The organism is Comamonas avium, from assembly GCF_014836675.1.
Taxonomy (GTDB): Bacteria; Pseudomonadota; Gammaproteobacteria; order Burkholderiales; family Burkholderiaceae_C; genus Comamonas; species Comamonas avium.
Genome location: NZ_JACSQK010000002.1, coordinates 230,686 through 286,775 on the forward strand (window position 1 = coordinate 230,686; position 56,090 = coordinate 286,775).

General features: G+C 60.5%; 52 protein-coding genes (2 of these 52 only partly in view). 26 read left to right on the plus strand and 26 right to left on the minus strand.

Going from position 1 to position 56,090, the window contains the following annotated elements; all coding sequences use genetic code 11:
• On the minus strand, positions 1-761 hold the 5' portion of the coding sequence (locus H9646_RS03660; protein WP_191721983.1) for an AraC family transcriptional regulator. Its footprint begins 151 nt before the window's first position; the window shows 761 of its 912 coding nt (coding positions 1-761); the start codon lies at positions 759-761; its stop codon lies off the left edge, out of view.
• 73 nt (positions 762-834) lie between these two features.
• Here H9646_RS03660 and H9646_RS03665 point away from each other — a divergent pair, with 73 nt between their 5' ends.
• Positions 835-2,106: an MFS transporter gene (locus H9646_RS03665; protein WP_191721984.1), complete on the plus strand. Its 1,272-nt coding sequence runs from the start codon at positions 835-837 to the stop codon at positions 2,104-2,106.
• 152 nt (positions 2,107-2,258) lie between these two features.
• Here the strand turns inward: H9646_RS03665 and H9646_RS03670 are convergent, their stop codons facing one another.
• A complete protein-coding gene (locus H9646_RS03670; protein WP_191721985.1) occupies positions 2,259-3,671 on the minus strand; it encodes an FAD-binding oxidoreductase in 1,413 nt (470 codons plus the stop codon).
• Between the two features lie 129 nt (positions 3,672-3,800).
• Positions 3,801-4,145, minus strand: a complete 345-nt coding sequence (locus H9646_RS03675) for an EF-hand domain-containing protein (protein ID WP_191721986.1) — start codon at positions 4,143-4,145, stop codon at positions 3,801-3,803.
• A gap of 163 nt (positions 4,146-4,308) precedes the next feature.
• Between H9646_RS03675 and H9646_RS03680 the strand changes: the two genes are divergently transcribed.
• Both H9646_RS03680 and H9646_RS03685 read left to right on the plus strand, forming a co-directional pair.
• Positions 4,309-4,878 (plus strand): cob(I)yrinic acid a,c-diamide adenosyltransferase, encoded by a 570-nt coding sequence (locus H9646_RS03680; protein WP_191721987.1) that lies wholly within the window; start codon positions 4,309-4,311, stop codon positions 4,876-4,878.
• Positions 4,879-5,070: 192 nt separating this feature from the next.
• Positions 5,071-5,976 carry a LysR substrate-binding domain-containing protein gene (locus tag H9646_RS03685; RefSeq protein WP_191721988.1) on the plus strand — a complete coding sequence of 302 codons (906 nt, stop codon included), beginning with the start codon at positions 5,071-5,073 and terminating at the stop codon, positions 5,974-5,976.
• Positions 5,977-5,994: 18 nt separating this feature from the next.
• On the opposite strand, the gene H9646_RS03690 is transcribed toward H9646_RS03685, so the two are convergent.
• Positions 5,995-7,215: a D-amino acid dehydrogenase gene (locus H9646_RS03690; RefSeq protein WP_191721989.1), complete on the minus strand. Its 1,221-nt coding sequence runs from the start codon at positions 7,213-7,215 to the stop codon at positions 5,995-5,997.
• 292 nt (positions 7,216-7,507) lie between these two features.
• On the opposite strand from H9646_RS03690, the gene H9646_RS03695 reads away from it, so the two are divergent.
• Positions 7,508-8,389, plus strand: a complete 882-nt coding sequence (locus H9646_RS03695; protein WP_191721990.1) for an amino acid ABC transporter substrate-binding protein — start codon at positions 7,508-7,510, stop codon at positions 8,387-8,389.
• 2 nt (positions 8,390-8,391) lie between these two features.
• Positions 8,392-9,144, plus strand: coding sequence for an aspartate/glutamate racemase family protein (locus H9646_RS03700; RefSeq protein ID WP_191721991.1), 753 nt, complete (start codon positions 8,392-8,394; stop codon positions 9,142-9,144).
• A 69-nt stretch (positions 9,145-9,213) separates the two neighbouring features.
• Here the strand turns inward: H9646_RS03700 and H9646_RS03705 are convergent, their stop codons facing one another.
• A complete protein-coding gene (locus H9646_RS03705) occupies positions 9,214-9,639 on the minus strand; it encodes a hotdog fold thioesterase (RefSeq protein ID WP_191721992.1) in 426 nt (141 codons plus the stop codon).
• A gap of 77 nt (positions 9,640-9,716) precedes the next feature.
• Positions 9,717-10,265 carry an acyloxyacyl hydrolase gene (locus tag H9646_RS03710; protein ID WP_225213973.1) on the minus strand — a complete coding sequence of 183 codons (549 nt, stop codon included), beginning with the start codon at positions 10,263-10,265 and terminating at the stop codon, positions 9,717-9,719.
• 233 nt (positions 10,266-10,498) lie between these two features.
• On the opposite strand from H9646_RS03710, the gene recQ reads away from it, so the two are divergent.
• From recQ to H9646_RS03730, 4 genes are all read left to right on the plus strand, one after another.
• Positions 10,499-12,364, plus strand: a complete 1,866-nt coding sequence (recQ, locus tag H9646_RS03715; RefSeq protein WP_191721993.1) for a DNA helicase RecQ — start codon at positions 10,499-10,501, stop codon at positions 12,362-12,364.
• Positions 12,365-12,438: 74 nt separating this feature from the next.
• A complete protein-coding gene (locus tag H9646_RS03720) occupies positions 12,439-14,109 on the plus strand; it encodes an isovaleryl-CoA dehydrogenase (RefSeq protein ID WP_191721994.1) in 1,671 nt (556 codons plus the stop codon).
• 146 nt (positions 14,110-14,255) lie between these two features.
• Positions 14,256-15,455 carry a threonine ammonia-lyase gene (locus tag H9646_RS03725; protein ID WP_191721995.1) on the plus strand — a complete coding sequence of 400 codons (1,200 nt, stop codon included), beginning with the start codon at positions 14,256-14,258 and terminating at the stop codon, positions 15,453-15,455.
• 166 nt (positions 15,456-15,621) lie between these two features.
• Positions 15,622-15,765 (plus strand): hypothetical protein, encoded by a 144-nt coding sequence (locus H9646_RS03730; RefSeq protein ID WP_191721996.1) that lies wholly within the window; start codon positions 15,622-15,624, stop codon positions 15,763-15,765.
• A 139-nt stretch (positions 15,766-15,904) separates the two neighbouring features.
• On the opposite strand, the gene H9646_RS03735 is transcribed toward H9646_RS03730, so the two are convergent.
• The 3 genes from H9646_RS03735 to ubiM all read right to left on the minus strand — a co-directional run bounded on the left by H9646_RS03735 (position 15,905) and on the right by ubiM (position 20,629).
• Complete coding sequence (locus H9646_RS03735) at positions 15,905-17,419, minus strand: acetyl-CoA hydrolase/transferase family protein (protein ID WP_191721997.1); 1,515 nt, start codon at positions 17,417-17,419, stop codon at positions 15,905-15,907.
• A 385-nt stretch (positions 17,420-17,804) separates the two neighbouring features.
• On the minus strand, positions 17,805-19,097 hold the full coding sequence (locus H9646_RS03740; protein WP_191721998.1) for a solute carrier family 23 protein: 1,293 nt from the start codon (positions 19,095-19,097) through the stop codon (positions 17,805-17,807).
• 245 nt (positions 19,098-19,342) lie between these two features.
• Positions 19,343-20,629, minus strand: coding sequence for a 5-demethoxyubiquinol-8 5-hydroxylase UbiM (gene ubiM, locus H9646_RS03745; protein ID WP_225213975.1), 1,287 nt, complete (start codon positions 20,627-20,629; stop codon positions 19,343-19,345).
• Positions 20,630-20,859: 230 nt separating this feature from the next.
• On the opposite strand from ubiM, the gene H9646_RS03750 reads away from it, so the two are divergent.
• From H9646_RS03750 to minE, 4 genes are all read left to right on the plus strand, one after another.
• Positions 20,860-22,941, plus strand: a complete 2,082-nt coding sequence (locus H9646_RS03750; RefSeq protein WP_191721999.1) for an acetoacetate--CoA ligase — start codon at positions 20,860-20,862, stop codon at positions 22,939-22,941.
• A 120-nt stretch (positions 22,942-23,061) separates the two neighbouring features.
• Entirely contained in the window at positions 23,062-23,814 is a 753-nt protein-coding gene (gene minC, locus H9646_RS03755; RefSeq protein WP_191722000.1) for a septum site-determining protein MinC, read from the plus strand.
• Between the two features lie 66 nt (positions 23,815-23,880).
• Complete coding sequence (gene minD, locus H9646_RS03760) at positions 23,881-24,693, plus strand: septum site-determining protein MinD (RefSeq protein ID WP_191722001.1); 813 nt, start codon at positions 23,881-23,883, stop codon at positions 24,691-24,693.
• Between the two features lie 6 nt (positions 24,694-24,699).
• Entirely contained in the window at positions 24,700-24,963 is a 264-nt protein-coding gene (gene minE, locus H9646_RS03765; RefSeq protein WP_191722002.1) for a cell division topological specificity factor MinE, read from the plus strand.
• A gap of 86 nt (positions 24,964-25,049) precedes the next feature.
• On the opposite strand, the gene H9646_RS03770 is transcribed toward minE, so the two are convergent.
• A complete protein-coding gene (locus tag H9646_RS03770; RefSeq protein ID WP_191722003.1) occupies positions 25,050-25,553 on the minus strand; it encodes a flavin reductase family protein in 504 nt (167 codons plus the stop codon).
• 440 nt (positions 25,554-25,993) lie between these two features.
• On the opposite strand from H9646_RS03770, the gene azu reads away from it, so the two are divergent.
• Both azu and H9646_RS03780 read left to right on the plus strand, forming a co-directional pair.
• Positions 25,994-26,458 carry an azurin gene (gene azu / locus H9646_RS03775; protein WP_191722004.1) on the plus strand — a complete coding sequence of 155 codons (465 nt, stop codon included), beginning with the start codon at positions 25,994-25,996 and terminating at the stop codon, positions 26,456-26,458.
• Positions 26,459-26,565: 107 nt separating this feature from the next.
• A complete protein-coding gene (locus H9646_RS03780; RefSeq protein ID WP_191722005.1) occupies positions 26,566-27,204 on the plus strand; it encodes an MBL fold metallo-hydrolase in 639 nt (212 codons plus the stop codon).
• A gap of 332 nt (positions 27,205-27,536) precedes the next feature.
• Here H9646_RS03780 and H9646_RS03785 read toward each other — a convergent pair whose 3' ends face one another.
• The 3 genes from H9646_RS03785 to H9646_RS03795 all read right to left on the minus strand — a co-directional run bounded on the left by H9646_RS03785 (position 27,537) and on the right by H9646_RS03795 (position 30,259).
• On the minus strand, positions 27,537-28,328 hold the full coding sequence (locus H9646_RS03785) for a M48 family metallopeptidase (protein ID WP_225214000.1): 792 nt from the start codon (positions 28,326-28,328) through the stop codon (positions 27,537-27,539).
• Between the two features lie 167 nt (positions 28,329-28,495).
• Positions 28,496-29,536 (minus strand): DMT family transporter, encoded by a 1,041-nt coding sequence (locus H9646_RS03790; RefSeq protein WP_318244901.1) that lies wholly within the window; start codon positions 29,534-29,536, stop codon positions 28,496-28,498.
• Between the two features lie 36 nt (positions 29,537-29,572).
• The gene (locus H9646_RS03795; protein ID WP_191722007.1) at positions 29,573-30,259 is read right to left on the minus strand and encodes a helix-turn-helix domain-containing protein; all 687 of its coding nucleotides are present in this window, start codon (positions 30,257-30,259) and stop codon (positions 29,573-29,575) included.
• Between the two features lie 59 nt (positions 30,260-30,318).
• Here H9646_RS03795 and H9646_RS03800 point away from each other — a divergent pair, with 59 nt between their 5' ends.
• The 3 genes from H9646_RS03800 (at position 30,319) to H9646_RS03810 (ending at position 33,732) form a co-directional block, all read left to right on the plus strand.
• Positions 30,319-31,662: an AmpG family muropeptide MFS transporter gene (locus tag H9646_RS03800; protein WP_191722008.1), complete on the plus strand. Its 1,344-nt coding sequence runs from the start codon at positions 30,319-30,321 to the stop codon at positions 31,660-31,662.
• A 103-nt stretch (positions 31,663-31,765) separates the two neighbouring features.
• On the plus strand, positions 31,766-32,497 hold the full coding sequence (locus tag H9646_RS03805) for a response regulator (protein ID WP_191722009.1): 732 nt from the start codon (positions 31,766-31,768) through the stop codon (positions 32,495-32,497).
• 5 nt (positions 32,498-32,502) lie between these two features.
• Entirely contained in the window at positions 32,503-33,732 is a 1,230-nt protein-coding gene (locus H9646_RS03810) for an ATP-binding protein (protein WP_191722010.1), read from the plus strand.
• 77 nt (positions 33,733-33,809) lie between these two features.
• On the opposite strand, the gene H9646_RS03815 is transcribed toward H9646_RS03810, so the two are convergent.
• Together H9646_RS03815 and H9646_RS03820 are read right to left on the minus strand one after the other, a co-directional pair.
• On the minus strand, positions 33,810-34,235 hold the full coding sequence (locus H9646_RS03815) for a universal stress protein (RefSeq protein WP_191722011.1): 426 nt from the start codon (positions 34,233-34,235) through the stop codon (positions 33,810-33,812).
• 103 nt (positions 34,236-34,338) lie between these two features.
• Positions 34,339-35,193, minus strand: a complete 855-nt coding sequence (locus tag H9646_RS03820; protein WP_191722012.1) for a metallophosphoesterase — start codon at positions 35,191-35,193, stop codon at positions 34,339-34,341.
• Between the two features lie 118 nt (positions 35,194-35,311).
• Here H9646_RS03820 and H9646_RS03825 point away from each other — a divergent pair, with 118 nt between their 5' ends.
• The gene (locus tag H9646_RS03825) at positions 35,312-36,016 is read left to right on the plus strand and encodes a hypothetical protein (protein ID WP_191722013.1); all 705 of its coding nucleotides are present in this window, start codon (positions 35,312-35,314) and stop codon (positions 36,014-36,016) included.
• Here the strand turns inward: H9646_RS03825 and H9646_RS03830 are convergent.
• Positions 35,981-36,937: a LysR family transcriptional regulator gene (locus H9646_RS03830; RefSeq protein ID WP_191722014.1), complete on the minus strand. Its 957-nt coding sequence runs from the start codon at positions 36,935-36,937 to the stop codon at positions 35,981-35,983. The two genes, H9646_RS03825 and H9646_RS03830, sit on opposite strands and share 36 nt — an antisense overlap.
• Positions 36,938-37,085: 148 nt before the next feature.
• Here H9646_RS03830 and H9646_RS03835 point away from each other — a divergent pair, with 148 nt between their 5' ends.
• The gene (locus tag H9646_RS03835) at positions 37,086-37,298 is read left to right on the plus strand and encodes a hypothetical protein (RefSeq protein WP_191722015.1); all 213 of its coding nucleotides are present in this window, start codon (positions 37,086-37,088) and stop codon (positions 37,296-37,298) included.
• Between the two features lie 175 nt (positions 37,299-37,473).
• Here the strand turns inward: H9646_RS03835 and H9646_RS03840 are convergent, their stop codons facing one another.
• Positions 37,474-39,342: a phosphoenolpyruvate carboxykinase (GTP) gene (locus H9646_RS03840; RefSeq protein ID WP_191722016.1), complete on the minus strand. Its 1,869-nt coding sequence runs from the start codon at positions 39,340-39,342 to the stop codon at positions 37,474-37,476.
• 289 nt (positions 39,343-39,631) lie between these two features.
• Between H9646_RS03840 and H9646_RS03845 the strand changes: the two genes are divergently transcribed.
• The 4 genes from H9646_RS03845 to H9646_RS03860 all read left to right on the plus strand — a co-directional run bounded on the left by H9646_RS03845 (position 39,632) and on the right by H9646_RS03860 (position 43,704).
• Entirely contained in the window at positions 39,632-41,014 is a 1,383-nt protein-coding gene (locus tag H9646_RS03845; protein WP_191722017.1) for an FAD-binding oxidoreductase, read from the plus strand.
• A 72-nt stretch (positions 41,015-41,086) separates the two neighbouring features.
• Positions 41,087-41,893, plus strand: coding sequence for an N-formylglutamate deformylase (gene hutG, locus H9646_RS03850; protein ID WP_191722018.1), 807 nt, complete (start codon positions 41,087-41,089; stop codon positions 41,891-41,893).
• Positions 41,890-42,573 (plus strand): DNA oxidative demethylase AlkB, encoded by a 684-nt coding sequence (gene alkB, locus H9646_RS03855; protein ID WP_191722019.1) that lies wholly within the window; start codon positions 41,890-41,892, stop codon positions 42,571-42,573. Before hutG ends, alkB begins: the two co-directional genes overlap by 4 nt.
• A 66-nt stretch (positions 42,574-42,639) precedes the next feature.
• The gene (locus H9646_RS03860; RefSeq protein ID WP_191722020.1) at positions 42,640-43,704 is read left to right on the plus strand and encodes a homocysteine S-methyltransferase family protein; all 1,065 of its coding nucleotides are present in this window, start codon (positions 42,640-42,642) and stop codon (positions 43,702-43,704) included.
• Between the two features lie 248 nt (positions 43,705-43,952).
• Here H9646_RS03860 and H9646_RS03865 read toward each other — a convergent pair whose 3' ends face one another.
• The 4 genes from H9646_RS03865 to nirK form a co-directional block, all read right to left on the minus strand.
• Positions 43,953-44,375, minus strand: coding sequence for a hemerythrin domain-containing protein (locus H9646_RS03865; protein ID WP_191722021.1), 423 nt, complete (start codon positions 44,373-44,375; stop codon positions 43,953-43,955).
• Between the two features lie 58 nt (positions 44,376-44,433).
• Positions 44,434-46,722, minus strand: a complete 2,289-nt coding sequence (locus tag H9646_RS03870) for a nitric-oxide reductase large subunit (RefSeq protein WP_191722022.1) — start codon at positions 46,720-46,722, stop codon at positions 44,434-44,436.
• Between the two features lie 22 nt (positions 46,723-46,744).
• Positions 46,745-47,422, minus strand: coding sequence for an iron-sulfur cluster repair protein YtfE (gene ytfE, locus H9646_RS03875; protein WP_191722023.1), 678 nt, complete (start codon positions 47,420-47,422; stop codon positions 46,745-46,747).
• Between the two features lie 114 nt (positions 47,423-47,536).
• Positions 47,537-48,976: a copper-containing nitrite reductase gene (gene nirK, locus H9646_RS03880; RefSeq protein WP_191722024.1), complete on the minus strand. Its 1,440-nt coding sequence runs from the start codon at positions 48,974-48,976 to the stop codon at positions 47,537-47,539.
• A gap of 162 nt (positions 48,977-49,138) precedes the next feature.
• On the opposite strand from nirK, the gene norR reads away from it, so the two are divergent.
• The gene (norR, locus tag H9646_RS03885) at positions 49,139-50,680 is read left to right on the plus strand and encodes a nitric oxide reductase transcriptional regulator NorR (RefSeq protein ID WP_191722025.1); all 1,542 of its coding nucleotides are present in this window, start codon (positions 49,139-49,141) and stop codon (positions 50,678-50,680) included.
• 150 nt (positions 50,681-50,830) lie between these two features.
• Here the strand turns inward: norR and H9646_RS03890 are convergent, their stop codons facing one another.
• Positions 50,831-51,769, minus strand: coding sequence for a fumarylacetoacetate hydrolase family protein (locus H9646_RS03890; protein WP_191722026.1), 939 nt, complete (start codon positions 51,767-51,769; stop codon positions 50,831-50,833).
• A 338-nt stretch (positions 51,770-52,107) separates the two neighbouring features.
• Here H9646_RS03890 and H9646_RS03895 point away from each other — a divergent pair, with 338 nt between their 5' ends.
• Complete coding sequence (locus tag H9646_RS03895; RefSeq protein ID WP_191722027.1) at positions 52,108-53,415, plus strand: Glu/Leu/Phe/Val family dehydrogenase; 1,308 nt, start codon at positions 52,108-52,110, stop codon at positions 53,413-53,415.
• A 48-nt stretch (positions 53,416-53,463) separates the two neighbouring features.
• On the opposite strand, the gene H9646_RS03900 is transcribed toward H9646_RS03895, so the two are convergent.
• From H9646_RS03900 to H9646_RS03915, 4 genes are all read right to left on the minus strand, one after another.
• Positions 53,464-54,324: an HpcH/HpaI aldolase/citrate lyase family protein gene (locus H9646_RS03900; protein ID WP_191722028.1), complete on the minus strand. Its 861-nt coding sequence runs from the start codon at positions 54,322-54,324 to the stop codon at positions 53,464-53,466.
• 36 nt (positions 54,325-54,360) lie between these two features.
• A complete protein-coding gene (locus H9646_RS03905) occupies positions 54,361-54,738 on the minus strand; it encodes a VOC family protein (protein ID WP_191722293.1) in 378 nt (125 codons plus the stop codon).
• Between the two features lie 48 nt (positions 54,739-54,786).
• The gene (locus H9646_RS03910) at positions 54,787-55,785 is read right to left on the minus strand and encodes a tripartite tricarboxylate transporter substrate binding protein BugD (protein ID WP_191722029.1); all 999 of its coding nucleotides are present in this window, start codon (positions 55,783-55,785) and stop codon (positions 54,787-54,789) included.
• A gap of 119 nt (positions 55,786-55,904) precedes the next feature.
• Positions 55,905-56,090 carry the end of an MmgE/PrpD family protein gene (locus H9646_RS03915; RefSeq protein ID WP_191722030.1) on the minus strand. The gene runs 1,179 nt beyond the window's last position, so 186 of the gene's 1,365 nt are visible here — the last part of the coding sequence; the start codon falls outside the window, past its right edge; its stop codon occupies positions 55,905-55,907.

The window sequence follows — 56,090 nt, forward strand, 5'->3', positions numbered from 1 at the left end:
ACCGCGTGCGCCAGCACGACTTGCTGGCGCCACTGGGTGAAAGTGCAGCCCAGTTCACTGCGAAACAGCCGGGCCACGGTGCGCAGACTGGCCCCGGTGTCCAGAATCCATTGCTCCAGCGTTTCGTGGCGTGTGGGATCTGCCAGTACGGCCTCGCAGAGGTTTTTCAGGCGCTTGTCTTTGGGCAGCCGGATGCCCAGATGGATTACGGGCGCGCGGCGCAGCTCGTCGCAGACCAGGGCGCTCAGGTGCAGTTCGCGCTCTTGCTGGGTCAGTGTCAGGGGCAGCGAGTTGTCGCTGCCAACGTCCATCTCCACGACCAGTGCACGCAGCAGCGCAGAAGCTTCCATGACGCGGCACTCTTGCCAGACGGGGTCGTTCATCCAGTGTGCCTGGGCCCCGCCACCATGCGTGTCAGGCAAAAAGTACAAGGTATACAGGCGTGCAGTCTCCACCATGGTCACGGCATGCTGAACGCCGGGCGGCACCCACACGGCGCGGTGGGGCGGCACGATGTAGGTGGCGTTGGCCAGTGACAGTCGTATCACGCCGCCCGTGGAAAGGGCCAGCTGCGCCCACGGGTGTGTGTGGGGCATGATCAGGGTGTCTTTGTCCAGCTCGCGCATTTTGGAGCGCACAGGGCGCTGCGCATGCGGCTGGTAGAGCAGCGGATCCAGGATGGGGATTTGCTCCAGCGTGCGTGCGTTGCGGTGTGGATTTATGCCTGGTGCAACGGCAGGCAAAGCGATGGGTTTGGGCATGGCATGCGAATTGGCAGATTTGCAATAGCTTTTGGCCGACTATCGCATACCTGCCGCAACGTCGCTGCCTAAGATGCGCAGCATGACTGCTTCTGTGATTGCTTCTGCTGCCCCTGAGCGCCGTGATGCGCGCACCATTGGCCTGGTGGGCCTGGCCCACGGTTCTTCCCACTTTTTTCACCTGCTGCTGCCGCCGCTGTTTCCGTGGCTGATTGCGGAATTCGACACCAGCTACTCGCAACTGGGTGTGATGGTGTCGCTGTTCTTCATTGTCTCGGGCACCGGGCAGATGCTGGCAGGTTTTCTGGTGGACAAAGTGGGCGCGCAGCGCGTGCTGTTTGCCGCACTGAGCAGCTTTGTCGTCGCTGGCTTGCTGGCTGCGGTGGCACAGAACTACGCCATGCTGCTGGCTGCATCGTTCTTTGCGGGGCTGGGCAATGCACCGTTTCACCCGGTGGATTTCACCATCTTGAACAAACGCGTAACGGCCAAGAACATTGGCCATGCGTTTTCGGTGCACGGTATCTCCGGCAACCTTGGCTGGGCCATGGCGCCGGTGTTCATGCTGGGCATCACCACGTGGACGGGTTCCTGGCGCATTGCCTGCGTGTGTGGTGCGGTGTTTGCCGCCACAGTCTTGCTCACCATGTGGCTCAACCGTCGCTGGCTGGATGACAAAGCGTTTGACGCGGCGGGTGCCAACACCAAAGCACATGCTGCGGCGGCCACCTCTGCAGAAAGCCCGTTTGCGTATTTGAAGCTGCCTGCGGTGTGGATGTGCTTTGCTTTCTTTTTCTTCAGCACCGTGGCGCTGAGCGCCATTCAGAACTACGCCAGCACCGCTTTGCACCTGATGTATGACCTGCCGCTGACGCAGACGGCGCTGGTGGTCACAGGCTTCATGCTGTGCGGTGCGCTGGGCATGGTCGGTGGCGGCTTTCTGGCGCAGCGCGTGCAGCGGCTGGAAAAAATCATTGCCACTTTCCTGCTGATTGCCGCTGCCTGTCTGGCCATTGTGGGCACGGGCTGGTTGCCCGGTACCGCGGCTTTGATCCTGGCCTCTGCCGCAGGTTTTGGTCACGGTTTGGCGGGCCCTTCGCGTGACATGCTGATCAAGCGAGCCACCCCTTCAGGTGCCACTGGGCGCGTGTATGGCACCGTGTATTCGGGCCTGGATACGGGGTTTGCCGTGGCCGCCCCCATCTTTGGCTGGATGATGGACCAGCAGATGCACAGCCAGGTATTTTTTGGCGCAGCGCTGGCCTTGGCGGTGAGTGTGCTGGCTGCCAGTGCGGTGGGCGTGCAGCTGCACCAAAAGCGTGTGACGGTGGGCGCTGCTGCCTGAGTGCGGTCAGAGATGAGGGCAATCGTCCCACCGGAAAAAGGCCGCATTCGCGGCCTTTTTGTTTTCAGGAGCTACCAACGCCTGCCCATGCTTGTTTTCAGATATAAAACACTTTGAAAACAAGCAATAACAAGCGCTTATAGCTTTGTTTTTTATAGTGCAAAGACTTTGCCCGGGTTCAAGATGTTCTGCGGATCCAGTGCCTGCTTGATGGCGCGCATCATGGCAATCGCGCCCTCGCCGCACTCCTGGACCAAGAAATCCTGCTTGTGAATACCAATGCCGTGCTCACCCGTGCAAGTGCCTTCCATGGCGATGGCGCGGTGCACCAGGCGGTGATTCAGCGCTTCAGCGCGGGCGCGTTCATCGGCATCATCGGGATCGATCAGGTAGCCAAAGTGGAAGTTGCCGTCGCCCACGTGGCCGACTAAAAAGTACGGAATGCCACTGGCGTTCACTTCATCGATTGATTCGAGCAAGCAGTCCGCCAGACGGCTGATGGGCACGCAGGTGTCGGTCGTGATGGCGCGGCAGCCCGGGCGGCTTTGAATGCCGGCAAAGTAGGCGTTGTGGCGGGCGGTGAACAGGCGTGTGCGCTCTTCGGGGGTGTCAGCCCATTCAAAGCCCTGGGCGTTGAATTCGGCCGCAATGTCCTGCACCAGTTCGGCCTGCTCTTTCACGCCGTTGGGACTGCCGTGAAACTCCATCAGCAGCATGGGTTCTTCGCGCAGCGTGAGGTTGCTGTGCTTGTTGACCATGGCCACAGTGGCAGCGTCCACCAGCTCGACACGCGCAATCGGCACGCCCATCTGGATGGTCTGAATCACGGTGTGCACGGCATCGGCAATGCTGGCAAATGAGCACACGGCGGCACTCACAGCCTCGGGCAGCGGGAACAGGCGCAGCGTGATCTCGGTGAAGATGCCCAGCGTGCCTTCGCTGCCCACCATCAGGCGTGTCAGGTCGTAGCCGGCAGCGCTCTTTTTGGCACGGTTGCCGGTGCGAATGATGTCGCCGCTGGCAGTCACCACCTCTAGCGCCAGCACGGTCTCGCGCATGGTGCCGTAGCGCACGGCGTTGGTGCCGCTGGCGCGTGTAGCGGCCATGCCGCCAATGGAGGCGTCAGCGCCGGGGTCGATGGGGAAAAACAGGCCCTGGTCTTTGATGGCTTCGTTCAGCTGCTTGCGCAAAATGCCGGGCTGCACAGTCACCGTCATGTCTTCGGCGTTGATGCGCAGCACCTGGTTCATGCGGCTGACATCCAGGCTGATACCGCCTTGCACGGCCAGCAAATGCCCTTCGAGCGACGAGCCTGCGCCATACGCAATCACGGGCACGTTGTGCTGCGCGGCCAGCTTGACGGTATCGGCCACATCCTGGGTGCTGTGCGCGTAGACGACAGCCGCAGGCGGGGGCGCCTGGATGGAGCCTTCGTCGCGGCCATGCTGCTCGCGCACGGCCTGCGCAACAGAGCACTGCGTGCCAAAACGGGCAGTCAGCGCTTGCAGAAATTCAGGGGAAATGGCGCGGGGCAGCAACTGCTGCGAGGTGGTGGGTGCGTTCATCGTAGGGCTCCAAATGCAGCCAAAAAGAATACCACCTCAGGCCCCGCTGTGGCCCCCGTAAATAGGGGGCGCTGCATTCGCCGCGCAGCGGTGACACCGGCATCTGGCATCGCCGCTGCAGCAGGGCGCTTACTTGTGTTTTTGAACGCCCAGCAAGAATTCTTCCATCGACAGGCTGCCATTGCCATCACGGTCCCATTGTTCAAACTGGGCGGCAACGCTGGGCAGGTTTTCTGCTTCCTCGCGCGACAGCAGCCCATCGCGGTTCAGGTCGGAGCGCATGAATGCTTCAGAAGGGGTGATGGGCTGCACAGCGGGAGCAACGGGTGCAGGTGCTGTTTTGGCGGGGGCCTGCGAGGAGGGCGTATTCGGCGTCTGAGCCAAAACCGCAGAGGTACCACCCACCGTCAAGCTGGCAAACAGCAGCAGGCTGCGCATGTCAAAGGTGTGGGGTTTGCGTGCGGTAGTGTTCATGGCAAGAGTCCTTGTCGTATTCAACATGGCTCCATTGCAAGGCATGCAAGGGCTGATGTCCACGCTTTTTGCCGGCTGTTTCCCCCACCAACATCTGCCAGCATCATGTAACGCACAATGCCCGTTTTGCACGTGTTGCTTGCGTGCGCAACCAGGAGTTCTTATGGGTAATCGCCTTTCACAAATCGCCACCCGCACCGGGGATGACGGCAGCACGGGGCTGGGCGATAACACCCGCGTTTCCAAAAGCACCGCGCGCCCCCACGCCATGGGTGATGTGGATGAGCTGAACTCGCACATCGGCTTGCTGCTGTGCGAGGCACTGCCCGATGGCGTGCGCGCAGTGCTGGTGGATGTGCAGCATGAGCTGTTCAACCTGGGAGGGGAAATTTCCATCCCCGGCTATGAACTGCTCAAGGACGATGCACTGCTGCGCCTGGATGAAGCGCTGGCCCACTACAACGCGCAGTTGCCGCGCCTGCTGGAGTTCATCTTGCCCGCTGGCACGCGTGCGGCGTCGCAGGCGCACGTCTGCCGCACCGTAGCACGCCGCGCAGAGCGCAGTGTGGTGGCGCTGCAAGAGGTGGAGACCATGCGTGCCGCGCCGCGCCAGTACCTCAATCGCCTGTCAGACCTGATGTTTGTGCTGGCCCGCGTGCTCAACCGCGTGGACGGTGGCGATGATGTGTACTGGAAAAGCGATCGCCTGGCCAAGCTGCAAGAGGGTGCGTGAAACAGTCAGCTGGGCATTGGTAGAAACGCTAAAAAAAGAGCGAACAACGCTCATAAACAATTGGTTTCACGGTGTTTAACATCTGAAATCATTGCTTGGAAAGCGCTGCATGCTCTTTTTTTGTGATACGGGCATGCATGTTGCTGAAAGCCCCAGGTAGAACACACGGCCTTTGCAAGGAGTTGGACGGTTATGCGCTTACGGCACATTGAGGTGTTTCATGCGGTGATGCAGACCGGCAGCGTCAGCGCCGCTGCGCGTTTGACCAACGTGACGCAGCCGGCCGTCAGCCGCACGCTGCAGCATGCGGAGCTGCAACTGGGCTTTCCACTGTTTGAGCGTGTGCGCGGTCGCCTGACGCCCACCAATGAAGCGATGGCGCTCTTTCCGCTGGTGGAGCGGCTGTACGAGCAGCTCGACGAGGTGCAGCGTCTGGCAGCCAATTTGCGCCACGGCCATGCCAGCGACAAGCTGCTGGTGCTGAGCGTGTTTGCGCTCAGCCGCGAAGTGCTGCCGCACGCGGTGGCGCGTTTTCGGCAAAAGTACCCGCAGGTGCAAGTGAACGTGCAGGCGCTGCATACGCCGCAGGTGGTCTCTGCCTTGCTGCTGCAGGAGGCCGATGTGGGCTTTGTCATCAGCTCTGTTGGTCAGCCCGCGCTGGAACACGAAACGCTGGCCGAGGTCGATATGCACTGCGTGCTGCCCAAGGGGCTGCTGCCGCCATCACGCATCCACACCAAGGGCATGACGCTGGAGGATTTGATTGATGTGCCGCTGGTGGCGCTGGATGTGAAAGACCCGCTGGGCATGCGCATCAACCAGGCCTGCCGTGAGCATGGTGTGGGCCTGTCTCCGGTGGTGACGGTGCAGACCTACCACGCGGCCTTGTCAATGGCGGAGTACGGCCTGGGGGCCGCCATTGTGGATGGCTGCACGGCATCTGCTGCAGATCTGCGCAAGGTGCACGTGGTGCCGCTGCTGCCGCGCATCACGGTGAGCGTGAATGCGCTGCATCTGGCCCAGCGGCCCAGCTCTGTGCTGGCGCGCGCCATGACGCAGGAAATGCGCAAGGCGCTGAAAGAAATTCTGGGCAGTTAAAAACTGGCAGGCAGCTGTTTACGCCGTCTGCATTTGCTGCAGTAAACGCTGGGCAGAGCCAAAGGCCAGCGTCAGCCCCAGTGCACCATGTCCGGTTTGCAGCCACAGGTTGCCGGGCCCGCCGCGCTGGCGGCCGGTGATGGGCAAGCCCGTGGGGGTAGCGGGGCGCATGCCCGTCCATGGCTGCACATCTGCCGTCTGGTTGAGCTGTGGAAACACTTCACGCGTCGATTGCTGCAGGCTGGCAATGCGGTCGGTGTGCAACGTGGTGTCGGCGCCCACAATTTCCACCATGCCCGCAACACGCAGGCGCTCTCCAATGCGCGCAAACACCACCTTGCGCGTGGTGTCCGTCACGCTGACCAGCGGCGCTGCGTGGGCTTGTTGCGCCGTATCCATCGTGATGCTGTACCCCTTGAGCGGATAGACCGGAATGCGCAGGCCCAGCTGGCGGGCGTGCTGCGCGCTGTCCCAGCCGCTGGCCAGCACAAAGTGATCGGCCTGCAAGACGCCTGTGGCGGTGCGCAGCGCATGAATGCTGCCCCCCTGCACGTCAAAACCGTGCACCGTGGTGTCAAAGCGCATGTCTGCGCCGCGCTGCTGCAAAAGGGTGGCTAATTGCTCGCATAGCACGCGGCAGTCCACCACGCTTTCGCTGGGGGTGTAGACCGCACCGGCCATGCGCGGGGCATAGCTGCCAAGTGCGGGCTCAATACGGGCCACCTGGGCGGCATTCATGATGTGCTGCGTGGCACCACCCATGCGGGCTTGCAGGGCCACTTGCTGGGCTGCGGTATCTAGCGCTTCCTGCGTGGGGTAGAGCACCAGTTTGCCCGGAGTTTTGTGGTCGCAATCCAGCGACTCCTGTTGCAGCATCTGCTCAAAAGCCACGCGGCTTTCTGCCGCCAGACTGAGCAAAGACTGCGTGCTGGCCTGCGAAGTGGCGCTGTTGCATGCCTGTAAAAAACCGAGGCCCCAGCGCCACTGTGCGGGATCGGCCTTCAGACGAAAGCGCAGGGGCGAATCTTTCTCGGTCAGCAGCTTGGGCAGCATCTTCCAGATGCCCGAGTCTGCCAGCGGTTGCACGTAGGCAAAGCTCAACTGCGCACCATTGCCGCCGCTGGCGCCTGCCGCAGGTGCCGCGCCGCGATCGACCACGGTGACGCGGTAGCCCGCCTGCTGCAAAACATACGCTGTTGCCAAGCCGGTGATGCCGGCGCCCACGATACACACATGCATTTTTCGTTTCTCCCTTGCTGGCCAAACTGTAGGCCCAGGCAGATAGGGCAGGGCATGGCGTTTGCGATCTAGGGTATGCCCTGATGTTATGAGTTGGATGGCAATCGCTTGGCCAGAGATGCCCATATTTGTGCGCCGGGCACTGTGATGAGCCATAGCTGCACCCGCATGGTGAAAACCCTTCCATATCCATAATTTGTGGGCATGGGTTGGCGTGCAAATGGCATCACACACGCAGCAGTGTCGTTCCTACACTGGCCTATCAATTCGTAGCCATCACAAGGGAAATTGCATGAAATTTCGTACCACTTTGCTTTGCGCCAGCATGGGTCTGGCTTGTCTCGCCACAGCGCATGCCGATACCCTGGCCAAAATCAGTGAGCGTGGTCAGATCACCGTGGCCTACCGTGAATCGTCCATTCCCTTTAGCTATCTGGATGGCGGTAAACCAGTGGGTATCACCGTCGATATCAGCAATGCCATTGTGGAAGCGGTCAAGCAGGCCACAGGCAAGAAGGATCTGAAGGTCAACTGGCAGGCGGTGACTTCGCAAAACCGCATTCCCTTGCTGGTCAACGGCACGATTGACATGGAGTGCGGCTCCACCACCAACAACACCACACGCGCCAAAGATGTGGACTTTGCCATCAACCATTTCTATACCGGCACCCGCTTGCTGGTGAAGAAAACCTCGGGCATCAAAAACTACAGCGACCTCAACGGCAAGACCGTGGCTGTGACCTCAGGCACCACCAACTTGCAGGTGCTGCGCAAGGCCAACGCTGAAAACAAATGGGGCATGGAAGTGGTCATGCCCAAAGACCATGCCGATGCCTTCTTGCTGGTGGAAAACGACCGCGCCGTGGCCTTTGGCATGGACGACATTTTGCTGTTCGGCCTGATTGCCAACGCCAAAAATCCAGCGGCTTACGAAGTGGTGGCCGATGCGCTGCAGGTGGAGCCCTATGCCTGCATGCTGCGCAAAGACGACCCCAAGTTCAAAACCCTGGTCGATGGCGTGATTGGCGACTTGATGAAGTCGGGCAAGTTCACCACCATGTACGACAAATGGTTCATGAAGCCGATTCCTCCCACCAACTCTGCACTGGGCCTGCCCATGAGCGATGCGCTCAAGAAGAACCTGGTGGAGCTGAGCGACAAGGCAGCGTTCTAAAAATGGCTTCTGGTAGCGGGTTCCCCGTACGCAGTGTTGGTATTTTGGGGGGGATGGGGCCTGCTGCCGGAGCCGACTTCGTACGCCTGTTTGTGCAGGCGTGCACCACGTATCTGCACACAAATGGGCATGCGGTGCGTGATCAGGCATTCCCTGAACACTGGCTGGTGCAAATGCCCATACCTGACCGCACGCAGGCTCTGCGCACAGACCCGCAAGGCCCAGCCGGGCCTGCCCTGCACATGCTGCAAGGCATGGGGCGTCTGGCTGCGCTGGGCGTTGGCAGTGTGGCGGTGGCCTGCAACACGGCCCATGTCTGGCATGGGCAGCTGCAGGCCCAGTTTCCGCAGTTGCAGGTGCTGCACATTGCCCAGGAGACGGCGCGGCATCTGCAGGCACAAGGGGCCCAGCAAGCCATGGTGCTGGCCACGGCAGGCACGTACCAGACAGGCCTTTATGACCAGGCCCTGAGCGCTTGCGGCATTGCCCCGCTGGTGCCCGACGCTGAGGGCATTGCACGGCTGATGCAAGGCATTTATGACGGAGTGAAATGTGCAGACTTGGCACTGGCGACGCAGTGTTTTGGTGACGTACTGTCCACCATGCGTGCACGCTATGGCGATGTGCCCGTGATCATGGGGTGCACCGAAATTCCACTGGCATTGCCCCAGGCGACGCAAGCCCAGGATGTGCAGCTGATTGACCCCGCCTGGATCCTGGCCCAGGCCCTGGCCAGGCAGGCCTATGAGCGCTAGCAAAGGCTGGCGCCATCCATAAAAAAAGCTTCGCATGCGAAGCTTTTTTTCAGTGGCGCAGCCGCTGCGTCAGTCTTTGGGAGCAAGAATGGCCATGGTGATGCGAGACACGCAGGTGAGCTTTCCGCTGTCGTCGACCATGTCGATTTGCCAGACATGGGTGGTTTTTCCGATGTGCACCGGGCGTGCGGTGCCAGTCACCCAGCCGCTGCGTGCCGCACGCAGGTGGTTGGCGTTGATGTCCAGGCCGACGGCCGCATGCCCTTCAGGGCTGGCGTGGTAGGCCGCAATCGACCCCAGTGTTTCTGCCAGCACCACGCTGACACCACCGTGCAGCAAACCAAAAGGCTGTTTGGTGCGGTGATCAACCGGTACGCGCCCGACCAGGAAGTCGTTGCCAACCTCGGTCACTTCAATGCCCAGATGGGCCACGGCCGTATTGGCGCTGCGGGCGTTGATTTCATCCAGTTGGGTGGGTTTGAGCCAGATCGACATACACATGTTCTCCTAAGCGACAACGCCGCATCATGCGGCGTTGTCGGTGGCGCTGTTGTTAACTGTGTGACAGTTTCTCAGAACGCCCGGGCGTAGCGCAGCTGTAGAAAGTTAATGCCAGGGTTGGGTTTTTTAATGCCCGCATTGGAGGCATGCTGAACGCGCAGCGACAGCTCATGCTGAGAAGCCGAGCCGAAGTTGCGCCCCAGACCCAGGTGCGATGCAAAGTTCCAGCGCGTTCCCATGCGTTCGTCACCGTTGTAGAAATATTTGTTGGAAACCATCAGGCCGGTGCCCGCTTCAAAAAACCAGGGCGATGTGCCTTGCGCGCCGCGCCAGCGCAGGCTGGGCCCGATGCCGATCACTGCCGTGGTAAAGCGGTGATCCGACGGATCTTTTCCAGACCAGCCTCCCACATACGCATCCCAATGGCCTCTGACGGTGCCGCTGCCCAGATTCCATGACCAGTTGCGCCAGGGCAAGGTGGCACCCACCGTGAGTGCTGCGCTGCGGTGGTCGCCAGCGCCTGCCTGCACGTACATCGTCGGGGCCGGGGCGGTTTGTGCCAGTGCCGAGGCTGCCCACAGCAACCCCGCCGAAGCCATCATGAAAGACTTGTAGACCATATCTATTTCTCCTTTGTGCGTTCAGCTGGCAAAGCGAAGCGTTGTGTTTTATGGAAATACAGTTAAATCTTGGCCACGCAAAACCCAATTTTCTGCAAGCCGAATTCGACAAAGCATGGCCGAAAAACCATAAATATGTGTTTGCCCTCAGCAAAGTGCACCTCAGCGCACAATAAGCGCCTGGCGGGCTGACTGCCCTCGATGTTTGTTTTGTTGTTGGATTGGGTCTCTCTGTGTCCGCCGTTCACTCCGTTTTGAAAGATACCTTTGGCTATGACGCCTTTCGTGGGCCGCAGCAAGCCATTGTGGAGCATGTGACGGGCGGAGGCGATGCCCTGGTGCTGATGCCAACGGGCGGCGGCAAAAGCCTGTGCTACCAGATACCGGCCATCGTGCGCCAGCAGCAAGGTCATGGCGTGGCCATCGTGGTCTCGCCCCTGATTGCACTCATGCACGATCAGGTGGGGGCCCTGCATGAGGCGGGCGTCAAGGCGGCGTTTCTCAATTCCTCACTTGACTGGCAGCAGGCGCAGGATGTGGAATGGCAAATGCAAAGCGGGCAGCTGACGCTGCTGTATGTGGCCCCCGAGCGGCTGGTCACCCCCCGTTTTCTGGGCCTGCTGGATGACTTGTTCGCGCAGGGCCAGCTGGCCCTGTTTGCGATTGACGAAGCGCATTGCGTCAGCCAGTGGGGGCACGACTTCAGGCCCGAATACCGAGCACTGAGCGTGCTGCACGAACGCTACGCGGGCGTTCCACGCATTGCACTGACGGCGACGGCAGACGACCTGACACGCGCTGACATCGTCGAGCGTCTGCATCTGGAGCAGGCCGAGCAGTTTGTCAGCAGCTTTGACCGGCCCAACATTCGCTACACCATCGTCGAGAAAAAAGACGTGACCAACCAGCTGGTGCGCTTGATCAAGAACGACCATGAAGGCGAAGCTGGCGTGGTCTATTGCCTCTCGCGCCGCCGGGTGGAGGAGCTGGCGCAGACGTTGCAGGACAACGGCATCAACGCCTTGCCCTACCACGCGGGCCTGCCATCGGAGACGCGCCAGCTGCACCAAAACCGCTTCTTGCGTGAAGACGGCATTGTGGTGGTGGCCACCATTGCGTTTGGCATGGGCATCGACAAGCCCGATGTGCGCTTTGTGGCACATGTGGACATGCCGCGCAACATCGAAGGCTACTACCAGGAAACCGGCCGCGGCGGGCGCGATGGCCTGCCTGCACACGCATGGATGGCCTATGGCATCTCGGATGTGCTCAACCAGCGGCGCATGATTGACGAAGGCAATGCCGATGAAGCATTCAAGGCCGCATTGCGCGGCAAGCTCGATGCCTTGCTGACGCTGGCCGAGGCCACGGACTGCCGCCGCCAGCGCCTGCTGCAGTACTTTGGCGAGGCATCGCAGCCTTGTGGCAATTGCGATAACTGCCTGAACCCGCCCGCCATCTGGGATGGCACCGACGCTGCGCGCAAGCTGCTGTCCACCATCTTTCGCGTGCATGAAATGAGCCAACTGACTTTTGGTGCAGGCCACATCATGGATGTGCTGCGCGGCAAGGTGACGGACAAGGTCACGCAGTATCTGCATGACAAGATTTCGACGTTCGGCATTGGCAAGGAATATTCAGAACAGCAGCTGCGCGGTGTCATGCGCCAGTTGCTGGCCACCGGCGCCTTGGGCTTGCACAAGGTCACCAGTGAGAACAGCGGCCACGTGTTCGACACGCTCACCCTCACACCGCAATCGCGTGTGGTGCTGCGCGGAGGCATGCAGGTACTGCTGCGTGAATCGGTGGCTGCCACACGCACGCGCAGCAGCAAGCGCACATCTCCCACCAGCGCGGCGGCCATCAATCTGGGGCCGGATGCACAGGTGCGCTTCATCAACCTCAAGGCCTGGCGCTCCGAGGTGGCCAAGGCGCACGATTTGCCCGCTTACGTCATCTTCAACGACGCCACCCTGGTGGGCATTGCCGAGCGCAACCCGCAAACACTGGACGACCTGCAAGGCATAAGCGGCATTGGCGCGAAAAAGCTCGAAGCCTACGGTCAGGAAGTGCTGCGCGTTGTCGGGCTGAGCAACTAGCAGCTAGCGTTGACCCTGTTGGTGCAGGGTTCAGCCTCTCCTAGACTGAGCGTGCTCTACAAAGGAGGCGTGTGATGAACCCTTGGGACACCCACGAAGTTCACAATCAGGTCGACGAGCTGATGGATGTGAACCTGCTCAACGCCGATCCCGCGCTGTGCGCAGCCTTAGAACGTGCAGGTGCTCAGGCGTGGCTGCCGCAACTGCAATCTTATGCCCAGCAGCTGGGTGCACGGCATACCTGGGAGCTGGCCCGTTTGGCCAATCAGCATGGACCTGCTTTGCAGCGTTTTGATGCCCGCGGGCGTGTGATCGATGCTGTGGAGTTTCACCCGGCGTGGCATGCACTGATGGCCATGTACCGAGCGCAGGGGCTGATCAGCCTGCCGTTTGATAACGAGCAGCCGGGCCGCTGGAGTGCCTGGGCCGGTGGTTTTTATCTGCATGGACAAGTCGAGCAGGGCACGTTGTGCCCGGCAACGATGACCACTGCGGCCATTCCCCTGCTGCGCAAAGAAGCGGCGTTATGGCACGCACTGCAAGCGCCGTTGTTCAGCCATTCCTATGACGCAGCCGATGCCCCGATTGCGGGGAAAAAATCTGTCTGGCTGGGGATGGGCATGACCGAGAAACAAGGCGGCTCTGACGTGCGCGCCAACACCACCATGGCAACGCCCATTGGAGCGGGTGGGCGTGGTGCGGCGTACCTGCTGCGTGGGCACAAATGGTTTTTTTCTGCGCCCACCAGTGACGCACATCTGGTGGTGGCCCGCGTGGGCAAAGAAGGTGGTCATGCCTGCTTTTGGATCCCTCGCTGGCGGCCCGATGGCACGCACAACGCGGTGCGCATTCAGCGCCTCAAAGAAAAACTGGGCAACTGCAGCAATGCCAGCAGTGAGGTGGAGTTTGAAGACGCCTACGCTGTGCTCATGGGGGAAGAGGGGCGTGGCATTGCGACCATCATTGAAATGGCGAGCATGACCCGGCTTAACTGCGTGCTGGGCAGTGCAGCCATCTTGCGCACGGCCACCGTGCAGGCACTGTCTTATGCGCGCCAGCGGCAGGCATTTGGCAAAGCTCTGGCGCAGCAGCCTTTGATGCGCAGCGTGCTGGTAGATCTGGCACTGGAGAGTGAAGCGGCCATGCAGCTTGGCATGCGTTTGGCACAGGCCTTTGAGCTGGAAAGTGATCCGTTGCAACGCGCGTGGAAACGCATCCTTACGCCAGCGGCCAAGTTCTGGGTGTGCAAGCGTGCGGTGGCATGCACGGCCGAAGCCATGGAAGTGCTGGGCGGCAATGGCTATGTAGAAAGCAGCGTGCTGGCGCGCTTGCTGCGCGAAGCGCCCGTCAACTCCATCTGGGAGGGTTCGGGCAACATCATGTGTCTGGACGTGCTGCGTGCCATGGCCAAAGAGCCTGAAGCGGCGGCCCTGCTTTTGCAGGACCTGCACCAGCAAGCATCGCAAGCGCCGCTGCTGCAAAAAGCTTTGCAGGATTTGACGCAGATGCTGCGCCAGCCTCCTGCGCTGCAAGAAGCCCACGCGCGCCATACCGTACAGCAACTGGTGCTGGTGGCCCAGGCGTGCTTGCTGCGCAGCCATGCGCCCCAGGAAGTGGCCGATGCATTCATTGCCACCCGGCTGGGCACAACGGCTTCAGGCTGGGTGGTCGGAGCCATTGCTGTACCACCGGCAGACATTCAGGTCATTTTGGAGCGTGCGCTGCCGACAGTGAAAAGTACGTAGCAACCCACGCACAGACAGCAAGCAATACGCATGGGGCAGGCATGGAAATGCAGCATTCAAAAGTGCAAGGCGCTCAGCGAAGCTGAAAAGAATTTTGCAGCGGCATGGGCTGGGGCTTTGAAACATTGGGACAGAATGTGCACACCATGCTGAGCTACTCCGATATCCAAGCCGCCGCCACCCGCCTGCGCGACCACGTGTTGCACACGCCCTGCGTGGCATCGCAAACCCTGTCCGACATTGTTGGTGCACAGGTGTTTTTAAAGTTTGAAAACCTGCAGTTCACGGCCTCGTTCAAAGAGCGTGGTGCTTGCAACCGGCTGCAGCTGCTGACGGAGCAAGAAAAGGCCCGAGGTGTGATCGCCATGAGCGCGGGCAACCACGCCCAGGGGCTGGCCTACCACGCGCAGCGCATGGGCGTGCGTGCGGTGATCGTCATGCCGCGTTTTACGCCCGGTGTGAAGGTAGAGCGCACCCGTGGATTTGGCGCAGAAGTGGTGCTGCACGGTGACACGCTGGAAGCTGCACGCCAGCATGCTTACCAACTGGCGCAAGAACAAAACCTGATTTTTGTTCACCCGTTTGACGATGAAGCCGTGGCAGCAGGACAGGGCACGCTGGCCATGGAAATGCTGGCCGAGCAACCCGATCTGGACACCCTGGTGGTGGCCATTGGCGGTGGTGGCCTGATTGCCGGCATTGCCACGGCAGCCAAGGCGCTCAAGCCCGGCATGCGTGTGGTGGGGGTGCAGACCGAGCGTTTCCCGTCCATGCTCAATGCCGTGCACGGCAGCCATTTGCCCATGGGCACTTCCACCATTGCCGAAGGCATTGCAGTCGCTACTGCGGGGCAGATCACCCAGCAAGTGGTGCGCGAACGGGTGGATGAGCTGTTGCTGGTGGATGAGGGGGATATTGAGCAGGCGGTGCTCATGCTGCTGGAGATTGAAAAGACGCTGGTAGAAGGCGCTGGCGCTGTAGGACTGGCAGCCCTGATCCGCCACCGAGACAAATTTAAGGGCCAGAAGGTGGGCCTGGTGCTTTCGGGCGGCAATATCGATCCTCTGCTGCTGGCAGCCATCATCGAGCGCGGCATGGCGCGATCCGGGCGGCTGGCGCGCATCCGCGTGAGCGCACGCGATATACCCGGTGTGCTGGCCAAGATCACCGCCACCGTGGCTGAGGCGGGGGCCAACATTGAAGAGGTGCACCACCAGCGCGCCTTCACCATGCTGGCGGCTCAAAATGTTGAAATCGATTTTGTCCTGCAAACCCGCAACACGCAGCACATTGAGCAGGTGCTCAAAGCCCTGCGGGATGCGGGCATGGAAGCCATGCGCGTGTAAAGCGGCTGTTCCTGAAGTGCTGCTGCAGGCATCTGCTGGTCTGACAGCAGTCTCAGGGTTTGCCTGTGGCGAAGTACGCAGCGTGCTGCCTAGAATGAATTGCCAGCCGTGGTGTCTGAGACACCCGGTCTTTGTGTAACCCGCTTGCTGTAAGGAGGTCTTGTTGATGAATCAATCCCACGATCCTGCTGTGACACAGCCGCCCGAAGATGCTGTGGAAGCCGTAGTGCACGTGATGCCTGTGGTGCTGCCTCTGGTTGGGGCCGCCATGATGTTTCTGCTGGCCTTTATTGCGGTGAAGATGGCCTAAAGGGGGCGCTGAGCGGAAAGTTTTTTTCAACGGCGCAAAGTTCAACCTATAAAAAAGCCAACTGCAAAGCAGTTGACTTTTTTCGTGACCGTTGAGCCACCGCAGGTGGCCAATCAGGGCACGTAGCATGCCCGCAGCATCAAGCGCGCATGTCGCCTGTGTCGACAAAGCGCTGGTGCCAGCTCAGTGCCTCGGTCAGGATGTGAGGTGTGTGCTGTGCACCCTGACTGCGTGCACGGTCAAAGTAGTCGTGCAGCATGGGGCGGTAGTCCGGATGGGCGCATTTGTCGATGATGACTTTGGCGCGCTGCTTGGGCGAGAGGCCGCGTAAATCGGCCAGACCTTGCTCGGTGACGATGATCTGCGTGTCGTGTTCCGTGTGGTCAACGTGCGAGCACATCGGCACGATGCAGCTGACCTTGCCGTCCTTGGCTACAGAAGGTGTCACAAAGAACGACAGGTAGCCGTTGCGCGCAAAGTCGCCCGAACCTCCGATGCCGTTCATCATGCCCGTGCCCATGACGTGGGTGGAGTTGATGTTGCCGTAAATGTCGGCTTCGATCATCGAATTCATCGCAATGATGCCCAGGCGGCGCACCAGCTCGGGGTGGTTGGAGATTTCCTGCGGGCGCAAGATGATGCGTTCGCGATAGAAGTCGATGTTGTCCTCAAAGTCCTTGCAGGCTGCAGCGCCCAGCGAAATGGAGGTGGCAGAGGCCTTGCTCATTTTCCCGGTGCGCAGCAACTCCAGCATGCCGTCTTGCAGCACTTCGGTAAAGCCCAGCAAGTTTTCAAACGGGCTGTGCTGCAGGCCTGCCAGCACGGCGTTGGCGACGTTGCCCACCCCCGACTGAATCGGCAGCATTTCCTTGGGCAGGCGGCCCATCTTCATCTCGTGCGCCAGGAAGTCGATGATCGAAGAGGCAATGGTGTTGGAGTTGGCGTCGGGCGCGGCAAACACGTTGTCGCGGTCGCCCTTGTGCGTTTCCACAATCGCAATGACCTTGGCCGGATCTACCTTCAGGTAAGGCTCGCCAATGCGGTCATCGGCATGCGTCATGTTGATGGGCATGCGGCGCGGCGGAATGGCCGTGCCGTAGTAGATGTCGTGCATGCCTTCCATCTTGGCGGGCGGCTTGGTGTTCACTTCCAAAATGACCTTGTCGGCAATTTCCAGCCAGGTCTTGTTGTTGCCCACTGCGGTGGAGGGAATCAGCAGGCCATCGGCGGTTACGCCCAGCACTTCCACCACGGCCACGCTCATGGGGCCCAGAAAACCAAACCATGCATGCTGCGCCACGTGCGACAGGTGCATGTCGATGAAATCAATTTCACCAGCATTGATGGCCTTGCGCGCTGTCGGGTCGGTGTTGAAGGGCAGGCGCTGGCCCAGTGCGTGCGCATCGGCCATGACGCCATCGCATTCGGCGGCGGTTGAGGCCCCGGTCCACACATTGATTTTGTAAGGCTTGCCAGCGGCGTGCTCAGCTTTGGCACGTGCTGCAATGGCTTGGGGCAGCGCTTTGGGGTAGCCCGCACCGGTGAAGCCGCTCATGCCAACGTTGACGCCATGCGGAATCAGGGCGGCGGCGGCTTCGGCCGACATGATGCGATTGTGAAATTGTGGGTAGCGGACGCGGTCTGCCAGGCTCATCGAGGTTTCTCCAACTTTGCAAATACAAGCCACCTGCTGGGGCGGCTTTTCTAGGATGCGAGAGATGCGCAGGGGGGTGTGTATCCACCCCAATGCGGGCACGCAATAGTGCGCCTGTTGTGGTTCTGCATGCATCTCTGCAAGTCCCAATCTCCGAGGGCGATGGTATCAGTGTTAACCCTTTGCTACAGAATAGCGTGGCAGTGATTGAGCGTCTCTAACCCTTTGGAATTAATGACAGTGCAGAGAAGTGCTTGCTCACACCAATTGATTAAGGGTAAACACCTAGATTGCGACAAAGAGGCACAGCGTGTCTTCAGCACATAAAAAAACCGGCCCGTTCAAGGGCCGGTTGCACACCAGATGCTGCTGTACAGCGCGGTGATCAGTGGGTCTTGGCGCGGCTGAGCAGGGCGTACATGATGATGGCTCCAAACGTGGCGCAGCCAATGCCGCCCAGAGCGAAATCGCCAAACTTCAGGGTGAACTCGCCGGTGCCCAGAATCAGGGTAATAGCGGCCACGATCAGGTTCTTGGTGTCGGAGAAGTCCACCTTGTTGTCCACCCAGATCTTGGCACCCGCAATGGCGATCAGGCCAAAGACGACGATGGACACACCACCCATCACAGGCAGCGGAATGGCCTGAATCAGCGCGCCAAACTTGGGCGAAAAGCCCAGCAGCACCGCCAGCATTGCGGCCACCATAAACACGGCGGTGGAGTAGATGCGGGTAGCAGCCATCACGCCGATGTTTTCTGCATAAGTGGTCACACCGGTGCCGCCAGCCGAGCCAGAGACCATGGTGGCCACACCGTCACCGATGAATGCGCGGCCCATGTACTTGTCCATGTCCTTGCCGGTCATGGCCGTGACGGCCTTGATGTGGCCCAGGTTTTCTGCCACCAAGATGATGACCACAGGCACGATCAGCAGCATGGCGTTGGCTTCAAACACCGGGCTGTGGAAGGTGGGCAGGCCCACCCAGGCGGCGTTGGCAATGCCGCTGACATCGATGGGTTTGCCCAGACCCATGCCGTTGGTCAGCACAGCGTAGATGATGCTGGCCACAATCAGGCCAATCAAGATCAGCAGGCGCTGCAGCATGCCCTTGGTGAACACGGCCACCAGTGCTACGGATACAAAGGTCACAGCCTGCATCCACGCATCGAAGTTGCTGGCCGCCATGTTCTTGACGGGAATAGCTGCCAGGTTCAGGCCAATCACGGCCACCACGGCGCCAGTGACAACAGGTGGCATGAAGCGCTCAATCCAGCCTGTGCCAATGATGTGCACCAGCACCCCGATCAGCGTGTAGACCAGGCCGCACATGATGATGCCGCCCAGCGCCACACCAATGTTGCCGTTGGCACCCTGGCCGGCAAAGCCGGTAGCGGCAATGACCACACCGATGAAGGCGAACGAGGAGCCCAGATAGCTGGGCACTTTGCCGCCTGTGATCAGAAAGAAGATCAAGGTGCCGATACCGCTCATCAGCACGGCCACGTTGGGGTCAAAGCCCATGAGGATGGGTGCCAGCACGGTCGAGCCAAACATGGCGATCACGTGCTGAATACCCATCAGGCTGGTCTGGCCCCAGGGCAGACGTTCGTCTGGCCCGATAACACCGCCGTTTTGCAGCACGGCGGAGGACTTTTCAGTCCAGGAAAACATTCCCATTTTTATTGCTCCGTAAAAATTGCTGGCGCGATGTTAGAGGCTTTCCTCCGTGCGCGACATGACCATGCAGCGCACACGTGCCTGCCTGTCAGCTAAGGGATAGCAGACAACGTGCCAGCGTGATTTTTACGAAACTCTATTTTTAGGAGCTACTGACGCCTATGTGTGCTTGACTTCAATGTGAAATGCATTTGAAAACAAGCGTGCATGGGCGTAAGGCACTCATATCTTTGACGGTGGTTTTTTCAGCGGCTGTTGCGCGGAAAAAACGGCGGGCGCGGCAACTGGCGGCTGATCAGTGCCCAGGGGCTGCGCCCGGTGAGCTGCGCCACGATGGCAGCCTTGACGGGCGGCATGCGGCGTGAGACCTGAATGAGCGCCTGGCGCACCAGGCGGGGCACAGGGCGGGCATCGGTAAACAGTTTGACCACCGTATTGGTGCCCTGAAAGATGGGCCATGCGTGGCGGTGGTGGCCTTGGGCATAAGGTGCCAGCACGCTGGCCTTGCCCCAGTCTTGCCCGGCAGCGTGTGCTGCGACGATGACTGCCGTCAGTCGCTCTACGCCAGACAGTCCCAGATTAAAGCCGTGCGCTGTGACCGGGTGCATGCCTACGGCAGCGTCACCCAGCAGGGCAAAGCGTTCGCCGCTGAAATGGTGTGCGTAAGTGGCCACCAAGGGGTAAATGTGGCGCTCGCCTACCAGCTGCATGTTGCCCAGGCGGTGCTGAAAGTGCTGCTGCACGTGGGCCGCAAAGTCCTCGGGCGACAGCTGCATGAGCTGCTGCGCATCGGCAGAGTCGGTGGTGACCACGGCAGAGCACAGCAGTTCGCCGGTCTCAGGGTCGGGCTGCACCGGCAAGATGGCCAGGGTGCGGTCGTAGCCAAAGCACTCATGGGCCTTGTCTTCGTGCGGCTGGGTGTGGCTCAGACGGCAGACGATGACGCTGCGGCCAAAGTCCGTCATCTGCGCGCCCACGCCCAGCATGCGGCGCACGGCAGAGTAGCGGCTGTCTGCGGCCACAACCAGCGGAGCAATCAATGGTGCGGCATCGACGCGTGCACCCTTGTCCTCTGTGGTGTAGTGCACTTCGGCGTGGGTGCTGCAGGTGTTGACCTTGGTGACGCGTGCGCCAGTAATCAGCTTGATCCCGGCGGTGCTGCTGGCCACGTCCCAGGCCGTGCGGCGCAGGGCGTGGTTGGGCACGATGCGGCCCAGATAATCGGTGCCGCTGCCTTCAGAGACGATGTCCAGCGTCGTGCGCTGGCCCACGGGGCCGTCGTGCACGATGGCTTCGCGGATGGAGCCAATCTCGTGGTCGTGCAGGCGCGCCCAGGTGCCCAGGCGCTGCAAGGTCTGCACGCTGGGGTGGGTCAGGGCGATTTCGCGCCCATCGGGGGCGGGGTTGGCCAGTTGAGCTTCGTCTTGCAGTTCCAGAACCGTGGCTTGCAAGCCCGCATGGGCCAGGGAGATGGCGAGCGAAAGGCCGGCAGGACCTGCGCCCACGATGAGGACATCGGTGTTCATGGACATGTGTGCAATCACTGTGGAAGTGGGCCTATTGTGGCCCGGTCGGAGGGCTGTCTTTGTCAGTGCTGACGGCGCATTGTGCGTCGATTTGACTGGCTGGTGGCTTGCACTGCATCAATGGCATGGCATGGGTGCGACTTCTTGAGAAACCGGATCAGCGGTAGAAAGCTTGCCGTTTGTCAATCCGTGGCGCTGGCATGGTGCGCTACCAGACACCCCGCTAGGCTGTAGGCATGCCTACATCTACACCGACTGAAATCCGCCGCATTCCCATGATTCGCCGCTACCAGACGTGGCTGGAGCAGCAGCGTGGCCTGCGTTTTGACAGCTATGACGCGCTGTGGCAATGGTCGGTGACCGATCTGGATGCTTTCTGGCAAAGCGTGTGGGATTACTTTGAGATGCAGTCACCCACGCCGCACAGTGCCGCCTTGGGCCGCAATGTGATGCCGGGGGCGCAGTGGTTTCCGGGGGCGCAGGTGAACTACGCGCAGCAGGTGCTGCGCCATGTGGATGCCGCGCATGCGGCAGGCATGCCTGCTGTGGTGATTGAAAATGAGCTGGCACAGGTCAGCGAGCTGTCGTGGCCCGAGCTGCGCCGTCAGGTGGCTTCGCTGGCCTTGCACCTGCAGGCGCAAGGTGTGCAGCCCGGTGATCGTGTGGCTGCGTATTTGCCCAACATTGCGCAAACGATTGTGGCTTTCCTGGCCGTGGCCAGCGTGGGCGGTGTGTGGAGCGTGTGCTCGCCCGACATGGGCACCGCTGCGGTGCTCGATCGTTTCAAGCAGATTGCACCCAAGGTGCTGATTGCGGTAGATGGCGTGTACTACGCAGGCAAAGCCATGGACCGCGGCCAGATTGCCAGTGAGCTGCGGGCACAGCTGCCCACCGTAGAGCACATGCTGGTGTTGCACACGCCCTTTGCGACGCAGCCTGTGGCCGATTGCGCCAGCTGGAGAGATGCCGTGGCCCGCGACGATGCCGCGGTGGCTGCGTTCACCCCGCAATGGCTGCCGTTTGATCACCCCCTGTGGATTGTGTATTCCAGCGGTACGACGGGCCTGCCCAAACCCATCGTGCACGGCCACGGCGGCATTGTGCTGGTGGCGCTGGCCATGAAAGCCCTGCACAACGATGTGGGCTGCAGCTACGACCCGGCCAGCTGGGGCGAGCGCTTTCACTGGTACAGCTCGACCGGCTGGGTGATGTGGAACTCTCAGGTAGCAGGCTTGCTGGGCGGCACCACCTGCGTGATTTTTGACGGCAGCCCCGGGGGCAGCAAAGACCAGCCGGACTGGGGTGTGCTGTGGCGCTTTGCCGCGCGCCATCGGGTGACCAGCTTTGGTGCGGGCGCTGCCTTTTATGCCAACTGCATGAAAGCCGGGCTGGATCTGGCTGCCTGTGGTGACCTCAGCCGCATCACGGGCCTGGGGAGCACGGGCTCGCCTTTATCGCCCGATGTTCAGGCGTGGGGGACGGAGCAGTTTGCGCGCATGGGCACGCCTGATATTTGGTGGAACAACCTGTCTGGAGGTACCGACTTCTGTGGTGCCTTCATTGGCGGCAACCGCGAACTGCCCCTGCACGTGGGAGAAATGCAATGCCGCATGCTGGGCGCGGCAGTGCAGGCATGGAACGAGGCGGGAGAACCCGTGAGCGAGGCTGTGGGCGAGCTGGTATGTACCCAGCCTATTCCGTCAATGCCTTTGTATTTTTGGGGTGACCAGGGCAACCAGCGTTATCTGAGCAGCTACTTTGACATGTACCCGGCAGGCCATGGCCGCCAGCCCGGCGGTGGAGATGGCGCGCCAGAGATGGGCGGCGTATGGCGCCACGGTGACTGGCTCAAGGTCAGCCGCGATGGCGGCTGCACCATCTATGGCCGCAGTGATGCCACCATCAACCGCCATGGCCTGCGTATGGGCACCAGCGAAATCTACAGTGCGGTAGAAGCTTTGCCCGAGGTGCTGGACAGCATGGTGGTGGACCTGGAATACCTGGGGCGCGAGAGCTTTATGCCCATGTTTGTGGTGCTGCGAGAGGGTTTGCTGCTGGATGATGCCTTGCGCGCCAGACTGGCGGCCGCCATCCGGCAGGCCTTGTCACCGCGGTTCGTGCCCGATGAAATCGTTCAGGTGGCAGAGATTCCACGCACGCTGACTGGTAAAAAGCAGGAGCTGCCGATCAAGAAGCTGCTGCTGGGCCAGCCGCTGGCCAAAGTGGTGAACCAGGACACCATGGCCAACCCCGGCAGCCTGGGGTGGTTTGTGGACTATGCACAGCAGAAAAAACAGGCCCATGCAGCCCCTGTCTGAAAAAGGTGGGTATGCACCTTGTGGTATGGCACCGATGGTGCCGTATTGGCTGTATAAGCTTGCGGGGTACACTTCGTACGTTTTGAGTTCGCGCCCCTTCTTCTAACCGCACTCCTCACCATGGCCGTTGACTCGCAGGGCGTAGCCCGATCCAGCTTTGATCTTAAAAGTGCACAGCTTGCCGTGATGGCCGTGGCATTGCGGGACACCCAAGTCTCGGTGCTGGCAACGGATCTGGCGCAGCGCTTGGCAGACGATCCCGATTTCTTCGACAACGACCCTGTGTTGATCGACTTGCAGCATGTGCGTGACAGCACAGATGCCATTGATTTCCCCAAACTGATCAAGCTGCTCAAGCGCCACCGCACGGTGCCGGTGGCGGTGTGCAATGGTTCGGTCGAGCAAATGGCGGCAGCCCATGCCGCAGGCCTCATGCCCGCTCCAGACGCGCACCCGGTGCGCACCAAGGAAGTGGTGCGTGAGGTGGAGGTGATCCGTGAGGTAGAAGTGCTGCGCGAAGTGCCAGCCCCCGCGCCCAATGCCATGATTGTGGACAAGCCCCTGCGCTCGGGCCAGCAGGTCTATGCACGAGGCTGCGATCTGGTCGTGATGGCGGTGGTGAGCTATGGTGCCGAAGTGATTGCTGACGGCAATGTGCACATCTATGCCCCTTTGCGTGGGCGTGCAGTGGCGGGGGCTCGAGGCAATACAGAGGCCCGTATTTTCAGCACCTGCATGGAGCCGCAACTGCTGTCGATTGCAGGCAATTACCGGGCGCTGGAAGACGACTTGCCCAAAAACATTGCGGGCAAGCCTGCACAAGCCCGTCTAGAGGGTGAAAAATTGGTGATTGAGCCCATGCGTTTAGCATGAGGCCTCAGCCGCAGTCCCCTCTGAACCGTATTTTTACAAGATGCTTCTTTAAGGAATCCCGCAAACATGGCCAAAATTGTCGTAGTGACCTCTGGTAAAGGTGGCGTTGGCAAAACCACCACAAGCGCAAGTTTTGCTTCTGGCCTTGCTTTGCGCGGCCACAAGACCGCCGTGATTGACTTTGACGTCGGTCTGCGCAATCTGGATCTGATCATGGGCTGCGAGCGGCGCGTGGTGTATGACCTGATCAACGTGATTCAGGGTGAGGCCAACCTCAACCAGGCGCTGATCAAAGACAAGCAGTGCGACAACCTGTTTGTACTGGCTGCTTCGCAAACCCGCGACAAAGATGCACTCACCCAAGAAGGGGTGAAGAAGGTGCTGGATGATTTGTCGGCCATGGGCTTTGAGTTCATCGTGTGCGACTCTCCAGCAGGCATTGAAAGCGGCGCGCTGCTGGCCATGCATTTTGCCGATGAGGCGCTGGTGACCACCAACCCCGAAGTGTCTTCCGTACGTGACTCGGACCGCATTTTGGGCATGCTCGGCTCCAAGACCGACAAGGCGATGAATGGGCACAGCGTGAAAGAGCATTTGCTGATCACACGCTACAACCCCAACCGTGTGGAAGACGGCCAGATGCTGTCGATCCAGGACATCGAAGACATTCTGCGTATCCCGCTGATTGGCGTGATCCCGGAGTCAGAAACGGTGCTGCAGGCCTCTAACCAGGGCGTGCCAGCCATTCACATGGATGAATCCGATGTGTCTGAAGCCTATAAGGACGTGATTTCTCGCTTTCTGGGAGAGGACAAGCCCATGCGCTTTACCGAGGCCCACAAGCCCGGGTTTTTTAAACGCATCTTTGGCGGGAGGTAAGTAGCTATGTCCATTATTTCCATGCTCTTGGGTGAGAAGAAAAAAACCGCGTCGGTGGCCAAGGAACGTCTGCAAATCATCTTGGCGCGCGAACGCGTCGGCGGCTCAGGTTTTCAGCCCGACTACCTGCCGGCCTTGCAGCGCGAGCTGATGGCGGTGATCTCCAAATACGTGTCCATCAACCCCGAAGACATCAAAGTACAGCTGGAACGCCAGGAAAACCTGGAAGTGCTGGAAGTGAAAATCGAGCTGCCAGACGTGCCGCGTTAAGCGCCAGCCGCTCACTGCAGCCACAAAAAAACCGCAGCACCCTGGTTTGGGTCTGCGGTTTTTTTTATGCAGACAGTGCAGTGCGATCAGCGCATTTTGCCGCTGTGGTACAGCAGCGGGCTGGCGTTGGCCGCATGGCGGCAGTCCTGCACTTCTCCCACCATGATGAGGTGATCGCCTTCCGGGTACTGGCTGCGTGCACGGCATTCAAAGGTGGCCAGCGCGTCTTCTAGCAAGGGCACGCCATGCGCATTGGGCTGCCATGCCACGCCTGCAAACCGGTCAATGCCCCGCTGGGCGAACTGCAAAGCCAGATCCTTGTGGTGGCTGGCCAGCACATGGATGGCGTAATGGCTGCACTGTGCAAACGCCTGGTAGCTGCCAGCGCTGCGGGCCACGCTCCACAGCACCAGTGCGGGGTCCAGAGAGACCGAGTTGAACGAGCTGACCGTCATGCCCACCGGATGGCCCTGTGCGTCCACAGTGGTGACCACCGTCACGCCAGTGGTGAACTGACCCAGGGCATTGCGAAAGTCTCGTTCGGTGAAGGTGGGCGGAAGAGCAGGGACCGCAAGAGGGGATGTATTCACAACAGCGCAAATCGAAGAAGAGAATAAATTATGCAAAGTGCGGCAGAGCGATGTGTGGGTGGGGCTAATACAGGCGCATGCTAGCTGGTCTGCTCACGTGCCAGCACGCTGTGCGTGCCCGCAATCCGCTGGGTTAGTCGCATTGGATACAGCTGGTAGCAATGGCTGTGTTTTTTGATAGCTACCAGCGCTTTGTTTTTAATGATTTCAAAGTCATTTATATCTGAAATCATTTGCAGGTAAGCGATGATAGCTATTTAAATAAAAGCAGAGCATTGGCCTGAGGTGTTATCACCTTTGATGCGAGTCAAAAAATAACAGCTAAAAGGCGTGATTTGTTGCATGTAGGTTTGGTAATCGGTCTTTTTGAAGGCACATCTTGCAAAATTTGGAATCGATGCAGTTTTTTGCTGCTGCCTCACCTTGAACGACTCCAAAGGATGTTGACCGTGAAGAAGACTTTGATGACTGTGGCCGTGCTGGCTGCTGGTGCAATCGCAACCCCTGCCATGGCCGCAGACTGCGCCATCACCATCGAGGGTAATGACCAGATGCTGTTTAACATCAAAAGCGTAGAGGTGCCCAAGGCCTGCACCAAATACACCATGACCCTCAAGCACACCGGCAAGATGCCCAAGTCGTCCATGGGCCATAACATTGTGCTGACCACCACTGCTGACGCCAATGCTGCCGCCGCCGATGGCATGAAGGCGGGGGCAGCAGCGGAATACGTCAAACCGGGGGATACCCGTGTGATCGCTTTTTCCAAGGTGATTGGCGGGGGCGAGAGCACCACGTTTGACTTTGATGTCTCCAAGCTCAAGGCGGGTACGGAGTACACCTACCTTTGCTCCTTCCCCGGTCACTCGTTCATCATGCGCGGTGTACTCAAGCTGGGCAGCTAAGTTGCCGTAGCTGGGATGCCAAGCCTTGTGCCATGTTGATGCACAAGGCTTTTTGATGTGCCCGGCATGCTCCACAATGGCTGCCAAACCGGATATCCACTTGCCCCATGCTCCACTATCACACCCTGCCTGTTACCGCATTCCAGCAAAACTGTTCTTTGGTGTGGTGCGACCAGTCCAAAGATGCAGCGGTCATTGACCCAGGCGGAGAGCTGGAAACCATAGAGTGGGAGATTGAGCGGCTGGGCCTGAACCTCAAGGCCATCTGGCTGACGCATGGGCACATTGACCATGCAGGGGGCGTGGCAGAGCTGGCGGCCCGCCAGCCGCTGGACATCATCGGGCCGCATGAGGGCGATCGTTTCTGGATCGACGGCCTGCCCCAGCAGGGTGAGATGTTTGGTTTTCCACCTGCGCAATCGTTTGAGCCGACGCGCTGGCTGCACGATGGTGACACCGTGCGCGTGGGTCAGGAAACTTTGCATGTGCGGCATACCCCCGGCCATACGCCCGGGCATGTGGTGTTCCACGCGCCGCAAATTGATCGCTGCTTTGTGGGCGACGTGCTGTTTGCAGGCAGCATCGGGCGCACCGATTTCCCCCAAGGCAACCACCAGCAGTTGATCGACTCCATCGTTCAGCGTCTGTGGCCCATGGGAGACCAGACGGTGTTCGTGCCCGGCCACGGCCCGGAAAGCAGCTTTGGCCGTGAGCGCAAGACCAATCCTTACGTGGGCAACACCTGAGAAGTTTTTTTCAGCATGCAGGGCGTCAGCAAGGCTTCTTAGGCTGAGTGGGTCGGTGCATTCAAATTGCTGAAAAGCTCTTTTCAGTGCTGTGAACAATGCCACCCTTGCCGTGTGCTGGCTGGCTGACTGAGCAGCGCAGACGAAGGTGCGGTGACGGTGACCGGATGTGGACTGCCAGAAAAGGCAAGTCTGTACAAAGGTGCACGAACACTGGTTTTTGGCAGCTCGCGGGTTTGATTTGCCTGGCCGCACAGTACGGCTCGACTGCGGCTTTACATCTGTGATGTGTCCCACTGCAAAGCTTCAAGGTCCGGGGGCTGCACGCCCCCTTAGCGCTGCGTGCGCGCTGCCTGGTACAGCGCTTGTACGCGGGGGACGTTGCGCTGCAATTCGCGAATGCGTTCCGGGCCGCTGGGGTGGGTGGAGAGGAAGGCCAGACCATTGGCACTACTGCCCGTAGCGTTGCCCATTTTCTGCCACAGCGTGACCGAAGCATTGGGGTTGTAGCCAGCGCGTGCCGCAATCTCCAGACCGACCAGATCGGCGTCACTTTCGTCGTTGCGGCTAAAGCGCAGGCTCAGCAACTGGCCGCCCAGACGGGCGGCGTAGTTGCCCATGTCGCCCAGCCCCAGCAACTGCGCACCCAGTGAGATGCCAATGCTGGTGGCCGAATTTTTAGCCAGTTGCTCGCGCGAGTGTTCGCGCAGTGCATGGGCCATTTCGTGGCCCATGATCATGGCAATTTCGTCATCCGTCAGTTTGAGCTTGTCGATGATGCCGGTGAAAAAAGCGATCTTGCCGCCGGGCATGCAAAAAGCGTTCACGTCATCGCTGCGAATCAGCGCGACTGCCCAGCGCCATTGCTGCGCGCGCTCGTTCCATGCATAGGTGTGTGGAATCAGGGCGTTGGCAATGCGCTGCAAACGCTGGCTTTGTGCGTTGCTGGCGGCGACCAGAACACCTTTGGCCTTGGCTTGCTCGATCAGCTCGGCATATTGCTGCTCTGCTGCGGCCTCCAGTTCCTGCGCAGGAATCAAATGGCGCAAGCGCGATGCTTCGCCCACTTGCACCTGTGTCCAGGCCGGCGCGGCCGCCGACGCAGCGGCCACGCCGCCGAGCATTAAAAATGCCCGGCGTGCTTGCCACAAGCTGTGCGCTGCGCCGGTGTGGCGCGAGCCACAGTGGCACAAGGGCGCGTTGTCAGAATCGGCTGTGGAGGGCTGGGGCAGGAAAGGGCGCATAAATGACTCCGTCTTCAATGCGCCACAGTGTAGAAGCTGGCGTGTACCTAAGTTTGTCGGCTTTGACGCATTTCGCTGTGCACCACCAGCCATAGCCCCAGCAACACCAGCGCCAGCCCTGCCAATGCCAGCCAGCTGGGAGATTCGCCCACCACCCAAATAGACAGCGCAAAGGCGGTGATGGGCTCAAACTTACTCAGCGCCACACTGGTGGCTGCGGAAACGCTGCGCAGCCCAATAGAGAACAGCAGGTATGCCACGCCAGTAGCGACTACCCCCAGATACACCACCACCGCCCAGCCTTGGGCGTTGAAATGGGGGGGGCCACCCAGAGCGGCTGCAATGGGTAATGCAATGAGTGCTGCGCTGAAGAACACCCATGCGTTCACCCGCGTGACGCCGGATTGCAAAATCAGCGGCTGGCTGACGATGGCATAAGCCCCATAGGCAAACCCGGCCAGCAGGCACAGAGCCAGCCCGATAAACGAAGTGTGCATGGCCCCCGCTTTGCCCAGCGTCATGACAAAGCCACCGACTACGCCAATAGCTGTGCCCAGCCACCACAAACCATGGGGCCAGCGCCGCAAGATAAGGGCTTGCAGCAAGCCTGCCCAGACGGGGCTGGAGCCAATGGCCACGGCAGTACCCAGACCGATGCCTGTGTATTGCAGCCCTGCAAAAAAAGCCATGTTGTAGGTCACCATGCACAGGGCGCACAGCAGTACGCGTGCCCAGTTCAGTGGTGCAGACTTTGCTGCGGTACGGGTGTGCAATAAACGGTTGAGCAGCAGAAAGAACGTGCCAGCCATGACCAGGCGCAGCGCGCCCACCCAGAAAGGCGGCATGCCTGCGGGTGCAAAACTGTGGGCAGTGCCCGTGGTGCCCCAGAGCACTGCAGCCAAAAGCACAAGCACGACACCGTGCATGGAAGAAAAAGATTGCGGCATGCTGAGCATGTTGCCAGCCAGCTGGCCAGCAAATGTCGAGAAACGCGCATTCTGCGCGCAAGGCATCAAAGCTTGCGCGCCCCGCCCGTACTGCAGCCGTTGCTGTGCCGTGTCGTGCGGCTTTGCGCTTTGTCTCTTCACGGTCAGCCTTTGATGGGCTGGAGCGTGTGACAGGCTCTAAGGCTTGCGCAACTGGCGTGCTCCCGTGCTGCGATCGCGTCGCAGCGCATAGGCCAAAGCGCTGGCGCTGGCATAGCCGCAGGCAGTGGCGCACGATTGCAGGTTGCGCCCACGCGCCAGCTGGCGCTGCGCCTCATCCAGCCGTAAGCTGCGCAGCCATTGCTGGGGTGTGGCGCCGGTCAGCTCGTGCCAGCGCGCATGAAAACGCTGGGCACTGAGGTGTGTCAGTGCTGCCAGGCGCGCCGTGGGCCATGGTGCATGCAGCTCAGTGCGTACCTGGCGTTCAATAGCCTGCACGTCCACGCTGCGGCGCGAGAGCAGCAGGGGCGATTGCAGCAGCAATTGCAGACGTGCTTCAGGGTGCAGCTGGTGGGGCATGCAGCGCGCCGCAGCAGGCACCTGAAAGCGTCGTACCTTGTCGAGCGCAGGGTAGGTGCTGGCTGCAACATCCAGCACCAGCATTTGGGCCCCAGGGGGGGCCAGATAGCCGTGCCGACAGCCAGCGGGAATCAGCAGGCCGCAGGCGGTATCGACAAAAGAGGCGCGGCCCTCGACTTCCAGCTCCATGCGCCCCGTCAGTGCATAGAGCAACTGGGTGTGCCCCTGGTGCACATGTGCAGCATGCTCGCCGCAATAGTGGCGAATGCTGCAATCAACGGTAACAGGCTGGTGGGCGTTGGACATGGTGAGCCAATATGGTAGCTGGGCTGGTGATAATGGGACAACGCTTTTTGCACAGCACCATGTCTGACGCCTCATCTCCCGAATCCCCCGAGCCTTCCAAACCCCGCCGTTCCTGGGCCGCCACGGTAAAGGTGTATGCCGAGCCAGCCAGTCTGCGCATGCTGGCGTTGGGGTTCTCAGCCGGATTGCCCCTGCTGCTGGTGCTGGGAACGCTTTCATTTTGGTTGCGCGAGGCGGGGATCAACCGCACCACGATTGGTTACCTGAGCTGGGTGGCACTGGCTTACGCCTTCAAATGGTTGTGGTCGCCCTTGGTGGATCGCATGCCTTTGCCCTTGCTCACCCGGGTGCTGGGGCGTAGGCGCAGCTGGTTGCTGCTGTCGCAGGCCATGATCATGGCGGGTCTGGTGGGCATGGCGTTCAGCGACCCGCTGCGTGCGCTGGACCCCATCGTGTGGTGTGCCCTGGCGGTGGCCTTTGGTTCTGCGACGCAGGACATTGCGCTGGATGCTTTTCGCATTGAGTCGGCAGATGCTGAGCGGCAGGCCGCGCTGGCGGCCACCTACCAGACAGGCTACCGTCTGGCCATGATCTGGGCGGGTGCCGGCGCGCTGTGGCTGGCGGCCAGAGCGCAGGGCGATGTCACAGGCTATGTGCACAGCGCATGGCAGCTTGCATATCTGGTGATGGCAGCGAGCATGCTGGTGGGGGTGGTGACCGTGCTGTGTTCCAGAGAGCCCAACCCCAAGCCGCTGGTGCCGTCCAAAAATATCGGTGAATGGCTGAAAGTGGCATTGGTGGCCCCGTTTGCCGACTTTGTGCAGCGCTACCGCTGGCAGGCCGCGCTGGTGTTGGCGCTGATTGCGGTCTATCGCATCAGCGATGTGGTGATGGGCATCATGGCCAACCCTTTCTATGTAGACATGGGCTTCAGCAAGGACGAGGTGGCGGCGGTGACCAAGGTCTTTGGCGTCATCATGACGCTGCTGGGGGCCTTCATTGGCGGCGTGATGGCCATGCGCTGGGGCGTAATGCGCGTGCTGATGCTCGGTGCCATTTTGTCGGCGGCCAGTAACTTGCTGTTTGCCTGGCTGGCCACGCGGGGACATGATTTAACAGGGCTGACGCTGGTGGTCAGTGCCGACAATCTGGCGGGGGGGATTGCTTCGGCAGCCTTCATCGCCTACCTGTCAAGTCTGACGAACGTGCAGTACTCGGCCACGCAGTACGCGTTGTTCAGCTCCATGATGCTGCTGGCACCCAAATGGCTGGCGGGCTTTTCAGGGCGGTTTGTGGATGCCTACGGTTATGAGTCATTTTTTATCGCAACAGCTTGTCTGGGGCTTCCCGTGTTGATTTTGGTGGCGTTGGCATCGAAGGTAAAAATAGGCTCAGACCGTTGACAGACCAGCGTGGGCAGCTTCTCGATAGCTGCTGCGCGCCCGGTTGCGCGCGATTTACCTTGGCTTTACGCAGCAGATAAACAGCGCGCCTACACTGCAGGCTATGAGCACACATACCCTGTTGATGATTGAAGACGATGTGCGCCTGGCCGATATGGTCAGCGACTATCTGGGGCAAAACAGTTTGTCGGTCGTGCATTGCGCCGATGCCACCAGTGGGCTGGCCAGACTGCAGGGTGGTGCGGGCGCATTGCCTGATTTGCTGATCCTTGACTTGATGCTGCCGGACATGGATGGCCTGGAAGTGTGCCGCCGTGTGCGTGCAATGCCGGGGCCAGTGGCCAAAGTTCCGGTGCTCATGCTCACCGCCAAGGGCGACCCCATGGACCGCGTGATTGGTCTGGAGCTGGGGGCCGATGATTACTTGCCCAAACCTTTTGAACCCCGTGAATTGCTGGCCCGCATTCGCGCCATCTTGCGTCGGCGCGGCGATGATTTCACACCGGCTTCGGTTCAGGCTGCAGCCAATGTGATGCGCTTTGGCTCTCTGGAGATTGACCGTGATGCCCGCACCGTCAGTGTGGCTGGCGAAAGCGCAGAGCTGACCAGCTACCAGTTTGATTTGCTGGTTGCGCTGGCCGAGCGAGCCGGTCGTGTGCTGACGCGTGACCAGATCATGGAGGCCGTGCGAGGCCGTGAACTGGAGGCATTTGACCGATCGATTGACGTACACATGGGCCGCATTCGTGCCGCCATTGAAGTGGACCCCAAAGCCCCCAAGCGCATTTTGACGGTGCGTGGCGTGGGCTATGTGTTTGCCAAGCAGCAGGATTGAGGCGCATGTTCAAGGCATTTTCCCAGCGCTTGTACCTGCGCATCTGGCTGGCCGTGGTGGGCGGGGTCGCCGTGCTGACCCTGCTGGTGGGCTGGGCGTGGCAGATGGCGGCCGAGCAAAACGCGCAAAACCAGACCGCCCCTTCGCAGCGCGAGCTGGTCATGACCGATGCACAAGGCAATGTCATTGTGCAAGGGCGTGCCTCCCGTGTGTACAGCCCCAACGATGGACTGGTATTTGAAATTGACACGGCCAAGGGCGAAAGCTGGAAGTTGTCCATGGGCGCTCGTACGCCGCACAACAACCGCCCTCCACCAGGCGGGCATGCGGCGTTCTGGCTGCGCCCGCCATTTGGTTTCTTGTGGCTGCTGGGCATGATTGGCGTGGTCGTCATCGTGGGGGTGTTTCCCATCATTCGCCGTTTGCTCAAGCGCCTTGAAAACCTGCAGCGCGGTGTGCAACGCTTTGGCGAAGGCGATCTGTCAGTGCGCGTTGCCACCGAAGGACAAGATGAGGTGGCAGATCTGGCGCGCCAGTTCAATGCTGCCGCCAGCCGTGTTCAGGAACTGGTGCAGTCGCACAAGGCCTTGCTGGCGAACGCATCGCACGAGTTGCGCTCACCGCTGGCGCGTATTCGCATGGGATTGGAGCTGATGGGGGGAGATGCCTCCGTCTCTGCGGCCAAGGCAGAGATTCAGCGCAACATCAATGAGCTGGACCAGTTGGTGGATGAAATTTTGCTGGCCAGCCGGCTGGATTCGCCAGATGTAGATATCGGCAGCACCGAGTCCATAGACCTGATTGGGCTGGCTGCTGAAGAGTGCGCTCGTGTGGAGGCCGAGCTGATTTTGCAGGGGGTGGACGCGCTGGAGGTGCAGGCGATTGCCAAATTGCTGCGCCGCGCCGTACGCAACCTGCTTGAAAACGCACGCCGCTACAGCCAAGGAGAGGTCACTTTGACTCTCAGCCAAGAGGGCGACACTGCGGTGGTGCGTGTTGAAGACCACGGCCCTGGTGTGCCACTTGGGCAGCGTGAGCGTATTTTTGAGAAGTTCTACCGCCTGCCCGGCGCCAGTGAACGCTCCGGCGGCGTGGGGCTGGGGCTGGCCCTGGTGCGCAGCATTGCCTTGCACCATGGTGGCAGTGTGCGCTGCAAAGACCGCTGCGATGGCCTGCAAGGGGCGTGTTTTGAGCTGCGATTGCCTCAGGCCATGCCCGCATCAGGGCAGGTTTGAGTGCCGGAGTGTGCAGGCAGATCAGCCAACAAAAAAGCCGGAGGTAACTCCGGCTTTTTTGTTGCATGCGCAGTCGATTAGCGCACCAGCATGACGGGCACTGAGCAGTTCGCCAGTACCTTCGTGGATACCGAACCCATCACCAGCTTGCCCAGCGAGCCGTGGCCGTGGGTGCCCATGATGATCAGGTCAAACTTTTCGTCTTCTGCAACCTTTGCAATCACTTCACCGGCGGGGCCGATTTCGGCGCGGCGTGCGGGCGTGATACCGCTTTGGCCCAGGAATTTGGTGACGGGGTCCAGCACCTTGGTGGCTTCTTCAGCGTAGTACTCATCGACCATGTCTTTGCTCAGTGCGGCACGTGCACGGGGAGGCAGGGCGGATTGGACGGTCAGGACGGTGTAGTCGTGACGGCCTGCAGCAACCAGCTCATCGTGGGCGGCCAGATAGGCCAGCATTTTTTTGGTGAAGGGGCTACCGTCAACAGCAAGCAGGATTTTCATGAGACATCTTTCCAAATTGATGAGGACAAGGGTAAACAATGGGGCGCGTGTTGTCTTGACTTAAGTCATGTTTTTGGAGCGCTGCAACCTGAAAACACTGAAATCATAAGGTGATGCAGGCGCTGGCAAGGAAATGCCCCTGCTCACCTTTGCGGGCATAGCCCAGTGGGTTGGCGACGACGCGGCAGCGCCATTCGCTGCCGTCGGCGTGCAAGCCCTGCACCTGGTAATCGCTGGGAGCATGCAGGTGGCCGTGCAGCCACAGGTCGGCATGGGCAAGCAGGTCATCCAGCGCATTGCAAAAACCTGCCGTGCCGGGTACCAGGCCATAGCGTGGGTCGTGGCTTTGCAGGCTGGGGGCAAAGTGGGTGATGGCCACGGTTTTGCCTGCAAAGGGTTGCTGCAAAGCGTGGCGCAGCCAGTCCTGGCACACCAAGGCTTGCTCACGCATGGGCTCGGCCAGAAAGGGCTGGCCGTGGCGTGTACCGCCAGTTTTGCGTAAATAGAAGTTGGCGGCCCGGAAGGATTTTTCACGCTGCTTGAGCAGGCGCCCTACGTCACCAGCCTGCACCTGGGGATCCAGCAGGGCGATGGCGTCATAGTCGGTCCACAAGGTGGTGCCTACAAAGCGCACCTGGTTCAAGACCAGACTTTCTCGCTCAAGCCAGATGATGCCCAGGGCATCGCAGACACGGCGCAGCCGCGCATGGGCCACATCCCAGTCCTGCATGTCGTACTCGTGGTTGCCTGGAACAAAAATCACGGGGCATGGCCATGACGCAAATTGCGGCAGCGGCGAGAAACGCTCCAGGCCGAAGTACTCATCCTGCAGCAAACCGCCCTCTTGGTAGGAGCCTATGTCGCCCGCCAGCACCAGGACCTCGGCATCCGGGGCCGCAGTGGGCTGAAAGTGGGGGTGAGCTTCAAGGTGGAGGTCGGAGAGCAGTTGTAATTTCATAGCGCCAGAGGAAATGCACAAAACGAATTCTCGTGCATGCACGCGTTTGGTGCAGCCTTTCTAGAATCGCGTTCTTTATCGAGATGTTGCTTACTTTTTGCAAGCAAGCTGGTCAAACATGAGAACCCTTGTAAATATACGATCCAGTAGCTGGCTGCTGCTGGCGGGCCTGTGCGTGAGCGTTGTGCTGTCAGTGGGATTACCACTGTCGTGGGGCCAGGAATATGGGCTCTTGGAGAACGTGCAGGCTGCCACGCTGCTGCTGGGCATGCTGGTGGCCTTGATGGCTGCGCGCCAGCAGCGGGGCATGGCCGCGAGCAAGATTTGGTGGGTGGCAGCGCTGTGCTGGCTGAGCGTGCTGGGTCATGAGCTGGCATGGGACGCGCTATCTGTCACCTCTGCCTCTGCCGGTGCAGGCGAGGCGATCGGCAGCTGGGGACTGCTGTGGTGGAAGCCCGCAATGATGGGTCTCTGTCTGGCCATGCTGCTGGCGTGCGTGTACTGGGTGGTGCGCCACCGGTTGATCAGCCGCGTTGTTTTGCGCTGGCTGCGCGAGCGGGCGATCCCCTGGGGTTGCCTGCTGGTGGCTGCGCTGGCCATGCTCCTGTCGGTGCTGGCGCAGGGCCATGGTAGCGCCTGGATGCATAAATTGCCCGATGCCACCTTGGCGGTCATGGGGGAAGTGGCCCAGTGCTGGACCTATGCTGCATTGTGGTGGGCACAGTGGGTGCTGCTGCACCACATGCAGGAGTGGCGCTCGTCCAGCTACCTGCAGACCATGCACTTTTCACTGACTAAAGGCCTTGAGCGTCGCACGATTTAAGGCTTGCAGCAGCCATTCATAGGCTGGCCGGTTGGGCCCCCGCTTGTGCCACAGGGCGTCGACGTGCACGGCCTGCACCTCCAGTGGCAGGGGGTGCACCTGCAACTGGTGCTGGATGCCGGTGATGGGCACAAAGTGCCGGGGCAGTACGGTCACCAGATCGGACTGGGTGACTACGCGTGCCGCAGTGGCGTACTGGTTGACGGTCAGCACAATGTGCCGCTCACGGCCCAGCGCAGCCAAGGCTTCATCAATGAAACCATAGGCCCGGCCTGAAAAGCTCACCAGCAGGTGCCGTGCTGCGCAGTAGTGCTCCAGCGTCAGTGGCATCAAGGCCAGCGGATGGCTTTTGCGCATGACTGCCACGTACTCCCCGTCATACAGCCTGCGGTGCTCATGCGGCACCAGTGCTCCGGACTGGGCACGGGCCGTCAGGTCGGCCAGCACGGCGGGAAAGTGCCCCACGGCCATGTCAGCGCTTTCTGCATCCAGCAAGCCACGGGGGTCGCGCGTGGTCAGCGGCACGATGCGGATCGATATGTGCGGAGCCTCACGCTCCAAAATTGGCACCAGATTGGGCACCAGCGTACCGGCGGTGGCATCGGCCATGGCCAGTACCAAAGTGATGCTGGCGGTAGCGGGGTCAAAGTGTGCTGGTGCCAGGCTTTGCTGCAGGTTGCCCAAAGCATCGCGCACGATGGGCCACAGCGTCAGCGCTCGCGGCGTGGGTTGTACGCCATGGCCCTGGCGAACCAGCAGTTCGTCGCCCAGCGCATCGCGCAAGCGGCGCATGGCATTGCTTACTGCTGGTTGAGTGAGTGCTAACTTGTCGGCGGCACGCGTCAAACTGCCTTCAGCCATGACGGCGTCAAAAACGCGAAGCAAATTCAAATCCAGCGCACGAAAGTCTTGAGGGCTCATGCTGCGGCATTTAATCATCACTGCCGTGAATGATTGGAATTCAAAATATAAATTTGAAAGGTTTTAGGGATAACCCTAGTATTGAGGCCTCGCATCACTAAGACTGCCACAAGCAACACTGCGGTGATGCACAGCCAAGGCCCCTATCATGACCACCTCGACCGCCCCCTATCCTGTCCGCACCACTCCCCGTGCATTGTTCCCATGGCTGGCCTCTATTGCCGCCAAGCAATGGAAGGCGTGGCAGGCTGCGCGCCGTGCGGTGCGTGCCGATGAGCTGACATGGAACATGGCGCTGCAAGATGCACGTGTGATGGCCGACCTGTCGCGTGCCATGTCTGCAACGGCTGCCAAACATTAAAACAGTGACGGACACCGCAGTGTCCGCACGCAAAAAGCCGCTGTCTGTGCAGCGGCTTTTTTGTTGATCCAAAGTGCAATATGTAAAAAAAGGAGCTTGCAGCGCAAGCTCCTTTTGCATTTGCGTATGTTTTGTATCTGAAGTGCTTTAAATACAAGCGTTGGCAGCTATTGTTTTAAGCAGCCAATCGTGCTTCCAGCTGTGCCTTGGTGTCCAGCAGGGCCTGAGGCATGCCGCTGGCCAATTGCTCAAAGTGCGCTGCGTGCAGCTGCATCTCTTGCGCCCAGGCGTCTTTGTCGATGCCGGTGACGGTGGCAAACTGCTCGGCGCTGAAGTTCATGCCTGTCCAGTTGATTTCACCGTATTGCGGAGCCACGCCAAAGGCGGTTTCCTGGCCTTGCATCTGGCCTTCGATGCGGTCAATCATCCACTTCAGAACGCGCATGTTTTCACCGTAGCCGGGCCAGACAAACTTGCCGTCGGCATCTTTGCGGAACCAGTTGGTGGTGAAAATCTTGGGCAGTGTGGCGCCCGTGGCTTGCATTTTCTGGCCCAGATCCAGCCAGTGCTGGAAGTAGTGGCTCATGTTGTATCCGGCAAATGGCAGCATCGCAAATGGATCGCGGCGCACCACGCCTTGTGCGCCAAAGGCGGCGGCAGTGGTTTCTGAACCCATGGTGGCAGCCATGTACACGCCTTCGGTCCAGTCACGCGCTTCAGTCACCAAAGGCACGGTGGTAGAGCGGCGGCCACCGAAGATGAATGCATCAATCTTCACGCCTGCTGGGTCGTCCCAGGCTTCGTCCAGCGCCGGGTTGTTGATGGCGGCTACGGTAAAGCGGGCGTTGGGGTGGGCAGCCTTGGCGCCCGTTTCCTTGGCGATGGCGGGTGTCCAGTCTCGGCCTTGCCAGTCGATCAGGTGCTCGGGCACAAAGCCTGTGTCCTTTTCCATGCCTTCCCACCACACGTCGCCGTCGTCGGTCAGCGCAACGTTGGTGAAGATCACGTTCTCGTTGAGGCTCTTCATGCAGTTGGGGTTGGTCAGCATGTTGGTGCCGGGGGCCACGCCAAAGTAACCGGCCTCGGGGTTGATGGCGCGCAGGCTGCCGTCGGCCTGAGGCTTGATCCAGGCGATATCGTCACCAATGGTGGTGACCTTCCAGCCGTCAAAGCCAGCCGGAGGCACCAGCATGGAGAAGTTGGTCTTGCCGCAGGCCGAGGGGAAGGCGGCTGCCACGTGGTACTTCTTGCCCTGAGGGTTGCTTACGCCCAAGATCAGCATGTGCTCTGCCAGCCAGCCCTGATCGCGGCCCATGGTGGAGGCAATGCGCAGCGCAAAACACTTTTTGCCCAGCAGCGCGTTGCCGCCGTAGCCCGAGCCATACGACCAGATTTCGCGCGTTTCTGGGTAATGCACGATGTACTTGGTCGTGGGGTTGCACGGCCAGCTGGTGGTGTCTTTCTCGCCGTCCTTGAGTGGCGCGCCCACGGTGTGCACGCAGGGCACAAACTCGCCATCGGTGCCAATCACGTCGTACACGGCCTTGCCCATGCGGGTCATGATCTTCATGTTGACGGCCACATAGGCGCTGTCAGACAGCTCAATACCAATGTGTGCAATGGGTGAGCCCAGGGGACCCATGGAAAACGGCACCACATACATGGTGCGCCCGGCCATGCAGCCGTCAAACAGGGGGTTCAAGAGCGCGCGCATTTCTGCGGGCGCTTTCCAGTTGTTGGTGGGGCCGGCGTTTTCTTCTTTTTCGCAGCAGATGAAAGTGCGGTCTTCTACGCGGGCCACGTCCGATGGGTCAGAGCAGGCCAGAAAGCTGTTGGCGCGCTTGGCGGGGTTGAGCTTTTTGAAGGTACCTGCATCCACCAGTTGCTGGCACAGCGCGTCGTACTCGGCTTGCGAGCCATCGCACCAATGCACCTTGGCGGGCTTGCACAAGGCCACCATTTCACTGACCCAGGCAATCAGCTGGGGGTTTTTTACATAGTCTGGGGCCTGCACTTGCAGAGCCTTGGGCGCGGCTGCGTTCATCGATGTCTCCGGGATAGTTAAAAGCGGTGATGACAGGCTCCACGCGGAGACTCTCAGCACCGTTTTTTGCTTTTCTCTCTGGTTTGATATGCCACATTTTTCGGCAGCAGGCGGTCATTCTAGGCAGGCGTCATAAAAAAGCCATCCGTGCTGCATGGAAAACTATGCATTTAGTGCATTACTTTATGCAAATCAAAATCTGCGCAATTCGCCAGGATTTGGGATGTGGGTAGGCACAGTGGCGGCAGGTGTGATCGCCCGCACAATGCAGGCAGTGAAAGGTTTAGCGATGTCTCAACAACAATTCTTGGAAGCTTTGCTGCAAACGCTGGGTGCAGATACGGTGCTGGTAGGTGATGCGGTGCAAGCGCGCTACCACACGGACTGGAGCGGCACGCCGCCTGTGGCCCCGCTGGCCTTGGTGCGCCCGCGCAGCACAGAAGATGTCAGCGCTGCCCTGCGGCTGTGCCATGCGCACCGCATCCCTGTGGTGCCTCAGGGCGGCTTGACGGGGCTGGCCGGTGGTGCTGTGCCCGTGCAGGCAAGTGTGGCCATCTCCATGGAGCGCATGAGCGCTATCGAAGACATCAGCGCCCGCTCTGCCGTGATGACGGTGCAGGCCGGAGCCACATTGCAGGCCGTGCAAGAGGCGGCAGTGCAAGCGGGTCTGGTGTTTGGTGTGGATCTGGGCGCGCGCGGCAGCTGCCAGATTGGCGGCAACGTGGCCACCAATGCAGGTGGCAATGGTGTGCTGCAGCACGGCATGATGCGCGAGCAAGTGCTGGGGCTGGAGGTGGTGCTGGCCGACGGCAGCGTGCTGCCCATGCTGCGCCCCATGATCAAGAACAACACGGGCTACGACCTCAAACAGTTTTTCATTGGCTCTGAAGGTACGCTGGGCGTCATCACCCGCGTGCTGCTGCGTCTGCGCCCCCAGCCGCAAGCCAAGGCCACAGCCTTGGTGGCCATGCCCAGTTTTGATGCCGCACTGGCCGTGCTGCAGCACATGCAGCAGCGCTTTGGCAACAGCGTGGCTGCGTTTGAATTGATGTGGGACAGTTTTGTGCAGGCCTCTGTGCAATGGCAGCAACTGCAAGCCCCATTTGCTGAAAACCACCCTTTTCTGGCGCTGATCGATGTCGACGGCAAAGACGAGGCCAGCCTGCGAGATGCCGTAGAAGAAGCCTTGGGCGCTGCCATGGAAGGCGGGGATGTGCTGGATGCCGTGATTGCCCAGTCGCACACCCAGGCCAAAGCGCTGTGGAAACTGCGCGAGGCCCCGGCAGAACTCAATAACAACATGCACCCGCCCATCAACTTTGATGTGAGCCTGCCACAGGCAGACATTGGCCGCTTTGCGCAGGCCATACAGGCCGCGTTCGATGCGCGCTGGCCCGGTCACTTCACACTGTTTTTTGGCCACGTGGGCGACGGCAATCTGCATGTCTCCACCGATGGCGCTACCGTGAATGGCGAGTGCGAGGCCGTGGAAGAGATGCTCTACCAGGTGGTGGGCGAATTTCATGGCTCGGTGTCTGCAGAGCACGGTATTGGACTGCACAAAAAGCCGTATCTGGCCTTGAGCCGAACCCCGCAAGAGCTGGCCGCCATGCGCGCCATCAAGGCTGCGTGGGACCCGCTGGGCATCCTCAACCCCGGCAAAGTGCTGTAAAGCAAGCCGCGTCAAGGCGTGCCATGGCGCGCCTCTTGCTTTGGAACTGGTATTTTTGATAGCTATCTGCGTATGACCCAAGCTCCTTCGCCCTTTGTTTTTCACCAAGGCACAGCGCCTTTACTGATCTCCATGCCGCATGCGGGCACGCATGTGCCGCCGCCGATCGCTGACAGCCTGACCGCAGAAGCCCGGCAGGTGCCCGATACCGACTGGCACATGCCGCTGCTGTACGACTTTGCCAAAGCCATGGGAGCTTCCATTCTTGTGGCCACGCATTCGCGCTATGTGGTCGATCTGAACCGCCCGCCCAATGGTGAAAGCCTGTACCCCGGCCAAAGCGTGACGGGGCTGTGTCCGGTCGATACCTTTGCCGATACACCGCTGTACGCCGATGCGCGGCAAAGCGTAGAGGCTGCTGAAGTGGTACGCCGCCGCGATGCCTACTGGCAGCCCTACCACGGCCAACTGCGTGCCGAGCTGGACCGTCTGCAGGCCACGCATGGCCGTGCTGTGCTGTGGGATGCGCATTCCATCCGTTCCGTGCTGCCGCGCTTTTTTGAGGGCAAGCTGCCCGACCTGAATCTGGGCACGGTGGATGGCACCAGCTGCGATGCCGCACTGGCGCAGCAACTGCTGCAGATTGCGCAAACGGCCCCGGGGCATACGGCGGTGCTCAATGGCCGCTTCAAGGGTGGCTACATCACGCGCCACTACGGCCAGCCTGCGCGCAACATCCACGCCGTGCAGCTGGAGATGACGCAGTGCAGCTACATGCAAGAGGCGCTGCCGTTTGACTACCTGCCCGAGCGCGCTGAACGCATTCAACCCACGCTGCAGCGCATGCTGCAAGCTGCACTGGACTTTGCCAGGGCATGAGCCTGCCGCTGTTTGACACCCCTGCCTTGCCACCGCACACCCTGGACGATGGCGCTGTGCTGCTGCGTGGCTGGGCCGCTGCGCAAGAGGATGCATGGGTGGCCGCCGTGCGCAGTGTGGCTGCACAGGCTGCGTTTCGCACCATGGTGCGCCCCGGCGGCGCGGCCTTGTCGGTGGCCATGACCAATTGCGGCGACTGGGGCTGGGTGTCAGACGCACAGCGTTACAGCTACAGCAGCACCGATCCACGCACGGGCCTGCCCTGGCCAGCCATGCCTGCCTTCATGTTCGAGCAGGCGGTGGCAGCTGCACAAGCGGCAGGCTATGGCGGCTACGCACCGGATGCCTGTCTGATGAACCGCTACCAGCCCGGAGCCAGACTGACGCTGCACCGCGACGAAGATGAGATGGACTGGCATGCCCCCATCGTCTCTGTCTCGCTGGGGTTGCCGTGCACCTTTCTATGGGGCGGGCTGACACGCCAGTCGCCCGTGCGCCGCGTGCCTTTGATGCACGGGGACGTACTGGTCTGGGGTGGCGCCACGCGCATGGCCTACCACGGCGTCAATCCGCTCAAGGATGGCAGGCATCACCTGCTGGGGGCAGAGCGCTGGAATCTGACCTTTCGCATGGCCAAGCGCTACTACGACAGTGGCGCTGCCCCCGCTGCTGCGCACTGAGGCCTTCGCGCATGAAATGCGCCCAAGCCCGGCAGGGCAGAGATGGCAAACCTACAATCGGGGGCTATGAGCCTGCCCCACTACACCCGCGCCCAAGAGCTGCCTGCCCTGCTGCAGCAACGTATTGCCATTCTGGATGGTGCCATGGGCACCATGATTCAACGCTTCAAGCTGGGTGAAGCCCAGTACCGGGGCGAAGGCTACCAAGGCGCAGATGGCGCAGGCAACCGTTTTGCCGACTTTGCCCACGACGTGAAGGGCAACAACGAGCTGCTGTCCATCACCCGCCCGGACGTGATTCGGGACATCCACGAAAAGTACCTGGCCGCCGGTGCCGACCTGATCGAGACCAACACCTTTGGCGCGACCACCGTGGCGCAAGAGGACTACCACATGGCCGATCTGGCGCGAGAGATGAACCTCAAGAGCGCCCAGCTGGCCCGTGCCGCCTGCGACAAGTACAGCGTGAATGGCCGCAAGTGCTATGTGGCCGGTGCACTGGGCCCTACGCCCAAGACCGCATCGATCAGCCCTGACGTGAACGACCCCGGTGCTCGCAATGTGAGTTTTGAGACACTGCGTCAGGCGTACTTTGAGCAGACCGTGGATCTGATCAACGGCGGCGCGGACGTGATTTTGGTGGAAACCATTTTCGACACGCTCAACGCCAAGGCGGCGCTGTTTGCGGTGCAAGAGGCGTTTGAGGCCACGGGCGAAGTGCTGCCCATCATGATCAGCGGCACCGTGACCGATGCGTCGGGCCGCATCTTGTCGGGCCAGACCGTAACGGCCTTCTGGCACAGCGTGCGCCACAGCAACCCCCTGTCGGTGGGCCTGAACTGCGCGTTGGGTGCCACGCTGATGCGCCCCTACATTCAGGAGCTGGCCAAGGCCGCGCCAGACACCTTCATCAGTTGCTACCCCAACGCAGGTTTGCCCAATCCCATGAGCGACACCGGCTTTGATGAAACGCCCGATGTCACCAGCCGTCTGGTGCATGAGTTTGCGGCCGAAGGCCTGGTCAACATTGTGGGCGGCTGCTGCGGCACTACGCCCGATCACATTGGCGCGATTGCCAAGGCGGTGTCTGGCGACAAGGGCCGCAAGCTGTTCTATCCCGCTGAAGCCTGATGGCCAGACGAGCTGGCATTGAACGCTTTCTGAGTCAGCGTTGACAGCTATTTTTTCAAGCGCCTTGGGCATCGGTACAAGGCGCTTTTTGCATGGCGGTTTGCGCGGCTGCTGAACCTCTGCGCCTGAATGCACCAAAAAAAGCCCTGCAAAGCAGGGCTGTAAAGTGCCACTCAGGAAAACACAGGGACTAGGCCTGCGCGTGGTGCACGCTCAGGTCATGGTGTTGGGGCAGGGGGCTGGGCGCATCACGCCAACTCCGCCTGCGCTTCAATGCGCGGGTAAAACTCCAGGTTTTCGCGCTGCATGCGTTCGTGCAGGCGGCGCAGTACGTTGTTGGCATCGGCCCGAAAACCTTCTGCATCCTCGCGCAGGTGCTGTGCCGTATTCCAGCGGCGCACAAACGCGTCATAGGCCTGGGCCAGCGGTGCCATCTCGGCCTGGTACATGCGACCCAGCCGGGCCAGGTCTGCATCGTCGCCGCGCTGCAGCGACGGATACAGCGCCTGATCTTCCACGGCCAGATGCAGCTTGATCACGGCGCTCATGCCGACAATGCCTTCGGCAATGGCTTGCGCGTTGTCAGCTACACCGGCATGTGTGAGCGTACGCAGGGCGGCTACGCGGCGCAGGATGTCGGTGTGCTGGTGCTTGAGTTTGTCGATCTGCATAAAGCTTCCTTGTGTGGCGTGCACCCGCCGACCAAGCGGAGTGCACGCTGCATGGTGGTTATTTGGCTGGAATGACGTTGCTGGAGGCCGGGGTGGTGCGTGCCGGGGCCGAGTGGCCCAGCACACCCTTGACCACCTGCCATGCCATAGCCAGTGCGCCCACAATGAAGACCACATCACCAAAGGTGCGCACCCAGCGCAGCGTTTCCAGCAGCGGCTGCTGCATGAAAGCTTCGCTGCGTGCCCACCACAGGCCTTCGCTCACGCTGGCGTGGAACTGCAGGACCCCAATCGGCAGCAAGCTGGTGGCAATCATCAGTACCAGACCACCGTTGAGGCACCAGAAAGCGGTTTTCATCAGGCCTTCGCTGAAGGCCATCTGGGGGCGCACATAGCGCAGCACCATCAGGCTAAAGCCCAGCGCCAGGAAACCATACACACCGAACAGGGCCGCATGGGCGTGCAGTGGCGTGGTGTTCAGGCCCTGCACGTAGTACAGGGAGATGGGCGGGTTGATCATGAAACCAAAGACGCCTGCGCCCAGCATGTTCCAGAAGGCCACAGCCACAAAGCACATCAGCGGCCACTTGAGTTGCTGCATCCACGGCGCACGGTCTTTGAGGCGCCAGTTCTCCCAGGCTTCATGGCCCAGCACGATCAGCGGCACCACTTCCAGCGCACTGAAGGCTGCACCCACGGCCATCACCGGGGTGGTGGTGCCTGCAAAGTACAGGTGGTGGAAGGTGCCGGGAATGCCCCCCAGCAGGAACAGCGAGGCCGAGGCCAGACTGGCTGTGGTGGCCATGCGGCGCGAGACCAGCCCCATGCTGGAGAACACAAAGGCCAGGCCAGTGGTGGCAAAGACTTCAAAGAAGCCCTCTACCCACAGGTGCACCACCCACCAGCGCCAGTACTCCATCACGGTCAGGCTGGTGCGCTCGCCGTAAAACAGCCCCGCACCGTAGAACAGGCCAATGGCACCGCACGAACAGGTCAGCAGGGCCAGCAGGTTTTTGTCTTCGCCATTGCGCGCCAGCAATGCGGGCAGCACACCGCGCAGCATCAGCACCAGCCACAGCAGCATGCCCACCCATTTGAGGATCTGCCAGAAACGGCCCAGATCCACGTATTCATAGCCCTGGTGACCCAGCCAGAAGTTCCACTCTGCGGGCATGACCTGGGCAATCGCCAGGTAGTTGCCGACGAAAGAGCCGACGCAGACAAACACCAGCGCCCAGAACAGCACGTCCACGCCCAGTTTCTGGAATTTCGGGTCTTTGCCGCCGTTGATGACGGGGGCCAGAAACAGGCCCAGCGCCAGAAAGCCCGTGGCAATCCAGAACAGTGCACTTTGAATGTGCCAGGTGCGGGTGAGTGAGTAGGGGAACCATTGCGATACGTCTACGCCATAGAATTCCTGCCCTTCCACGGTGTAGTGCGCGGTAAAGCCGCCCAGCATCACCTGAAAGACAAACAGCCCGACGACCAGCAGCAAATACTTGGCCAAGGCGCGTTGTGAGGGAGTCAGGGCAAAGCGCGTCAGCGGGTCTTGCACAGGTGCGGGGACTTCCTCGGTGTCCTGGTGGCGCAGGAATGACCAGCCCCACACCAGAAAGCCCACGCCTGCCAGCAAGATCACCACGCTGGCAATCGACCAGACCACGTTCTCGCTGCTGGGCACGTTGCTGATCAGCGGTTCGTGCGGCCAGTTGTTGGTGTAGGTGACTTTGCTGTTGGGGCGCTCGGTGGCGGCGGCCCATGCTGTCCAGAAGAAGAACTTGGTCATCTGCGCGCGGCGCTCAGCGCTGGGCAGGGTGTTTTCCTTCATGGCAAAGCTCTCGCGGCTGCCGCGCAGGGCGGGCTCGTCCGAGAACAGTTGCTCGTAGTAGGTGGCAGTTTGTGCCATGGCCCGGGCACGGCGTTCGCTCACGGTCAGTGTGTCGTTGTCATCGACGCGGTTGTGGCGGTATTCGGCCTGCAGCTGTGCACGCAAAGCGGCTTGCTCGCCCACCCCCAGATCGGCATAGGCCTGTTTGTGGCGCTCTTGCGCGCCCAGCTCCAGCCACGCGGTCAGTTCGCGGTGCAGCCAGTCGGCAGTCCAGTCAGGGGCCTGGTAGGCACCGTGGCCCCAGATGGAGCCCAGCTGCATGCCGCCCACCGATTGCCAGGCGGTCTGGCCGTCAAGAATGTCTTCTTCGGTGAACAGCTTTTCGCCCTTTTCGGTGACCACATGGTCAGGGATGGGCGGGGCTGCGCGGTAAATGTCGACACCCAGATAGCCCAGCAGCGCGAACATCACGATGCACATGCCAATGAGCGTGAACCAGTGTTTTTTATACGGACCCATGGTGTGGTCTCCCTCTGTGCAGTTACAGCACCTGCGCGGGCGCAAAGCGCTCGAACAGGATGTTGTTCTCGGTATGAATGTGGGCAATCAGGTCATCGCGAAAGCTGCGCAACCCGGTGTAGAGCGCGCGCCATGTGGTGCAGGCGTCGCGTGGGGTGGTGATGTTGTCGGTCAGCTCGGCCAGACGGCGCAGCTCGGTGCCGTGGTCATCGTGCTCAGAGCGCATGGCCGAAATGGGCATGCTGGCCATGCCTCCCTGCCCCCGCGTAATCATGGGAAACAGCACCATCTCTTCCTTGCGCATGTGGCTGTCCAGCTCTTGCGCCATGGCCTCCAGATGGTCGGCCAGGCCGTGGGGGCAGTCTTGGCGGTCGCCGTGGACATGTTCCACGCGGCGTGCCAGTCGAATCAGCTCGGGTAGTTGCTCGCGGTGTACAGCGTGATAGCGCACCAGCAGGTGCTCCACCAGTTGCGTGTCGCTGGCATCGCTCCAGTCTTGCTCAGGCTCTGCGGCGGCGCGCTGCTCCAGATTTTTCAGTGCATCCACCAGGGGGCGGGGATCAATGCCCAGGGTTTCGGTGGCCGTGCGCAGACTGCGGTTGCCGGCGCAGCAAAAGTCCAGCTGGTGGGCATCGAACAGACCGGTGGCCCCGGGAATACGGCGGGCGAGCTGCCCCAATGATTGCTCCATGTAAGGCATGGTGAATCTCCTAGAAAGTCGTGAAAAAAGCGGCCACAAGGGCGTGCTGTGTGCGGGGAGCTGGCCTTGCCAGAGTAGGTGTCTGGCAAGGCGTGTGGTGGTGCGCTGGGTGCGTTACAGGGCGCTGGGCTTGTAGACGCCAGGGATGCCTTCGCCCGTGACTTCCAGCACGCCGACGGCGCCTTTGCCGGTGCGCGAGAGTGCATGGTCTACCAGCAGATAGCTGCCGGGGTAGTCCATCTTCAGCTCCACAATGGTGGCGCCGCCGGGGGCAACCACGGTGGTTTGCACGCTGTGCTTGATGGTGTTGAGTGCGGCTTCGCTGTAGACCTTGTCAAACACTTCGCCAATGATGTGGAACGAGGCAATCTTGTTGGGCCCGCCCACACCGAAATAGATGCGCACGGTCTCACCCACCTTGGCCTGCATCTTGTGCGTCTTGCTCAAGGCTCCGACCGCACCGTTGAACACGTAGTAGGTGGGCAGCTCATCGGACATTCTTTGCAGGTCCACGTCCTGGTGCACCTTGGCACCAATGGGGCGCTGTGTGTACATGTCGCCTTGCATCACATAGAACTCGCGGTCTACCTTGGGCAGGCCTTGTTCGGGCTCGACCAGAATCATTCCGTACATGCCTGCAGCAATGTGCTGTGGCACCAGCGGTGTAGCGCAGTGGTACACAAACAGGCCTGCGTGCATGGCCTTGAAGGTGATGGTTTTTTCTTGGCCGGGTGCAACCTGGGTGTGCTCGCCCCCTCCGTGCCCGCCTGTTACGGCATGCAGGTCGATGGAGTGGATGGCCTTGCTGTCCTTGGCATTGGCCAGTGTCAGCTCAATGGTGTCGCCCACCCGCGCACGCAGCATGGGGCCGGGGACCTGGCGGTTGAAGGTCCAGTAAGTAAAACTGGTGTCGTCATCCAGCTTGCCGGACAGCTCCACCGTCTCCAGGCGCACCTTCTGTACTTGCGGGGCATGCGCCGCAATGGGAGGTGGCAACTGGGTGGGGCTGGCCGAGATATCAACCGCCGTGGGGTCTGCGCCCTTTTGCGGCACGGTGATGGGTGTGTACAGCGCTAAAGCCGCATCGCTGGAGGTGCTGCTGGCAGATTTGGCTGGCTGTGATTTGCCCGTGACCTGAATGGTGCCAAACATGCCGACCTGGCGGTGCCCGGGGATGGAGCAGTAGTACTGAAACTCACCCGCCTGCGAGGCCGTGAAACGTACGCGCTGTGTGCCCTTGCCGCTGAACTTGGGCGATGCCACGCCCAGCTCGTCAATGCGCAAATCATGCTCGGCACCTTCTCCGCTGGCCAGCTCGATTTCGACGGTGTCACCCACTGCCACGGTCAGCGTGGGGTTGGCAACGCCTTTGTCATCCACGTAGACCATCTTGCCGTCCACCACATTGGTGTGCAGCACAAAGCGCTTGACGCTTTGCTGGGCGCTGGCGGAGGTGCCCGCCTTTTGGGGGGCTGCTTGCAGGGTGGGGGCAATACCAGACAGGGTCAGCGCGCAGATGGCTAGAGAGAGGGTGCGCAATGTGGGCTGTTTCATGGTTGTGGGCTCCAGTGAGTGAGGGCGGGTTTGCCGTCACTTCTCACTACGCACAGAACAGGCCAGAAAAAATCAAAATAAAAACAAGTGTTTACCCAGATCAAGGTCATAACTACCCGATCCAGTTAGGGTGAAAACAACCTTAGAAAGGTGATTTTCACCATGAACCCCTTGCACGCGTTATTGCTGACCGACCTTGCCATGGAGCTGCCCATGGCCGTACGTCTGCAGCGTTTGGTAGAGCTGTTGCGCATGCAGTTTGGCTGCGGTGCTGTGGCACTTTTGAGTCTGGACAGTGAGACCAGCAGCCTGCGGCCTGTGGCGGTGGACGGCTTGTCCAGCGATGCCGTCGGGCGGCGTTTTCCGATTGCAGAGCACCCCCGTCTGGCCACCTTGCTCCAGCGGGCTGGCGAGGTGGTGCGCTTTCCGCATGACAGCAAGCTGCCTGACCCCTACGACGGTCTGGTGATCGAGCAACCGGGCCAGCCACTGGATGTGCATGACTGCATGGGCGTAGCGCTGGAGGTGGAGGGCCAGTGCTGGGGCGTACTGACGCTGGACGCGCTGACGGTGGGCACCTTTGAGGGCAAGGCCATCCGAGAGCTGGAGCAGCTGGTGCTGGTGATTGAAGCAGCCGTGCGCGTGACGCGCCTGGAGACCGCGCTGCGCGGTGTGCGCCAATCGGCAGGGGCGGTAGAGGAAGGCATAGCCTCGCGCCCCGAGGGTGAAATCATCGGGCAAAGCAAGCCCTTGCTGCACTTGCTGCAAGAGCTGCAAGTGGTGGCCGACACCGAATTGCCCGTGCTGCTGCTGGGCGAAACCGGTGTGGGCAAGGAGCTGTTTGCACGGCGGCTGCACCAGATGTCGCGCCGCAGCGGCAAACCGCTGGTGCACGTCAACTGCGCGGCGTTGCCTGAGGCCCTGGCTGAAAGCGAATTGTTTGGCCATGTGCGTGGTGCTTTTTCAGGAGCCATTGCCGAGCGCGCAGGTCGCTTTGAGGCCGCAGAAGGCGGCACGCTGTTTCTGGATGAGGTGGGCGAGCTGCCCCTGTCCATTCAGGCCAAGCTGCTGCGGGCCTTGCAAAACGGAGAGATTCAGCGGCTGGGCGCAGACCGCCCGCGCAAGGTGAATGTGCGCATCATTGCGGCCACCAACCGCAACCTGAAAGAGCGCGTGCAGGAAGGCAGTTTCCGTGCAGATCTGTACCACCGTCTTTCGGTCTACCCCGTGCCGATTCCGCCACTGCGTGAGCGTGGCAACGATGTGCTGCTGCTGGCCGGATTCTTTCTGGAACTCAACCGTGCGCGTCTGGGCTTGCGCAGCTTGCGCCTGTCGGTGGCGGCAGAAGATGCGCTGCACCGCTATGCATGGCCGGGCAATGTGCGCGAGTTGGAGCACGTGGTCAGCCGTGCAGCACTCAAAGCACTGAGCCATGGTGCACAGCGCAGTGACATTGTGACGCTGGAGGCAGACTGGCTGGGGCTGGATGTTCAGCCATTACCAATGGCCGCCACGGTGTTGCACGCGCCCATGCTGGCCCCCGCCCCTTCCATGCGCGCCGTGGTGGACAGCGCGCAGCGCGAGGCCATTCGCTGGGCGCTGGATGCCCACCGGGGGCAGTGGGCACAGGCGGCCCGTTCTCTGGATGTAGACCCCAGCAATCTGCACAAGCTGGCCAAACGGCTGGGGCTCAAGACTGCCTAGTCTCTGGCGAAGCTGCCACGCACTATTTATAAAAGGAGCTGCATTCGCATGACTGGCTTATGTTTCAGATATAAAAGATGCTTAAACATATAGCCCGTAAGCGATAGCAGCTATTTTTTTAATATTTCTTGGTTCTGTCTTGCCGCAAGTTCAGAACTGCCAGCGCAACGTACCCAGCCCGTCAAAGCTGACGGTGACCAGATCACCGGCCTGTACTTCGGGGCAGCCCGTCCAGGTGCCGGTGGTCACCACCGTGCCTGCGGTGACCGTGCCGTAGTGCTGGGTGACGTGCTGCAGCCATGCCGCCAGCAGCCATGTGGGGTCTTGCAGGCTGTGGGTGCCTGTAAAGCTTTGCACGGCGCCATCGTTGACTTGCAGCGTGCACGTTTGCAGGCTCCAGTCGTGCTGGCGCAGTGGGGCAAAGTCTTGCCAGTCGCTGATGGCTAAACCACCATGGCACTGGCCGTCTGCCAGCAGCGTCAGCGCGGGTGCAAGGGTGCCTTCGCGCCAGCGGCTGTCCACAAACTCAATGGCCACGGCGCAGGCATCGACCAGTGCGCGCGCGGTCTCGGGAGTCAGCGCTGCGGCCTGCTCGGCAGTGACATCCTGGCCCAAGCGCAGCGCAATCTCGCCTTCAATGCCGCGCAGGCTAAACACGGTGGCAGGTGGTGTAGCGGCGGTGGCGCTGGCTTGCACGCCGGGCTCTGGTAGCGGAGCGTGAATCAACGCCGCCGCACGGCTGGGTCCGCCTGATTTCCAGTAACGCGGCACGCTGCCAGCCGGCCACCACTTGCGCGCAATGGCCAAGGCGTTTTGTACGGCCCGTGCGTCTGCTGCATCGCGCAGCATGTAGGCCACATCTGCACCGTGCGCCACACGCTCGCCCAGCTTGCGGGACCACCACAGTGCATCGGCGATGGAGTAGGCGTCCTCAGGCAAGTCCGGGGCCACCTTGGGCCAGTCGGGCAGGATGTCCTCAGGGTCATCTTTGGCCAGCAGGCTCAAACCCAGTGGCGGCTGGTTGGCAAAAGGCGAAGGGGCCGTGGAGCAAGCGCCCTGGGCGCAATCTTTTTCGGAATGGGTCGACATGGGGGCAATCATGGCAAATTCATGCCGTTGAGCAGCGTGAAGGGGCGTGTGACCGCACAGGGCAGGCGGATTCCCTTGAGCAAGTCATGGGCTTGTGCAGCCATGGCGCTGTGGTCAAGCATGGGGCGTGATTTTTTCTTTTTGCAGATGTGTGAATAATGGCTGAGAAATCACGATAAATAGCGATGAAATACGTGAACTTGCATGGTTATGCGTGAAATTTATAACTATGCAAACAAGCGGCCTTGGACAGTTGAACGCTGGCTGCGTACGCTGGAACCAGCTGATCAAGGCACGCTAGTCGAGCCATTTGATCGCACTACTTTTTTGAGGTTCTTATGCCTGCACATGAACATTCCGCGCATTCGATGACACACGCATTGCCTTCTTACCTGAATCCGGACGACGTCGGCCCCTGGGGCACCTACCTGCAACAGGTCGATCGTGTCACCCCCTATCTGGGCTCGCTGGCCCGCTGGGTCGAAACTCTCAAGCGCCCCAAGCGCATTCTGATCGTGGACGTGCCCATTGAGATGGACGACGGCTCCATTGCGCACTTTGAAGGCTACCGCGTACAGCACAACCTGAGCCGTGGACCTGGCAAGGGCGGCGTGCGTTTTCACCAGGACGTGACGCTGTCTGAGGTGATGGCGCTGTCGGCGTGGATGTCGATCAAGAACGCCGCCGTCAATGTGCCTTACGGCGGTGCCAAGGGTGGTATCCGCGTGGACCCCCGCAAGCTGTCCAAGGGCGAACTGGAACGCCTGACCCGTCGCTACACCAGCGAAATTGGTTTGCTGATCGGCCCAAGCAAGGACATTCCTGCCCCGGACGTGAACACCAATGCGCAAACCATGGCGTGGATGATGGACACCTACTCCATGAACACGGGTTCGACCGCCACGGGTGTGGTTACAGGCAAGCCCGTGGACTTGGGCGGATCGTTAGGCCGTGTTGAAGCCACAGGCCGTGGCGTATTCACCGTGGGCGTTGAAGCCGCCAAGCTGATTGGCTTGCCGATTGAAGGCGCACGCATCGCCGTGCAGGGCTTTGGCAATGTGGGTGGCACTGCAGGCAAACTGTTTGCCGATGCGGGCGCCAAAGTGGTGGCTGTGCAAGACCATACCGGCAGCATCAGCAACGTCAACGGTCTGGACGTGGCGGCGCTGCTGGCGCACGTTCGCGACCAGGGTGGCGTGGGCGGCTTTGCCGGTGCGCAAGCCATTGAAGCAGAAGACTTCTGGTCGGTCGATTGCGACATCCTGATTCCAGCTGCACTGGAAGGCCAGATCAACAAGGACAACGCCCAGCGCATCAAGGCCAAGATGGTGATTGAAGGCGCCAACGGCCCGACAACCCCAGAGGCCGATGACATCCTGCACGACAAGGGTGTGCTGGTGCTGCCCGATGTGATTGCCAATGCTGGTGGCGTGACGGTGAGCTACTTTGAGTGGGTGCAGGATTTCTCCAGCTTCTTTTGGAGCGAAGAAGAAATCAATGCCCGTCTGGTGCGCATCATGCAAGAGGCGTTTGGCGCAGTCTGGCAAGTGGCGCAGGAAAACAAGGTGAGCCTGCGCACGGCCACCTTCATTGTTGCCTGCAAACGCATTTTGCACGCACGTGAAATGCGTGGTCTGTACCCATAAGCAAGGGGCAGCAACCCACACGCAAAGCGGCCCTGAGGGCCGCTTTTTTCATGGGCGTTGCTGGGCCCAGACATGGCGTTGCAAGGTGCGCTGTGCCAAATGCAGCACCGGGGCATCCACCATTTTTCCATTCACCACGCACACTCCGCCTTGGGCAAGTTCCATGGCCTGAACCACGGCGCTGGCATGGGCCACGGCGGCTTCTGTGGGCGAGAACACCTGGTGGGCCACGGCAATTTGCGCCGGGTGGATGCACAGCTTGGCACCAAAGCCCATGCGCAGTGCGCGCTGGCAGTCTGCGTCCATGTGCGTGCTGTCTTTGGTATCAACAGTGACGCCGTCAATAGCAGGTGCCAGATTGGCACGGCGCGATGCCATGACGATGGCCATGCGTGTGGGCAGCAGCTCGCCTTCATCGTCTGCGCACTGCATGCCTGCATCGACTTGAAAGTCCAGATGACCAAATGCCAGGCGAGCAACTTGCGGGGCGGCGGACAGACTGGCCAGTGCATCCATGCCTGCCACCGTTTCTACCAAGGGGATCAAGGCGCAGGCGGGGCCTGCTGTCTGGGCGATGGCGTGAAGGACAGAGACGGTCTCTGCCTTCGGAACAACCACACCAGCAATGCCCGCCGCCACCAGTTGCTTGAGCACCTGAATGTCGCCCTCATGCCAAGCGGTCTGCGCGGCATTGATGCGCACCAGCACACGCGCACGCAGCGTGGCAGACAGTGTTTGCACAGTGCCCAAAAGTGCCTGGCGTGCCGCTGCCTTGTCGCTGGGCGCGACCGCATCTTCCCAGTCAGCAATCACCATGTCAGCAGCGCTTTTCAGGGCTTTGTGCAGGCGATCGGTCTGATGGGCCGGAACAAACAAAAACGAACGCGCGTTGTGCAGCAGATCACTCATGGGAAAACCTAGCAGGCGGGTGTACAAACTACGAGATCAAACGTACTCGGCAATCTCGATCAGATTCAGGTCGGGGTCACGCACATAGATGGAGCGAATGGGGCCTCGTGCGCCGGTGCGCATCACGGGGCCGCATTCAATGTCGATGTGGTGGTTAGCCAGGTGCTGGCGGATGATTTCAAGCGGCTGTGACGCAATCAGGCACACATCCAGCGCACCGGGTGTCGGGTGCTGCGCCTTGGGTTCAAACTCTTTGCCGGCAATGTGCAAATTGATTTTTTGAGCGCCGAATACAAAGGCTTTGCGCTGCTCGCCAAAAGTCTCCAGCTGCATGCCCAGCACCTCGACATAAAACCGGATGCAAGCGGTTTCCTGTGCCGTGGTCAGCACCAGGTGGTCCATACGATCAATCATGAAAAAGCTCCACCAGCGGCGCTGTGCTGCGCCGCTGGTCATGGGGGATTACTCTGCCGTTACGCCGGTTTCCTTGATCACCTTGGCCCAGCGTGCCACTTCGGCGGTCAGGTGCTTGCGCAGGCCTTCGGGCGTGGCTTTTTCGGGCGAAACAAGGTCAGAGCTCAGGTCGGCGATGCGTGCCTTCACGTTGTCGTCCTTGATGGCCACATTGAGCGCCTTGTTGATCTTGTCGATCACTTCTTTAGGCGTGCCCTTGGGTGCGTACATGCCGTGCCAGACCTTGACGTCAAACCCTTTGAGGCCCTGCTCATTCAGGGTAGGAATATCGGGCAGCGAAGACAGGCGCTCAGGGGTGGTGACACCAAAAACCTTGACACGTTTGCCATCCTTGATGACTGGTACGGTCTGCGTGGTCTGGTCGCACAGCAGATCGACCTGTCCGCCCATCAAGTCATTCATGGCCGGGCCCGCACCCTTGTAGGGGATGGTGGTCAGGTTCACACCCAGCTGGTGCATCAGCAGCATGCCGCACAGTTGCGAGACCGCGCCGATGCCTGCGTTGGCCAGCGAAACCTTCTCCTGGTTTTTCTTGACGTAGTCCTGCAGCTCCTGGAAGTTGTTGGCCGGAAAGTCCTTGCGCGACAGCAGCGTCATGGGGACATCCAGCACCTGACCGATGTACTCGAAATCCTTGAGCGGGTCATAAGGCAGTTTCTTGTACAGCGCAGGTGCCGTGGCCATACCCATGTGGTGAATCAAGATGGTGTATCCATCATTTTTGGCCTTGGCAACGCGCGTGGGTGCAATCGTGCCGCCTGCGCCCACGGTGTTTTCTACCAGCACTGACTGACCCAGCACCTGTCCCATGGGCACAGCCAGCAGACGTGCAACCACATCGGTGGGGCCACCTGCAGAGTAGGGGACGACCAGCGTGATGGCCTTGTCTGGCCAGTTGCTGGCCATGGCGTTGCCCATGCCCAAAGTGACCAGCGCGCAGGCGCTGAGCAGGGTGCGTCGTGAAACCTGATAAGTCTTCGTTGTCATCTCGTTGTCTCCTGGTGTGTTTTGAGTAAAACGGAGTGCTGCGTGCACTCTCTGTGCGGTGTTTCCGCTTGCAATATTGCGTCCGGTGCAGACCCCCGTCTTCACCGGACACAAATGGTTCAGGCCATCAAACGACCCACACGCTTCCACTGCGCCACTTGCCATAGTTGTTCCACGGCTTGTGGTGCATTGGTTGCGTAGTTCGGGTTGCCATACACCGCCAATCGCAGTGCTTTGGCGGTGATTTCATCGCGCGACAAGGTGTTGCCTGGATCTCCCTTGGGTTCATCCACACGCCCTTGCAA

Bases quoted from the DNA above. Each gene is read 5' to 3' on its own strand.
- H9646_RS03695 (WP_191721990.1), top strand. From the start codon at position 7,508: ATGAAATTTCGTACCACTTTGCTTTGCGCCAGCATGGGTCTGGCTTGT.
- H9646_RS03895 (WP_191722027.1), top strand. From the start codon at position 52,108: ATGCCTGCACATGAACATTCCGCGCATTCGATGACACACGCATTGCCT.
- H9646_RS03730 (WP_191721996.1), top strand. From the start codon at position 15,622: ATGAATCAATCCCACGATCCTGCTGTGACACAGCCGCCCGAAGATGCT.
- H9646_RS03805 (WP_191722009.1), top strand. From the start codon at position 31,766: ATGAGCACACATACCCTGTTGATGATTGAAGACGATGTGCGCCTGGCC.
- H9646_RS03705 (WP_191721992.1), bottom strand. From the start codon at position 9,639: ATGTCGATCTGGCTCAAACCCACCCAACTGGATGAAATCAACGCCCGC.
- H9646_RS03840 (WP_191722016.1), bottom strand. From the start codon at position 39,342: ATGAACGCAGCCGCGCCCAAGGCTCTGCAAGTGCAGGCCCCAGACTAT.
- alkB (WP_191722019.1), top strand. From the start codon at position 41,890: ATGAGCCTGCCGCTGTTTGACACCCCTGCCTTGCCACCGCACACCCTG.
- H9646_RS03910 (WP_191722029.1), bottom strand. From the start codon at position 55,785: ATGACAACGAAGACTTATCAGGTTTCACGACGCACCCTGCTCAGCGCC.
- H9646_RS03860 (WP_191722020.1), top strand. From the start codon at position 42,640: ATGAGCCTGCCCCACTACACCCGCGCCCAAGAGCTGCCTGCCCTGCTG.
- H9646_RS03675 (WP_191721986.1), bottom strand. From the start codon at position 4,145: ATGAACACTACCGCACGCAAACCCCACACCTTTGACATGCGCAGCCTG.
- H9646_RS03680 (WP_191721987.1), top strand. From the start codon at position 4,309: ATGGGTAATCGCCTTTCACAAATCGCCACCCGCACCGGGGATGACGGC.
- hutG (WP_191722018.1), top strand. From the start codon at position 41,087: ATGACCCAAGCTCCTTCGCCCTTTGTTTTTCACCAAGGCACAGCGCCT.
- H9646_RS03735 (WP_191721997.1), bottom strand. From the start codon at position 17,419: ATGAGCCTGGCAGACCGCGTCCGCTACCCACAATTTCACAATCGCATC.
- H9646_RS03785 (WP_225214000.1), bottom strand. From the start codon at position 28,328: ATGCTCGGCGGCGTGGCCGCTGCGTCGGCGGCCGCGCCGGCCTGGACA.
- H9646_RS03690 (WP_191721989.1), bottom strand. From the start codon at position 7,215: ATGCATGTGTGTATCGTGGGCGCCGGCATCACCGGCTTGGCAACAGCG.
- H9646_RS03800 (WP_191722008.1), top strand. From the start codon at position 30,319: ATGTCTGACGCCTCATCTCCCGAATCCCCCGAGCCTTCCAAACCCCGC.
- H9646_RS03750 (WP_191721999.1), top strand. From the start codon at position 20,860: ATGCCTACATCTACACCGACTGAAATCCGCCGCATTCCCATGATTCGC.
- norR (WP_191722025.1), top strand. From the start codon at position 49,139: ATGAACCCCTTGCACGCGTTATTGCTGACCGACCTTGCCATGGAGCTG.
- H9646_RS03710 (WP_225213973.1), bottom strand. From the start codon at position 10,265: ATGGTCTACAAGTCTTTCATGATGGCTTCGGCGGGGTTGCTGTGGGCA.
- H9646_RS03815 (WP_191722011.1), bottom strand. From the start codon at position 34,235: ATGAAAATCCTGCTTGCTGTTGACGGTAGCCCCTTCACCAAAAAAATG.
- nirK (WP_191722024.1), bottom strand. From the start codon at position 48,976: ATGAAACAGCCCACATTGCGCACCCTCTCTCTAGCCATCTGCGCGCTG.
- H9646_RS03670 (WP_191721985.1), bottom strand. From the start codon at position 3,671: ATGAACGCACCCACCACCTCGCAGCAGTTGCTGCCCCGCGCCATTTCC.
- ubiM (WP_225213975.1), bottom strand. From the start codon at position 20,629: ATGTCCATGAACACCGATGTCCTCATCGTGGGCGCAGGTCCTGCCGGC.
- minC (WP_191722000.1), top strand. From the start codon at position 23,062: ATGGCCGTTGACTCGCAGGGCGTAGCCCGATCCAGCTTTGATCTTAAA.
- H9646_RS03830 (WP_191722014.1), bottom strand. From the start codon at position 36,937: ATGAGCCCTCAAGACTTTCGTGCGCTGGATTTGAATTTGCTTCGCGTT.
- H9646_RS03780 (WP_191722005.1), top strand. From the start codon at position 26,566: ATGCTCCACTATCACACCCTGCCTGTTACCGCATTCCAGCAAAACTGT.
- H9646_RS03835 (WP_191722015.1), top strand. From the start codon at position 37,086: ATGACCACCTCGACCGCCCCCTATCCTGTCCGCACCACTCCCCGTGCA.
- H9646_RS03795 (WP_191722007.1), bottom strand. From the start codon at position 30,259: ATGTCCAACGCCCACCAGCCTGTTACCGTTGATTGCAGCATTCGCCAC.
- H9646_RS03665 (WP_191721984.1), top strand. From the start codon at position 835: ATGCGCAGCATGACTGCTTCTGTGATTGCTTCTGCTGCCCCTGAGCGC.
- H9646_RS03825 (WP_191722013.1), top strand. From the start codon at position 35,312: ATGAGAACCCTTGTAAATATACGATCCAGTAGCTGGCTGCTGCTGGCG.
- H9646_RS03870 (WP_191722022.1), bottom strand. From the start codon at position 46,722: ATGGGTCCGTATAAAAAACACTGGTTCACGCTCATTGGCATGTGCATC.
- H9646_RS03740 (WP_191721998.1), bottom strand. From the start codon at position 19,097: ATGGGAATGTTTTCCTGGACTGAAAAGTCCTCCGCCGTGCTGCAAAAC.
- H9646_RS03720 (WP_191721994.1), top strand. From the start codon at position 12,439: ATGAACCCTTGGGACACCCACGAAGTTCACAATCAGGTCGACGAGCTG.
- H9646_RS03905 (WP_191722293.1), bottom strand. From the start codon at position 54,738: ATGATTGATCGTATGGACCACCTGGTGCTGACCACGGCACAGGAAACC.
- H9646_RS03820 (WP_191722012.1), bottom strand. From the start codon at position 35,193: ATGAAATTACAACTGCTCTCCGACCTCCACCTTGAAGCTCACCCCCAC.
- H9646_RS03725 (WP_191721995.1), top strand. From the start codon at position 14,256: ATGCTGAGCTACTCCGATATCCAAGCCGCCGCCACCCGCCTGCGCGAC.
- H9646_RS03845 (WP_191722017.1), top strand. From the start codon at position 39,632: ATGTCTCAACAACAATTCTTGGAAGCTTTGCTGCAAACGCTGGGTGCA.
- H9646_RS03900 (WP_191722028.1), bottom strand. From the start codon at position 54,324: ATGAGTGATCTGCTGCACAACGCGCGTTCGTTTTTGTTTGTTCCGGCC.
- H9646_RS03700 (WP_191721991.1), top strand. From the start codon at position 8,392: ATGGCTTCTGGTAGCGGGTTCCCCGTACGCAGTGTTGGTATTTTGGGG.
- H9646_RS03890 (WP_191722026.1), bottom strand. From the start codon at position 51,769: ATGTCGACCCATTCCGAAAAAGATTGCGCCCAGGGCGCTTGCTCCACG.
- ytfE (WP_191722023.1), bottom strand. From the start codon at position 47,422: ATGCCTTACATGGAGCAATCATTGGGGCAGCTCGCCCGCCGTATTCCC.
- H9646_RS03865 (WP_191722021.1), bottom strand. From the start codon at position 44,375: ATGCAGATCGACAAACTCAAGCACCAGCACACCGACATCCTGCGCCGC.
- H9646_RS03810 (WP_191722010.1), top strand. From the start codon at position 32,503: ATGTTCAAGGCATTTTCCCAGCGCTTGTACCTGCGCATCTGGCTGGCC.
- azu (WP_191722004.1), top strand. From the start codon at position 25,994: ATGTTGACCGTGAAGAAGACTTTGATGACTGTGGCCGTGCTGGCTGCT.
- minD (WP_191722001.1), top strand. From the start codon at position 23,881: ATGGCCAAAATTGTCGTAGTGACCTCTGGTAAAGGTGGCGTTGGCAAA.
- H9646_RS03685 (WP_191721988.1), top strand. From the start codon at position 5,071: ATGCGCTTACGGCACATTGAGGTGTTTCATGCGGTGATGCAGACCGGC.
- minE (WP_191722002.1), top strand. From the start codon at position 24,700: ATGTCCATTATTTCCATGCTCTTGGGTGAGAAGAAAAAAACCGCGTCG.